General features: G+C 53.8%; 49 protein-coding genes (1 of these 49 running past the window's edge). 7 read left to right on the forward strand and 42 right to left on the reverse strand.

Annotation, left to right across the window (positions count from 1 at the left end):
- Positions 1 to 270: 270 nt before the first annotated feature.
- Complete coding sequence (locus tag PGS25_RS06240; RefSeq protein WP_270418016.1) at positions 271 to 1,284, reverse strand: sugar ABC transporter substrate-binding protein; 1,014 nt, start codon at positions 1,282 to 1,284, stop codon at positions 271 to 273.
- A 413-nt stretch (positions 1,285 to 1,697) separates the two neighbouring features.
- On the opposite strand from PGS25_RS06240, the gene PGS25_RS06245 reads away from it, so the two are divergent.
- On the forward strand, positions 1,698 to 2,627 hold the full coding sequence (locus tag PGS25_RS06245; RefSeq protein ID WP_270418017.1) for a sugar phosphate isomerase/epimerase family protein: 930 nt from the start codon (positions 1,698 to 1,700) through the stop codon (positions 2,625 to 2,627).
- Positions 2,628 to 2,697: 70 nt separating this feature from the next.
- Here PGS25_RS06245 and PGS25_RS06250 read toward each other — a convergent pair whose 3' ends face one another.
- The 3 genes from PGS25_RS06250 to PGS25_RS06260 all read right to left on the reverse strand — a co-directional run bounded on the left by PGS25_RS06250 (position 2,698) and on the right by PGS25_RS06260 (position 5,996).
- Positions 2,698 to 4,065: a citrate/2-methylcitrate synthase gene (locus PGS25_RS06250; RefSeq protein ID WP_270418018.1), complete on the reverse strand. Its 1,368-nt coding sequence runs from the start codon at positions 4,063 to 4,065 to the stop codon at positions 2,698 to 2,700.
- A gap of 237 nt (positions 4,066 to 4,302) precedes the next feature.
- Positions 4,303 to 4,929: a flavodoxin family protein gene (locus tag PGS25_RS06255; RefSeq protein WP_270418019.1), complete on the reverse strand. Its 627-nt coding sequence runs from the start codon at positions 4,927 to 4,929 to the stop codon at positions 4,303 to 4,305.
- A 218-nt stretch (positions 4,930 to 5,147) separates the two neighbouring features.
- Positions 5,148 to 5,996 carry a YihY/virulence factor BrkB family protein gene (locus tag PGS25_RS06260; protein WP_270418020.1) on the reverse strand — a complete coding sequence of 283 codons (849 nt, stop codon included), beginning with the start codon at positions 5,994 to 5,996 and terminating at the stop codon, positions 5,148 to 5,150.
- Between the two features lie 136 nt (positions 5,997 to 6,132).
- On the opposite strand from PGS25_RS06260, the gene PGS25_RS06265 reads away from it, so the two are divergent.
- Positions 6,133 to 6,648, forward strand: a complete 516-nt coding sequence (locus PGS25_RS06265) for an SLOG family protein (protein WP_118761379.1) — start codon at positions 6,133 to 6,135, stop codon at positions 6,646 to 6,648.
- Between the two features lie 182 nt (positions 6,649 to 6,830).
- On the opposite strand, the gene PGS25_RS06270 is transcribed toward PGS25_RS06265, so the two are convergent.
- The 3 genes from PGS25_RS06270 to pta all read right to left on the reverse strand — a co-directional run bounded on the left by PGS25_RS06270 (position 6,831) and on the right by pta (position 8,751).
- A complete protein-coding gene (locus tag PGS25_RS06270; RefSeq protein WP_270418021.1) occupies positions 6,831 to 7,229 on the reverse strand; it encodes a hypothetical protein in 399 nt (132 codons plus the stop codon).
- Between the two features lie 15 nt (positions 7,230 to 7,244).
- Entirely contained in the window at positions 7,245 to 7,643 is a 399-nt protein-coding gene (locus tag PGS25_RS06275) for a hypothetical protein (protein ID WP_270418022.1), read from the reverse strand.
- A 97-nt stretch (positions 7,644 to 7,740) separates the two neighbouring features.
- The gene (gene pta / locus PGS25_RS06280; RefSeq protein WP_117489604.1) at positions 7,741 to 8,751 is read right to left on the reverse strand and encodes a phosphate acetyltransferase; all 1,011 of its coding nucleotides are present in this window, start codon (positions 8,749 to 8,751) and stop codon (positions 7,741 to 7,743) included.
- A 271-nt stretch (positions 8,752 to 9,022) separates the two neighbouring features.
- Between pta and sigG the strand changes: the two genes are divergently transcribed.
- Positions 9,023 to 9,778 (forward strand): RNA polymerase sporulation sigma factor SigG, encoded by a 756-nt coding sequence (sigG, locus tag PGS25_RS06285; RefSeq protein ID WP_270418023.1) that lies wholly within the window; start codon positions 9,023 to 9,025, stop codon positions 9,776 to 9,778.
- 56 nt (positions 9,779 to 9,834) lie between these two features.
- Here the strand turns inward: sigG and PGS25_RS06290 are convergent, their stop codons facing one another.
- The 21 genes from PGS25_RS06290 to PGS25_RS06390 form a co-directional block, all read right to left on the reverse strand.
- Entirely contained in the window at positions 9,835 to 10,962 is a 1,128-nt protein-coding gene (locus tag PGS25_RS06290) for an anaerobic sulfatase maturase (RefSeq protein WP_270418024.1), read from the reverse strand.
- 19 nt (positions 10,963 to 10,981) lie between these two features.
- The gene (locus PGS25_RS06295; protein ID WP_270418025.1) at positions 10,982 to 11,770 is read right to left on the reverse strand and encodes a sulfite exporter TauE/SafE family protein; all 789 of its coding nucleotides are present in this window, start codon (positions 11,768 to 11,770) and stop codon (positions 10,982 to 10,984) included.
- Between the two features lie 12 nt (positions 11,771 to 11,782).
- A complete protein-coding gene (locus tag PGS25_RS06300) occupies positions 11,783 to 13,324 on the reverse strand; it encodes a sulfatase family protein (protein WP_270418026.1) in 1,542 nt (513 codons plus the stop codon).
- Positions 13,325 to 13,433: 109 nt separating this feature from the next.
- Positions 13,434 to 14,180 carry an ABC transporter ATP-binding protein gene (locus PGS25_RS06305; RefSeq protein ID WP_118479092.1) on the reverse strand — a complete coding sequence of 249 codons (747 nt, stop codon included), beginning with the start codon at positions 14,178 to 14,180 and terminating at the stop codon, positions 13,434 to 13,436.
- A gap of 15 nt (positions 14,181 to 14,195) precedes the next feature.
- Positions 14,196 to 14,987 (reverse strand): ABC transporter ATP-binding protein, encoded by a 792-nt coding sequence (locus PGS25_RS06310; protein ID WP_382728777.1) that lies wholly within the window; start codon positions 14,985 to 14,987, stop codon positions 14,196 to 14,198.
- Positions 14,960 to 15,733, reverse strand: coding sequence for an ABC transporter permease (locus PGS25_RS06315; protein ID WP_117489592.1), 774 nt, complete (start codon positions 15,731 to 15,733; stop codon positions 14,960 to 14,962). The genes PGS25_RS06310 and PGS25_RS06315 overlap by 28 nt, the downstream gene beginning before the upstream one ends.
- Entirely contained in the window at positions 15,730 to 16,524 is a 795-nt protein-coding gene (locus tag PGS25_RS06320; protein WP_117489590.1) for an ABC transporter permease, read from the reverse strand. The genes PGS25_RS06315 and PGS25_RS06320 overlap by 4 nt, the downstream gene beginning before the upstream one ends.
- 111 nt (positions 16,525 to 16,635) lie before the next feature.
- Entirely contained in the window at positions 16,636 to 17,766 is a 1,131-nt protein-coding gene (locus PGS25_RS06325) for an ABC transporter substrate-binding protein (RefSeq protein WP_118360275.1), read from the reverse strand.
- A gap of 91 nt (positions 17,767 to 17,857) precedes the next feature.
- Entirely contained in the window at positions 17,858 to 19,312 is a 1,455-nt protein-coding gene (locus PGS25_RS06330) for a response regulator transcription factor (RefSeq protein ID WP_270418027.1), read from the reverse strand.
- Complete coding sequence (locus PGS25_RS06335; RefSeq protein ID WP_270418028.1) at positions 19,293 to 21,113, reverse strand: sensor histidine kinase; 1,821 nt, start codon at positions 21,111 to 21,113, stop codon at positions 19,293 to 19,295. The genes PGS25_RS06330 and PGS25_RS06335 overlap by 20 nt, the downstream gene beginning before the upstream one ends.
- Positions 21,114 to 21,247: 134 nt before the next feature.
- Complete coding sequence (locus PGS25_RS06340) at positions 21,248 to 22,780, reverse strand: sulfatase (protein ID WP_270418029.1); 1,533 nt, start codon at positions 22,778 to 22,780, stop codon at positions 21,248 to 21,250.
- A gap of 20 nt (positions 22,781 to 22,800) precedes the next feature.
- A complete protein-coding gene (locus PGS25_RS06345; protein ID WP_118479082.1) occupies positions 22,801 to 24,267 on the reverse strand; it encodes a sulfatase in 1,467 nt (488 codons plus the stop codon).
- A 442-nt stretch (positions 24,268 to 24,709) separates the two neighbouring features.
- Entirely contained in the window at positions 24,710 to 26,059 is a 1,350-nt protein-coding gene (locus PGS25_RS06350; RefSeq protein ID WP_270418030.1) for an MATE family efflux transporter, read from the reverse strand.
- A gap of 154 nt (positions 26,060 to 26,213) precedes the next feature.
- The gene (gene nagB / locus PGS25_RS06355; RefSeq protein ID WP_118360269.1) at positions 26,214 to 26,951 is read right to left on the reverse strand and encodes a glucosamine-6-phosphate deaminase; all 738 of its coding nucleotides are present in this window, start codon (positions 26,949 to 26,951) and stop codon (positions 26,214 to 26,216) included.
- A 21-nt stretch (positions 26,952 to 26,972) separates the two neighbouring features.
- Positions 26,973 to 27,884: a carbohydrate kinase family protein gene (locus tag PGS25_RS06360; protein ID WP_118564423.1), complete on the reverse strand. Its 912-nt coding sequence runs from the start codon at positions 27,882 to 27,884 to the stop codon at positions 26,973 to 26,975.
- Positions 27,885 to 27,887: 3 nt separating this feature from the next.
- A complete protein-coding gene (locus PGS25_RS06365) occupies positions 27,888 to 29,255 on the reverse strand; it encodes a family 4 glycosyl hydrolase (RefSeq protein WP_110436266.1) in 1,368 nt (455 codons plus the stop codon).
- A gap of 16 nt (positions 29,256 to 29,271) precedes the next feature.
- Positions 29,272 to 29,916: a DUF624 domain-containing protein gene (locus PGS25_RS06370; RefSeq protein WP_270418031.1), complete on the reverse strand. Its 645-nt coding sequence runs from the start codon at positions 29,914 to 29,916 to the stop codon at positions 29,272 to 29,274.
- A 14-nt stretch (positions 29,917 to 29,930) separates the two neighbouring features.
- A complete protein-coding gene (locus PGS25_RS06375; protein WP_118360265.1) occupies positions 29,931 to 31,031 on the reverse strand; it encodes an ABC transporter ATP-binding protein in 1,101 nt (366 codons plus the stop codon).
- A gap of 15 nt (positions 31,032 to 31,046) precedes the next feature.
- A complete protein-coding gene (locus PGS25_RS06380; protein ID WP_117751200.1) occupies positions 31,047 to 31,898 on the reverse strand; it encodes a carbohydrate ABC transporter permease in 852 nt (283 codons plus the stop codon).
- 15 nt (positions 31,899 to 31,913) lie between these two features.
- The gene (locus PGS25_RS06385; RefSeq protein ID WP_270418032.1) at positions 31,914 to 32,786 is read right to left on the reverse strand and encodes a carbohydrate ABC transporter permease; all 873 of its coding nucleotides are present in this window, start codon (positions 32,784 to 32,786) and stop codon (positions 31,914 to 31,916) included.
- Between the two features lie 71 nt (positions 32,787 to 32,857).
- Entirely contained in the window at positions 32,858 to 34,177 is a 1,320-nt protein-coding gene (locus PGS25_RS06390; RefSeq protein ID WP_270418033.1) for an ABC transporter substrate-binding protein, read from the reverse strand.
- A 339-nt stretch (positions 34,178 to 34,516) separates the two neighbouring features.
- On the opposite strand from PGS25_RS06390, the gene PGS25_RS06395 reads away from it, so the two are divergent.
- The 3 genes from PGS25_RS06395 (at position 34,517) to PGS25_RS06405 (ending at position 39,403) form a co-directional block, all read left to right on the forward strand.
- The gene (locus PGS25_RS06395; RefSeq protein WP_270418034.1) at positions 34,517 to 36,217 is read left to right on the forward strand and encodes a sensor histidine kinase; all 1,701 of its coding nucleotides are present in this window, start codon (positions 34,517 to 34,519) and stop codon (positions 36,215 to 36,217) included.
- Entirely contained in the window at positions 36,211 to 37,803 is a 1,593-nt protein-coding gene (locus PGS25_RS06400; RefSeq protein WP_270418035.1) for a response regulator, read from the forward strand. The genes PGS25_RS06395 and PGS25_RS06400 overlap by 7 nt, the downstream gene beginning before the upstream one ends.
- Before the next feature lie 241 nt (positions 37,804 to 38,044).
- Positions 38,045 to 39,403, forward strand: coding sequence for an ECF transporter S component (locus PGS25_RS06405; protein WP_270418036.1), 1,359 nt, complete (start codon positions 38,045 to 38,047; stop codon positions 39,401 to 39,403).
- A gap of 267 nt (positions 39,404 to 39,670) precedes the next feature.
- On the opposite strand, the gene PGS25_RS06410 is transcribed toward PGS25_RS06405, so the two are convergent.
- From PGS25_RS06410 to PGS25_RS06425, 4 genes are all read right to left on the reverse strand, one after another.
- Positions 39,671 to 41,323, reverse strand: coding sequence for a solute:sodium symporter family transporter (locus PGS25_RS06410; RefSeq protein ID WP_270418037.1), 1,653 nt, complete (start codon positions 41,321 to 41,323; stop codon positions 39,671 to 39,673).
- A 155-nt stretch (positions 41,324 to 41,478) separates the two neighbouring features.
- Positions 41,479 to 42,489: a sugar ABC transporter substrate-binding protein gene (locus tag PGS25_RS06415; RefSeq protein WP_270418038.1), complete on the reverse strand. Its 1,011-nt coding sequence runs from the start codon at positions 42,487 to 42,489 to the stop codon at positions 41,479 to 41,481.
- A gap of 391 nt (positions 42,490 to 42,880) precedes the next feature.
- Positions 42,881 to 43,819, reverse strand: a complete 939-nt coding sequence (locus PGS25_RS06420) for a sugar phosphate isomerase/epimerase family protein (RefSeq protein WP_270418039.1) — start codon at positions 43,817 to 43,819, stop codon at positions 42,881 to 42,883.
- 199 nt (positions 43,820 to 44,018) lie between these two features.
- Positions 44,019 to 45,197 (reverse strand): Gfo/Idh/MocA family protein, encoded by a 1,179-nt coding sequence (locus tag PGS25_RS06425; RefSeq protein ID WP_117751205.1) that lies wholly within the window; start codon positions 45,195 to 45,197, stop codon positions 44,019 to 44,021.
- Positions 45,198 to 45,490: 293 nt separating this feature from the next.
- Here PGS25_RS06425 and PGS25_RS06430 point away from each other — a divergent pair, with 293 nt between their 5' ends.
- The gene (locus PGS25_RS06430) at positions 45,491 to 46,393 is read left to right on the forward strand and encodes an AraC family transcriptional regulator (RefSeq protein ID WP_117489571.1); all 903 of its coding nucleotides are present in this window, start codon (positions 45,491 to 45,493) and stop codon (positions 46,391 to 46,393) included.
- A 599-nt stretch (positions 46,394 to 46,992) separates the two neighbouring features.
- Here the strand turns inward: PGS25_RS06430 and PGS25_RS06435 are convergent.
- From PGS25_RS06435 to PGS25_RS06480, 10 genes are all read right to left on the reverse strand, one after another.
- Complete coding sequence (locus PGS25_RS06435; protein WP_117489569.1) at positions 46,993 to 47,685, reverse strand: MgtC/SapB family protein; 693 nt, start codon at positions 47,683 to 47,685, stop codon at positions 46,993 to 46,995.
- Positions 47,686 to 47,700: 15 nt separating this feature from the next.
- Complete coding sequence (locus PGS25_RS06440; RefSeq protein ID WP_117554962.1) at positions 47,701 to 48,426, reverse strand: MgtC/SapB family protein; 726 nt, start codon at positions 48,424 to 48,426, stop codon at positions 47,701 to 47,703.
- A gap of 388 nt (positions 48,427 to 48,814) precedes the next feature.
- Complete coding sequence (locus PGS25_RS06445) at positions 48,815 to 50,464, reverse strand: putative manganese-dependent inorganic diphosphatase (protein ID WP_270418040.1); 1,650 nt, start codon at positions 50,462 to 50,464, stop codon at positions 48,815 to 48,817.
- 357 nt (positions 50,465 to 50,821) lie between these two features.
- Positions 50,822 to 51,523 carry an MgtC/SapB family protein gene (locus tag PGS25_RS06450; RefSeq protein WP_118761361.1) on the reverse strand — a complete coding sequence of 234 codons (702 nt, stop codon included), beginning with the start codon at positions 51,521 to 51,523 and terminating at the stop codon, positions 50,822 to 50,824.
- Between the two features lie 98 nt (positions 51,524 to 51,621).
- Positions 51,622 to 52,392 carry an HAD family hydrolase gene (locus PGS25_RS06455; RefSeq protein ID WP_270418041.1) on the reverse strand — a complete coding sequence of 257 codons (771 nt, stop codon included), beginning with the start codon at positions 52,390 to 52,392 and terminating at the stop codon, positions 51,622 to 51,624.
- 2 nt (positions 52,393 to 52,394) lie between these two features.
- Entirely contained in the window at positions 52,395 to 53,441 is a 1,047-nt protein-coding gene (locus tag PGS25_RS06460; protein ID WP_158574633.1) for an endonuclease/exonuclease/phosphatase family protein, read from the reverse strand.
- Between the two features lie 11 nt (positions 53,442 to 53,452).
- Entirely contained in the window at positions 53,453 to 53,890 is a 438-nt protein-coding gene (locus PGS25_RS06465) for a hypothetical protein (protein ID WP_118360253.1), read from the reverse strand.
- Between the two features lie 83 nt (positions 53,891 to 53,973).
- Positions 53,974 to 55,209: an ABC transporter substrate-binding protein gene (locus PGS25_RS06470; RefSeq protein WP_117751211.1), complete on the reverse strand. Its 1,236-nt coding sequence runs from the start codon at positions 55,207 to 55,209 to the stop codon at positions 53,974 to 53,976.
- A 65-nt stretch (positions 55,210 to 55,274) separates the two neighbouring features.
- Positions 55,275 to 56,402 carry an ABC transporter ATP-binding protein gene (locus PGS25_RS06475; RefSeq protein WP_270418042.1) on the reverse strand — a complete coding sequence of 376 codons (1,128 nt, stop codon included), beginning with the start codon at positions 56,400 to 56,402 and terminating at the stop codon, positions 55,275 to 55,277.
- 36 nt (positions 56,403 to 56,438) lie between these two features.
- Positions 56,439 to 57,671, reverse strand: the 3' portion of a protein-coding gene (locus PGS25_RS06480; protein WP_118729043.1) for an ABC transporter permease. The gene runs 600 nt beyond the window's last position; the window shows 1,233 of its 1,833 coding nt (coding positions 601–1,833); its start codon lies off the right edge, out of view; it ends in the stop codon at positions 56,439 to 56,441.

Here is a 57,671-nt window from a genome sequence, read left to right on the forward strand (position 1 = left end):
CGCTTGGTCGCGTTTTTCAGTTCTACTACGTATTCACTCATTTGCATATCACCTTTTCTTCTCCGAGATGAAGTGCGGGACAAAGTAAACTGTTCTCGGTTCAGTTCCCTAAGGAAAAGCCTGCCCAGTGCAAGCTCTTTACCATTTCTTGTCCGCGGGAGCATGTTTGAAAAGAGAACCCCTGCAGAGATGAAAATCGAGCAGGGGTTTCTTCTCGTTCACTTAAATGCTGGAACTAATGGAAAACCACAAGCGTGTGGGATGGATTGCTTAGCCGATGTAGCCCTTCAGCTTATCCAGGCGCTCCTGAGCGTTATCCTTGGTGACAACGGAGCAACCGGAGTCGATGAACTTCTCCAGTTTTTCACCGTTAACAGCCTTTACAGCAGCATCAACTGCCTTGTAGCCCATGTCGTATGCTTCCTGAGCAACGGACATGGTCTCCTCGCCAGACAGGATAGCGTTGCAAGCGGACTGGATGCCGTCGAAGCCAACAAAGATGGTCTTCTCATAAGCAGCATTGCCCTTTGCAGCACGAGCAGCAGCCATAGCCATATCGTCGTTGTTGCAGACGATGATAGCGACGCCATCCGGATGGTTCTGCATGATTGCTTCCATCGAGGTAGCAGCCTTATCAGCAACAGCGTCAGCGTACTGGATCTCGTCCTTCAGGAACTCGCCGCCAGCCTCGGTAACGCCCTTCTCATAACCGGTCAGACGTGCAGTAGCAGTGCCATCGCCCTGTACGCCGGAAATTGCGATTGCCTGAACCTTATCCCAGCCAGCAGCCTTAGCAGCTTCAACAGCAGCCTTGCCGCCTTCTGCAGCAGCATCCTCGTTGCCGGTGCCTACGAAGGACAGAACCTCAGGTGCGTCGATGTTGGTATCAACAGCAACGATCGGTGCGGTCTGGCCAGCGATCAGGGTCTTAACGAGGTCAGCCTGCAGCGGAGCGATAACGAATGCATCGTATGCACCGGAGTTCAGGTCGGTCTCGATCATATTCTGCTGCTCGTCGTAAGCGGTCTCGGAGGTAGCGCCCTTAACCTCAACCTTTACGTCCGGGTTGTCCTTGGAGTAAGCCTCAGCGCCAGCCTTAACGTAGCTCCAGTACTCGGAAGCAGTCGTCTTCAGGATAACGTCAACAGAGCAGCCGGAACCGCTCTGCGCCTTATCGCCGCCGGTCTTGTCGTCCGTAGACGGGGTGGAAGAACCGCCGCCGCAAGCTGCAAGGCTTGCAACCATAGCGCCGGTCATCAGCATAGCAAGTAATCTCTTCTTCATGATAAAACCTCTCTCCTTTTTTATGCGGAGCAAACAGTCTCTCAGGTTGTCTGCTCTGCGGTCGGTTCCCACTGCTGTGGGACTTAGGAACGCTCCAACGTTCTGGTAATATTTTAATGCAATCTTACTGGTTTGACAAGCCTTTCTTGTCATTTTTGTTGGAAGTGGTTAGTTCGACACTATCTTCCTTGTGCAGATTGACAGCTTTCCGCTTTGCCGTTCGAAAAACCCGTTATGTGCATTGTGCATTTTTGCAGTTTTTACGGCAATTTTCCCATAAATTCACGGTAAAATGCAGGCGGATTTGGGCATATTTTGGATAGATGTCTTGCACGAAAAGGTTACAATGTGGTAAAATTACAGTACACCGAATAAAAAGTCACCGCACCATACAAGAGAGAAGGAATGTGAAAATGAAGCTGGCTATCAAAACCTGCACGCTGGATATGCCCTATGAGCAGATGCTCGATTTCTGCGTAGAGCAGAAAATTGCCGCTATTGAAATCGGCACCGGCAACTGGTCGGGTGCGCCGCACTGTGACCTCGACCTTCTGGTAAGCGACAAGACCGCCCGTGAAAAATGGTATGACGCCATGCGTAAAAAGGGGCTGGAGCTGTGCGCGCTCAACTGCTCGGGCAACCCGCTCGCGTATGAAAAGGACATGGATGTAACCAAGAAAACCTTCGAGCTGGCGCATCAGCTCGGAGTAAAGAAGATCGTTATGATGAGCGGTCTGCCGGTCGGCTGCGAGGGCGATAAAACGCCGGTGTGGATCACGACCTCGTGGCCGCCCGAGACGCAGGACATTCTGGATTACCAGTGGAATCAGGTTGCGATTCCCGCATGGAAAAATCTTGTTAAGCTGGCGGAGGATTGCGGAATCGAGCGGATTGCGCTCGAAAACCACGGTATGCAGCTGGTTTACAACCCGGAAACGCTGCTCCGTCTGCGTGAGGCTGTCGGCCCGATGATCGGCATGAACCTCGATCCGTCCCACCTGTTCTGGATGGGTGGCGATCCGATCGAAGCGGCCCGCGTGCTCGGTGAGCACGGCGCGATTTACCATATTCACGGCAAGGATTCGCGGCCGGAGCGCCGCTACTGGCAGCCGAACGGCATGCTGGATACCAAGCCGATCGACGCCTTTGCCCGCCGCTCGTGGAACTATGTTGCCGTCGGCGCGGGACACGATGCCAAGTGGTGGAAGGAGTTTTTCTCGGTTGTCCGCATGTCGGGCTACGACGAGGAGATTTCCCTTGAAATGGAAGATTTGACACTCTCCATGCTCGACGGCCATCTCGCCAGTCTGCAGGTGCTGCGTGAAGCACTCAATATTAATTAAATCTTATATCTATAATAACAGGTGCTGTAATTTTAACTTACAGCACCTGTTTTCTTTATTATATTAAGTCTCAGCGTTCCTTAAGAGAAATATAAGGCTCCGCAGGCTGCACGCAGCGGTACGCCGGACGGATGATCTTATCCGTGTTGATCAGCTCTTCCAAGCGGTGGGCGCTCCAGCCGACGATACGCGCCATCGCGAACACCGGCGTGTACAATTCCGGCGGCAAACCCAGCATGGAATACACAAAACCTGAGTAAAAATCAACATTTGCGGACACACCCTTATAGATGTGGCGTTCCTGCGCGATAACCCGAGGCGCCACCTCCTCGACCATGGTGTACAGCGCGAAATCCGCGTCTCTGCCCTTCTCGTGCGCCAGCTGACCGACGAAGGATTTGAATACCTGCGCACGCGGATCCGAGATCGAGTACACGGCGTGACCCATGCCGTAAATGAGTCCCTTCTGATCAAATGCCTCACGACGCAGCAGCTTGACAAGGTAATCCGCAACCGCCTGCTCATCCGTGGTATCCGACACGTTTTTCTTCATATCCTCGAACATCTGCACGACCTTGTAGTTCGCTCCGCCGTGCTTCGGGCCTTTCAGCGAACCGAGCGCCGCTGCAATAGCCGAATAGGTATCCGTGCCGGAGGACGTGACGACGTGTGTTGTGAACGACGAGTTGTTGCCGCCGCCGTGCTCCATGTGCAGCACGAGCGCCAGATCGAGCACGCTTGCCTCGAGCGGCGTGTACTGCATATCCGGGCGCAGCATGCGCAGAAAGTTGGACGCAGTAGACAGACTGTCCGACGGATAGTGAATGTACATGCTGCCGCCGCACTCGTAGTGATTGTAGGCGTGATAGGAATACACCGCCAGCATCGGAAAGACCGAAATCAGCATCAGGCACTGCCGCAGCACGTTCGGCAGGCTGATATCATCCGCGTTACTGTCGTAGGATGCCAGCGTGAGCACACTGCGCGACAGGCTGTTCATCATATCATGCGTCGGCGCTTTCATAATAACATCGCGCGTGAAATTGGTCGGCAGCGTGCGTCCCTGTGCCAGCAGAGCCTTGAAATCGCCCAGACTCTTGGCATCCGGCAGCTCACCGAACAGCAGCAGGTAGGCAACCTCCTCATACCCCTTGCGGCCGTCGCGGATAAAGCCCTGCACCAGATCCTGAATGCGAATGCCGCGGTAGTACAGCTCACCCTCACAGGGCACGATTTCGCCGCCTGTCTCCTTGCGGGAGATAATGTCCGAAATGTTGGTCAGACCGGCCAGTACGCCCTGTCCATTGATGTCGCGCAGACCGCGCTTGACATCGTACTTGCGGTACAGCGCCGGATCAATGCGGCTGTTCGAGCGGCAGAGCGCCGCCAGCGCTTCCACACGCGGCGTGACCTGTAAAATATCGTGTTCCGGTGTCATGATGATTCCTCCCTTTTACTGCATTGTGTGATATATTTATTGTATCAGAATCCACTCGCGTTTACATGACATTTTTTGCACAGTTCCGTTAATAATTCGTAAATTTTTTCGCATATCTCAGCAGTTACACAGGATATGCCCACAAATTTGATAAATTTATGCACAAAAAGGCACAATGAGTTTCTCATTGTGCCTTTTCGGACTCTGCAATTTTTGTTTAGCGGATAACCATACGGATCAGCGGATAAAGTTCATCATCGTGCGCGGACGGCTTTCCGGCGGCTCGATGCCGGCCTTGTCGATCACCTTGAGCATCCATGCCATGTTGCGGCCCAGCTTTTCGATGACTTCAACGCCCTCGATATCCTGCATCGCCTCGCCCTTGTCTGCGCCGTGTACGGCGTTCCAGTAGTCCGAGGTGACGAGCACCATCTCCATGGTGTTGATCGTACCGAGCAGCTGCTGGTAGGTCTCCATGCCGCCCGAACGGCGCAGCGTACACAGCGCCGCACCGACCTTGTGCTTCAGCTGATTATCGCCGCAGCCTGCCGCCAGAATCAGACGGTCGAGCACGCACTTCATACCGCCCGCAATGCCGCCGTGGTACACCGGGGACGCGAGCACGATGCCGTCCGCCTCAATGCACTTGGCGATGATTTCATTTACACCGTCGTCGTCCTGCACGCAGCGCAGCGTGCCGTTGTCCAGGCAGTGATAGCACGCCATGCACGGATGCACCTTCGCCCCCGGCTGACATACCTCAAACTCGATGCCCTCCTGCTCGAGCACCTTGCCGAGCACCTCGAGCATCTGCGTACAGTTGCCGCCCTTGCGCGGCGAGCCGTTGATTGCTACAACTTTCATATCCTTTTCCTCCGTGTTTTCTCTATTTTCAGTGCGCGTCCGCACCGTTTTAAGGCAATACCACATAATTGAACAAGAGCGATTTACGAGTAAATTTTGTGTTCTGAATAGGCGTGGTTTTGCGGTAATGCTTTGTGCATTACCGTGAAGTCACAACGACGTCAGAGCGCAAAATTTCCGTAAAGCGCCGCAGCTTTAATTGTGTGGTGTTGCCTCATTTACAAATGCTTCTGATTTTCCAATCGATACAGGCGCATGACCACCAGCGTATGATTCAGCTGCGGACCCATCAGCAGGATCATGCTGACGATATACAGCCACAGCATCAGTACGATAATCGCCGCCAGAGAGCCGTACAGCACAGAATACCGCGCCATATTGTCCACATAGAACGAAAATCCAAGCGAAACCAGAATCCACGCTACCAGCGAGAACAGCGCACCCGGCCACACCTCGCGGAACCTAAGGTGCAGATTGGGCACGACCTTGTTGAACAGCATGAGAAACACGAAAATAAACGCGATCATCACCCAGAAGCTGGCATCGTGCAGTCCGTCCATCACAGCCAGCGGCACCGGCAGATATTTCGGTACAACGCGGATGATGGTTCGTCCGGCGACGACAAGCACAAAGCTGCACACAACCGAAACAAGAAAGCCCGCCGTAATGCCGAACGAAATGAGCACGTCCTTGACCATGCCGCGCGAGATTTCAACGTGGTAAATATCGTTGACCGTGCGCATCATTGAGCGCACCGCACGGGACAGGAAATACAGCGTCAGACCCAGACCGACGATCATCGGACTGAACGACGGCGTGCTGGTCAGCTGCTGAATATAGCCGCCTATGAGCTGCTGCAGACTTTTCGGCAGCATTTCCAGCACCGGCTGCATCCCCTCGATTGACAGGTCAAGCTGTGCGAGCATGGAGTTGACGAACATCAGCAGCGGGAACATGGAAAACAGCAGAAAATACGAAAGCTCTGCCGCAGACTGCGGAATGCCGTCATCAAAAAAGCGGTAAACCATGCGCTTGATCAGATATAGCCATCGGTTTTGACCGTTCATTGCGTCCCTCCCCTGTGTCGGTAGATTTTGCTGTACTTATCATATCAGCTTTTTATCAAATTTACAACTTGCGTTTTGGCTTCATCTATTGTATACTGATAAAAACAGAACATTTGTTCTGATTGGAGGGTGTGTCATGGCGGATCTGCGTCCGGTGACCTGCTGTTTTTCCGGCTACCGAATTGAAAAAATGCCGTTCCGGAACGAGGACTGTCCCGCTGCGCTCGAGCTGTTTACCGCACTCGATGCTGCGGTCGCGGAGGCCGCCGCTGACGGCTGTACACGTTTTCTCTCCGGCATGTCCACCGGCTTTGACCTGTGGGCCGCTGAAGCCGTCCTGCGCGCGCGTGCGGCGCTCCCGGTGCAGCTGCTGTGCGCCGTACCGTTCGACGGACAGGCCGATCGGTTTCCGCTCGAGTGGAAACGCCGGTTCAACCGCTGCCTGCTCGCCGCAGATAAGGTGTACGCGCTCTCGCGGAGTTATCATGCCGGGTGCTTTGCCGCGCGCAACCGGTTTATGGTGGATGCGTCGTCAAGGCTCATCTGTTACTATGATGGACGGTCGGGCGGTACGGCACAGACCGTGCATATGGCTGAGCAGAGCGGGCTGAAAATTGTAAATCTCGCGGATGGACAGATGTCGCTGCTGTGAAAAGGACTGACCGGTGGGTCAGTCCTTTTTGTTTTCTGTCAGCGATTGCATAATTAAAAATAGAGAATTGAGGACGGAAAATAGGCGTGACGGTATGCCGTAATGCCATGCACGTTAAACCATCTGCAGACGCACAAAACGTTATACCGTTACGTTAATTCTCAATTCTCCATTTTCAATTCTCAATTATTACAGATTTCATCCAGCTGAGTGAGAATCTCACTGCCGTTTTTCAAATCATGCACCCAGCCGTTGCCATTGTACACAAAATTGAGTTCACCGATATTAAGGAAGGTCGGCGTATCATTATACACCGCGATGATTTCGTAGCTGACCTTATCCATCGAGAAGCTATGCTGCGAACGCGGAACACGTTTGGCCTGCACCTGTGTCAGCGCTTCGCGCAGAGCCGTTTGATTGACCTGCTCGGTCAGTTCGGTCATATCCGCACCATTGACGCGCCAGATACGCACGTTCCAAAAGCCGTTCATGTCCGGCATAGGTGCATACGGAATAAGCCAAATCACCGCTCCGACGCAAACCAGCACGCCCGCCAATACAAATGCGATTCGTTTTTTCATGCCGATCCCTCCCTTTTATTGTTTATCAAGCAGCGTGAGGAGTTTCTCGCCGCCGGACAGCTTATGTACCCACGGTGACATACTTTCTGTGACCTCATACGCATAGCTCGGTTCACCGAGGCTAAAACATACTGTTTTACTGCCGTATACCACCTGAATCTGATAGCAGTCTGCGCTGATGGCGCGATGATAACTCGGCAGGCGGCGTGCTCTGATTTGCGGCAACAGTTCGCGTATTGCGTCCGTATCAGCCTGTTTTGTGATGTCCTCAGACGTATCTCCCGCATGAACACGGAGTACCAGCACGTCTGCAATTCCTGCTGTATCCGTCACCGGCACATATGATGTAAAGCACATGGCCGCTCCAACGCAAACCACAACGGCTATCAGAACAAACAGGATTCGTCGTTTCACTCGTTTTCCCTCCCCACCAAAAAAACAAAATCCGCCGACATGATTGAATTTTCACGTCGGCGGATTCCTTACTTATGCAATTATGTGTGTGCTGAAATTACTTCAGGCCAGCGGTGATGATCGCCATCTGGTAAACCTCGTCAGCGTTGCAGCCGCGGGACAGATCGTTGATCGGCGCATTCAGGCCCTGCAGAATCGGGCCGTAAGCAGCGTAGCCGCCCAGACGCTGAGCGATCTTGTAGCCGATATTGCCAGCCTCGATAGACGGGAAAATGAAGGTGTTAGCCTGGCCTGCAACCGGAGAGCCCTTGCACTTGGTAGCAGCAACAACCGGGGATACGGCAGCGTCAAACTGCAGCTCGCCGTCGATTGCCAGCTCCGGGTTCATCTCCTTAGCGAACTCGGTAGCCTCGCGGGACAGCGCAACCGTACCGCCCTTGCCGGAGCCCTTGGTGGAGAAGGACAGAACAGCAACCTTCGGGTCGATGCCGAAAGCCTTTGCGGTGTTTGCGGTCTCGATTGCAACCTCAGCCAGCTTCTGGCTGCCCTTCAGGGTTACGTTGCCTTCCTTGTCAACAGAATCCGGATAGTCGATGTTGATCGCGCAGTCGCCCATAGCCAGCTTCTCCTCTACGCCGTCCTTCTCGCGGACCAGAATAAAGCAGGAGCTTACGAGGTGTGCGCCCGGCTTGGTCTTGATCAGCTGCAGAGCCGGACGAACGGTGTCAGCGGTGGAGTAGGTAGCGCCGCCGAGCAGAGCGTCAGCCTTGCCCATCTTAACGAGCATGGTGCCGAAGTAGTTGCCCTTGGACAGTGCAGCGCGGCAGTCCTCCTCGCTCATCTTGCCCTTGCGAAGCTCTACCATCTTAGCTACCATAGCGTCCATCTCCGGGTAGGTAGCCGGATCGATGATCTCCATGCCCTCGATATCGAAGCCGCCCTTTGCAGCAGCAGCCTTTACTTCGTCAACATTGCCGACCAGGATGGAATCCATCAGGCCGTCCTTCTTCAGGCGTGCAGCCGCTTCGAGGATACGAGCGTCCGGGCCTTCGGTGAATACGATCTTGCGCTTGTCAGCCTTGAGTGCTGCAATCAGATTTTCAAACATATTGCATTCTCCTTCGTTTTCAATCGTCTGTGTGCAGTATGACACCGCAAACAGGCATTCTCTTGAATTTATTATACACCCTTTCCCCCTATTCCCACAAGAGGGAATTTCTGATGGACGCAAAACGCTTTCTCGGTTCCATATCACAAGGCGAACGTGAAATTTATCGAATCTCCGGCCCATGCAAAATATTTCGTCGGTATATTTGACCGGGACCGCGGGGAAAATCCAGATAGTATCCTCATAGTGACGACCAACAGGAGGGAATTTTATGCAGACAAAAGTTGAGATCTGCGGTGTGAATACATCGGGACTGCCGGTGCTCTCCGCAAAAAAGACGGACGAGCTTTTGAAAAAATCCGCTGCCGGAGACAAGCAGGCACGCGATGAGCTGATCCGCGGCAATCTGCGGCTGGTGCTCAGCGTTGTTCAGCGGTTTCAGGGCCGCGGCGAATCGCCGGACGACCTGTTTCAGGTCGGATGCATCGGCCTGATGAAAGCCATCGACAATTTTAATACCGAACTCGGCGTGCGCTTCTCCACCTACGCCGTACCGATGATCATCGGCGAAATCCGCCGCTACCTGCGCGACAACAGTGCCCTGCGGGTCTCGCGCAGCCTGCGCGACACAGCGTACCGCGCTCTGCAGGCCAAGGAGGCGTTCATCCGCGAGCACCAGCGCGAGCCGGACATCGTGGAACTGGCCAAGCTGATGGACGTGCCGAAAGAGGAGGTCGTGTTCGCGCTCGACGCGATACTCGACCCGGTGTCGCTGTTCGAACCGGTGTTCCACGACGGCACGGACACGGTCTGCGTGATGGATCAGGTCGGTGACACCAAAAACACGGACGACAACTGGCTTGCCGGTATTGCTCTGCGGGACGCTATGCGCAGCCTGAACGACCGCGAGCGCCGTATCATCCGGCTTCGCTTCTTCGAGGGACGCACCCAGATGGAGGTGGCACGCGAAATACACCTTTCGCCAAACAAAAGGAAGGAAGATTCCGGTCCTTTTCTTACTATATAATAAGAGCGGCAGAAAACGCGAGGATAGCATATCAAAATGGTATGAGGATTTTCCTTTTACCTATACTGCATACGCTGAATGCACTCAATCGATTGTGTCAGCTGACGGAATCGCTCTGAGAAGAATTTTTTGTATGCCATACAGTAAATATTCTGCCCGATTACGCCGTTCGGCAGGATATCTCGGTCGCGGCGGCAGCCGTTGCGGCACAAGCCGAACCACTGACAGGTCTTGCACTCCTCCGGTACGGCAAGCGACTGCCGAACGAATCTTTTTGCAGTCTCGCTGTTCTGCATATCAACCAGACCAGTTTCTCTGATGTTTCCCAGCCGCCATTCATCCAACACATAAAAATCACAAGGATACACACCGCCGTCGCCCTCCACAACGAACTGCACCGAGCAGCAGCCTGCCATATTACAGGCTTCCGGCCGCTCCCCCAGAAGGATGGACAGCCAGTTGTCCAGATGGCGGATGCTGATGTACTCGCCGTGCCGAAGATCGTCGAACCACAGGTCGAACAGCCGCACAAGGAAATCACCGTAACCGTCTGCGGTCAGCGTATAGCATGGCTCACCATCTGCCCGATCAAACGGATCGATGCACGGAATAAACTGCAGCCATCTGAAATTCTGTTTACGGTAAAATCGATATAACTTTTCGACCGAACGTGCATTCTGTCCGGTTACGACACATAGAATATTAAACGCAACATTGTGTTTTTCCAGCAGCCGCACGGATTTCATAACTCGATTGAACGTATCCTTCCCCTGCACATCTGTTCGGTTGCGGTTATGCAACTCTGGCGGTCCGTCCAACGACACCCCCACCAGAAAATGATTTTCCGCAAAAAACGCGGCCCATTCCTCATCAATCGTGTATCCGTTGGTCTGTATGGCATTACGAATTTCCACACCCGGTTTGGCATACTGCTTTTGCAGTACCACCACCTGACGGTAAAAGTCCAGGCCTGCAAGCGTTGGCTCACCGCCTTGGAATGCAAAGGAGCAGATATGCTCGGCATATTCCATGCCCGCCTGTATCACCTTTTCGATTGATTCGATTGAAAGCATTCCCTCGAACTCCTGCTCCCGGTGTGCCGCAACGTCCTTGTAAAAGCAATACTGGCACGCCATGTTGCATGCAGACGATGCAGGCTTGATCAGAATATTGATCGGCGGCATAATCACCCCTCCTCAGCTTTTATTTTAACAGAAAACGATAAATATTGCACACGCTGAGCACCATCACCAGCAGCATGGAGCCTTCAAACAGCAGGGTTGCCTGCCGGTCGCTCAGACGTTTGTTGATGCGTCCTCCGGCTTCACTGCCCAGTACGCCGCACAGCACCATACCGCACAGCAGAATAATAGATAATGTCGGTATACTGCCTGTCACCGCCGTGGTAATGATGCCAACGCTCTGGCTGATCAGAATGATGTACAGGCTGTTCTGTGCCGCCACCTTGGTCGGCATAGAGAAAAAGAAGAACAACACCGCCATATTAAACGGTCCGCCGCCAATACCGAGAAAGGTGCCCAGCATGCCCAATCCCAGTCCAATCAACACGCAGACCGCCGGATTACGCACTTGAAGCATGGTTAATCGGTCCTTGCGGATGGTATAGAGCAGCGTGGCAAACGTCGCGGTACACAGCAGCGCCGCCTGTATACCGCCTGCGGTATCCGCATTTGCAAACAGACCGGCCACAGCAGAAAACAGCTGTTTCCCTGCCATACCGCCAACAGCCGCACCGATTGCCAACGGTGTTGAAATCGACAGATCAATCTGCGACTCGTGCTGCACCATCGATTTACCAACCGACCAGCACGTCATGCCAAGAACCGTACACCCAGACAGAAAATTGATTTCTGTCACCTGCATAATACCGAGCGCATCCAGTGCAGGCTTGATGATCACGCCTCCGCCCATACCGCATATTTTACCGATGATACAAGCGCCGAACGCTACCAGAAAACAAATACTCTGCACCTGATCACACCCTTAGTACTTCGCGGTCTGACGATTTGCCGCACAGGCAGTTGTCCACGTTTTCTGCGCCGGCGGATAATGATCCACCATGTACGACAGCCTACGGCGCGCCTGTTCGATCTGCTCTCGATAAGTTTCATCTGCAATGCGGTTTTCACGCTCCTGCGGATCGCGTTTCAGGTCGTAGAATTCCTCGTACGGCATCTCATCCAGCTTATAGCCGAGATATTTGATGTACTTGCTGTTCTCGGTGATGATGGTCTGCCACGCATTGCTTCGACAGCCGTCTGCACCGCGCCAATATGGTGTTGAAGTGATGGAAACGCCGTCGATACGCTCCTCGGTAAAGTCGCTTTCGCTAAAGCAAAAATCACGGACGCGCTCTTGTTCCCCACGCAGCACCGGCAGCAGTGAACGGCTCGGAATAATATCGTTATACGCCGGCCAGCTTCTGCTGAGCACCCGCTGTGTATCCAATCCTGCATAATCGAGTGCAGTTGCTGCAATGTCGGAAATTTCAACCGGTGCGGTGTTTTCACCAACAGGCGCTGCACCCGGCAGACGCACCGCCAGCGGAATACCAACCGACTGCTTCCACGGCACACCTTTCTGAATCATGAAGTGATCGCCCAGCATATCACCATGATCCGAGGTAAATACGATCAGCGTATCGTCCAGCATGCCTCGCTCTCGCAGCACATCCAGTGTTTCACCTATCTGATCGTCGATCAACCGAATCATCGCCTTTGCAGAACGGCGCTGACGATACAGGCTCTCCTTGTCCTCATCCGAAATAATCTGTCCTTCCGGCAGGATAAAATCATCCTCCCGCTCCAGTGGAAACATATCCAGATACCGCTGCGGTGCGTCATACGGCTTGTGTGGTCCGCAGAAGGACACCATCATGTAGAACGGCATCTCCGCCGGATGCGCGCGAAGCTGCTCGCGTGCCACACAGCCGGTAACCACATCAATGTAATCCTCCTCATCGAACGGCCACGGCAGCGCCTTATCATAGTTGTGGTTCGCTACATCGCCGTTTTTGCCGCCGCTCTGCGAGAAAAAGTCTCGTACCTGCTCGAGCATGCCCTTCTTCGCCAGATAATCACCGTAGAAACAGTAGTTGGAAACCACCTGCTGCTTGCCGGCGGTCTCCCAGATGAAATCATAACCGTAGGACTTCTCGTCCTGTTCTCCTGCCACCGGATCCATGCCGCAGCCTCTCGGCGTAGACCACGGATAGGTCTGATTATAATGGAACTTGCCGATGCCGTAGGTCTTGTAGCCTGCATCCTGCAGGGCCTGCATAAATGTCGGTATCTGCGGGAACAGATCACCTGCCATGGTCAGCGTGCCAATCTGGCGCGGATATCGTCCCGTGATAAGCGAGGTACGCGCCGGAGAACAGATAGGATTGGTTGTATTGCAGCAAGTAAAATGGGCATGCTGTGCAATCCAGTCGATATTCGGCGTGGAAACGCAGCTGTCTGCGGCATAGCCCACATAATCTGTGCGCTGCTGATCAGTCATAAACAACAGAATATTACGCGGCATATTTTACACTCCTTTTCAGAAATATCCCCTCATACTGTTTTCCCCTTGATACCAAGACGATATCAAGGGGAAAGAAGAGAGATTGAGTGAATCGGTCAAAGCAGTTACGTTACCACCATTTGATCAGATCGGTGACCTTGTTGCGAAGCTCGACAAACTCCGGTGATACCACATCACGCGGAAGCGGCAGCGGATTGTCCAGCACGGTTTTCACCGAGGTTGGCTTGTTGGTCAGCACCATAATCTTCTGGCTGAGGTATACGGCTTCCTCAATGTTGTGAGTGATAAACAGTACGGTCGTACCCGTCTTTTTCCACAGCTTGATCAGCTCGTCCTCCAGCTTGAAGCGCAGGTCGATATCCAACTGACCATACGGCTCATCCATCAGAAGCAGCTCCGGTTTGGTTGCAAATGCACGCGCGATAGCAACGCGCTGCAGCATACTGATGGAAAGCTGACTGGGATAGTAATTGCGGAATTTGGTCAAACCGACAATATCCAGCATTTCCTCTACATTGGCATCCGCCTCCGCCTTGGGCGTTTTCTTGATTTCCAGACCGAAGCGGATATTCTGCTCCACAGTCAGCCACGGGAAGGAGGAATACTCCTGAAAAATATAGGATATATTTTGCTTTTTCGGATTGACCGGAATGCCGTTTACCAGAATGTCGCCTGCCGTCGGCTCATACAGGCGGGTCAGACTATTCAGAAAAGTAGTTTTGCCGCAGCCGGTCGGACCAACGATGCACAGGAACTCGCCTTCCTCTACTTCAAAGTTCAAATTATCCAGCACCAGAAGGTCACCGAACCTTTTGGTCAGGTTCTGCACTTTTACCTTAGGCTCTTTGTTTGCCATTGTCCGGCACCTCCTTTACAGCGTATGATCTACTACCGAATCGATCTCGCGGCGCAGCCGCAGAAATTCCGGATCGGTGTAATTACGGGGACGCGGCAGGTTGATCTCATACTCTGCCTTAACACCGGTTGGGCAGTTGCGCAGCACCAGAATGCGGTCTGCGAGGTACACTGCCTCCTCGATGTTGTTGGTTACAAAAATAACGGTGCGCTTTTCCGCCTGCCAGATGCGGGTCAGCTCATCCTGCATCAGATAACGTGTCTGTGCATCCAGATGTCCGAACGGCTCATCGAGCAGCATCACGAGCGGCTCATTGCAGTACGCACGGGCAATGCCGACACGCTGCTGCATGCCGCCTGACAGCTTGACCGGGAATGAATTTTCAAATCCCTGCAGGCCGACCAGATCAATGTAATGCTGTGCCCTCTGGCGGCGTTCTTCCTTCTTGATACCGCGTACCTTGGGACCGTATTCCACGTTTCCCATAACGGTAAGCCACGGAAACAATGCCGTATTCTGAAAGACCATGCCGCGATCCGGACCGGGCCCGGTGATATCCTTGCCCATGCAGAGAACGTGCCCCGACGAGGGCATCTCAAAGCCTGCAATCAGGTTCAGGATGGTACTCTTACCGCACTGTCCGGGGCCGAACAGCACAAGGAACTCATTTTCGCGCACCTTAATATTCAAATCTCCAACGACCTGATAGCGGCCTTCCTCCGGTTTGTCGAAAAACTTATCCACACCACGGAACTCGATCAACGGCTCGCCAGCAGCCGTTACTTTCCTCTCACTGTCCATGCGCATAGCTTGGATTCAACTCCTCTCATGATGGTAGTGATGAGCAGACCGGTCAGGGCAATCGCCAGAATGCCTACCATGATCTGCGTCATATTGCCTACGTCCTGACCGCTTACGATCAGCCAGCCGACGCCTTCGGACGAGCGAATCATCTCTGCCGCTACAATGGTGGCCCATGCAGAGCCGAGTGCTACCTGCAGACCGGAGAAAATGTACGGAACCGTCGTTGGCAGTACAATGGAAGTGAACAGCTGGTTATCTTTCGCACCCAGCATACGCGCTGCACGAACCAGTGTTTCATCGACCGAATGCACGCCGTTGTAGGTAGTCAGCGCAATGGTAAAGAAGCACGCCAGAAAAATTAAGAAATACTTGGAACCTTCACCGAAGCCGAACCATACGATAGAAAGCGGAATCCATGCAATCGGCGGAATCGGGCGGAACATCTGAATGTACGGCATCAGAATAGAATCAGCAATCTTGTACCAACCCATCACGACACCGACCAGCACACCGAGCACGCCGCCGAACGCATACGGAATCAGCATGCGGCGCAGACTAATGAGGATGTGCATAATCATAGAATGCGTACCGATCGGTACAACAAATGCCTTGCAAAAGCCTGCAATAACCGTCACCGGATCGGGCATAACCTTGCCGAGTGAGGTAAACTTAGTCGCTGCGTACCAGATACACAGAAAAATGAAAATACCGAGCACGCCATAGGCGATACGCTTGTTGCGTTCTTTCATCCACGTCTACCTCCCTTGATGAGCTTTCTGCCGATAAACTGAATAATCGAGGACAGCACCGCACCGGTAATCGCAATGACGATCATACCGACGATGATGATATCCAGACGAAAAATACCGCGTGCCTGCTGAATCATAAAACCGAGACCCTTAGTGGAAGCCAGCAGTTCTGCCGCAACCAGCGTGGTCCATGCGGAACCGAGAGCAACGTCCAGACCGGTGAAGATCATCGGCAGTGCAGATGGAATCGCTACTTTTGTCAGCAGCTCCCAGTTGCTTGCACCGAAGGTCTGGCCGACCCACAGATGCACGGTTTTCGTCTGCTTAATACCGGAATAACTGTTGATAACCATAGCGACCATCGCGGAAATAAAGATAACCAGCGCTTTGGACAGAAAACCGATGCCGACCAGCGTTACCATAACCGAAGTCCATGCAATGCCGGGAATGGTACGAACCAGATCGAATACCGGACGAACCAGCATATCCACCTTGTCGTTCCACGCCATGAAGATACCGAGCGGGATACCGATGATCGCACCAATTAAATAGCCGCCGAGTGCAACCTGAAGGCTGGCACCAAGATGCTGCAGCAGCGTTGCGCCATCCGGCTTGGTCTCAAACCATTTTTTCACAAACGTAGAGGCAACCTTTACCGGAGAAGGCAGTGCATTCGATCGGAAAATACCCAGTCCGTCCGTTACCAGCCACCATACAAAAATGCCTGCGCAGATCGACGCAATACTGATGAACAGGTACTTATTGATCTGCAGTTTTTTCTTTTCTTGCATATGCTCCTCTCCTTTAACCGCCTTATTTTTACCTTATTCTGTAATTTTCGCCCATTTCAGGGTACAGAAAAGGAAGCCCATGGAGCATGGGCTCCCTTATCTGCCAGTATGTTATTTCAGGGTTGCTGCCTTTACAGTGATGCCGAGTGCATCCTGCAGCGGATTGACATTGATTGCTTCCTCAATATTGGCAACCTGATCCTCCTCAATCGTGCCGATGGAGGCGAAGAAATTGCCTACCTGCAGCAGACCGGAACCGAGATAATAATCCGAAGCCTCATAATCGGACGGAACAACGAACGGACGAATTTCGGTCTCGGTCTTAACGTCGTTTTCGTCAGCCGGCTTGCCGTTCTCCGAATAGAACTTGAGTGCAAACTCGTTGCGCAGATCCGGATCAGCCTGCAGTTCTTCAGCTGCCTTGCACATACCCTGCAGGAACAGCACCACATCATCGTAACGGTCTGCCAAAATGTCCTTGCGAGCCAGGAAGCCGTTCTTGAACTCGGTGTCCGTTGCTTCCATGCAGTCTGCAACCTCTACCATGTTGTTCGATTCCATCATGTTGCAGTAGTCAACATCGGTGGCAACAAATACGTCGCCTTCACCGGTCAGAATCGCCTGTGCGGCTGCTGCGCGATCCATGTTCAGATATTCGTAATCCGCACCTGCAGTCAGGCCAAACTGTGCAAAGTACGAGTTTGCAATCCACTGCTCCATCGTGGAGGTAGGACCGAGAACGGTCAGGCCCTTCAGTGTATCTGCACTGCCGTACATATCCGGCTTGCCGGAAATCTCGCCCTTGTGATCGAGCACCGGACTGTCCTTGCGGACATAAACCTTTGCGGTGATCGAGCCGCTGTCCGACTCTGCGATCCAGTCGCACAGGCCGGAAGCCGTCGAGTAAACCGATGCCAGACCATTGGAAGCCACATCAAGCTGTTCTGCTGCCAGGCCCTCATTCTCCGGAGAGCCGTTCGGGAACATAATCAGGTTAACATCCAAACCCAGATCATCGAAATAACCCTTCTCCTCTGCGTATACCGTAGGAATAGAAATGATGTTGGACTGTACACCGACATTCAAGGTTTTGCCGGAAGCGGTAAACGTGCCGTCACCCGAGCCGCCGGGAGCGGAACCCGAGCCGCCGCCGGAGGAGGAACCGCCGCCGCACGCGGTCAGACCGGTCATTACAGTTGCTGCCAGAAGCATTGCGATCGCTCTTTTGTATCCGTGTTTCATTTTTTCAACCTCCCTTGATTTGAGTATAGTTTACCGTAAACCCTGCACAAAGTCTTTTTAATATTTGACTCGGTTTTTCACATTTATGACATTATCCGCTCTGCTTGTTCTTGCGCACATCATTCGGCTTGCAGCCGAATACCTTGTGGAAAACCGTCGAGAAGTAGCTCATGTTCGTGATACCGACACGAAGAGCCACCTCTGAAATGCGCAGACTGCTGTTTTCCAGCAAGCAGCGCGCCTGCTTCATGCGCACGCTCATCAAATACTCCGAAAAGTTAACGCCGACCTCCTTCTTGAACTGCCGAGACAGGTAATCCCGGTTGAGGAATACCACATCCGCAACCGTATTAAGTGAAAGATCCTCCGCATAATGCGCATTGATGTGATCGAGTGCCTTTCGTATTGCAGCAGAATATCCTATGCCGTGCTTGCGCTGCAGTACAGCAATGCCTTCACAAACCGCTTCACACAACGCCGCAAATGTGCAGCAGGAAGCAACTGCATCCGCTGTATGCTGCAGCTCCGGCTCCAGCTTGACAGCCAGACCGGAAAACAGCTGCTGCACGGTTTCGCGTAAAAAGCTGCTGCGTACTTTATATTTCTCTGCGCACTGCAGCAGACGCTCCAAATCGGCACAGCCGCCCTGAATATCTCCATCGGTCAGCTTAATCGTTGCACGCATGATACAGGTTTCCACTTCACTGACATGAATCTCATGCGGCAATTTCTGTGCTGACACCTGATAAAACCGTGAATCAAAGTCCCGCACGGCCTCTGCAAATGACTTTGGCAGATTGGTAAAATGATGATGTACGCCGCTGCACCCGATTCCGCCGTTCAGCCTCTCTGCACATTGATAGAAATATGCCGCCGCATCCTGCTCCTCCGCAAAGGCATTCCGCCTAATGTTGACAAGCAGGTACACCTCCTGCTCACTGTACGCATAAAACAGCGGATTTTCAAAATGCTCCTGCATGTTTTTCTGCATAATCTCCGCATTTTGACCTTGATTGAGAAAAAACACCGTCAGAAATGCGCGCTCGTTCAAATAAATGCTGTTTTCCTGCAGATCAACGGCACTGACCGGCGTCATGTCCTCGCTCTGCTCCACCATACTGCGCAGAAAGCGGCTGCGCCCGATCTGCTGTACCGCACTCTCAGAGATACGCTGCTGCCGGCTGCTCTGCAGCTTATCCAGAACCGCACGAATCTTATCCGCACTGACCTCGGTTTTTAGAATATAATCCTTAGCACCGTTCTGCATGGCCGCACGAGCATATTCAAAATCATCGTGGCAGGTCAGCATGACGACCGCCGTGCTCGGATACTGCCGCCGAAGCTCCTGCAGCAGTTCAATACCATCCATTTTGGGCATGGTGATATCTGCAAATACCACATCGGCAGGGTTTGCCTTCATCTCCTGCAGCACCTTTGCACCTGAAGTCACCGCTGCGGTGATTTCATTTTCGCCGCCTGCATCGCGCACACACTGCACGATATACTGCTTGACCAGCGGTTCGTCGTCAACTACTATGATCTTCATTTACCTCGCCTCCCTGTTCCCGCTTCGGGATAGAACGGTAGTGATCCATCGTAATCGTTACTGTGGTGTATTTGCCGAACTCACTACGAACCGTCACATCCGACCGACCGCCGTAGATAATCTGCAGACGCTTGCGCACATTGCGCAGACCGATGCCATGATGTAACCGCCCAGAGCGGTAATTTCCTGACTGTACCTGTTCTAACCGCTTCGGAGCAATACCTTCACCGTTGTCCGTTACCTCAATATACAGTGCATTACCGCGCAGACCTGCCCTCAAGCGAATTTCACAACCTTCCTCCATCTCAGCAAAGCCGTGAAAAAAGGCATTACCGATGATCGGCTGCACGATCATGCGCGGCACATAAATGCCGTACATCTTCTCCGGCACCTCGCAGATGAGAACCGTGTCCTTTTCCGTGCGGCAGTTCATGATGGACATATAGCTGCGCATCAAATGCAGCTCCTCCTCCAGCGGCACGAACTGTATCTCCGGCGTTGCCGGAATATGCAGCAGCTCGACCAGTTCATTCATCATTCGGCAGGCGCGTTCCTGCTGGTGCATGGCGATCAGGCTCTTGACCGACAGCAGCGTGTTGTTAAGGAAATGCGGATTGATCTGCGCCTGTAGAAAATCGTACTCCGTGCGCTGTTTTTCCTGCTCTCGGATACGGATATCATCAATCAATTCTTCAATTCGATGTATCATGCCGTTGAAGGTGGTACTGAGCACATAGGTTTCTTCGTATTCGTCCTTGACCGGCAGTTCACTCAGCTTTTCAACCGACATATCTCCGATCTCATCCGTAAAGTCGGACAGCACCTGCGTAATGCGTCTGCCGCGCCAGTACGCAATGCTTGCTGCAACAATACAGCCGAGCAATACAATCGTCAGACAATTTCGCACGGTTTTCAGTCCGTCCCTCAGCAGCTCGTCCATATTCTGTTCTTCGACAAACGTCCAACCGCTGGACGCATCATGGTAATTGACAATCAGTATCTTCTGTTTGGAGCGCTGGATAATCTTATAGGTATTTCTGCCGTATTCCTCCTGAAATGTCTTCATATCGAATGCCCAGTTGCCAACACGGTTGGGATTGGTGTGTGAAATAATGATGCCGTTCCGGTCGAGAATGTACACCTTCACACCGTCGCTGACCAGCTTTTGAAACGTGCGGAACAGTGCTTCATACCGCGAGGTAAGTACAATCATTCCGACAACCTTGCCATCCTGAGCATATACGGTCTTGCCGTACGCCAGACCATAAGTAGAAATATCATCCACATCCCAGAAGCGCAGATTCCAGCTGGTATCGGTCTCACCGCTGTAATGCTTGATGTACCAGTAGGTGTTTTTCAGGCTTTTCAGATTGTTTTCATCCGGGTCAGTCGAAAACATGCGGCGGTCGTTCATCAGAATATCGATCGTCATATCCATGCCGATCCGTTTGAACTGACGGTCGGTCTGCTCCAGCAGCATTTGGATGGCACTGCTGCTCTTTTCACTTTTCGGTGCCGTCAGATCATCGTAAAAATCCTCATACAGTGCATCCATCGCCTTCACCATGTTGGTGCGGTTGACCGAGTTGCTGTCGCTGATCTGCTGCAGTACATCTACGCGGGCCTTGCCCTTTTCGCCTACTACAAGCTGAAAGGTAAAATATCCAATCGCGCAGACCGCAATCGCAACCGAAATCAGCACGCACAGCAGACTGGTCGCTATCATGCTCTGCGACATTTTGCGGCGTTTGCTTCCGCAAAGCAGCATACGCCATACCCCATTTCTCTTTTCTCTCTGCAATGTGCTCGCTCCTCTGCCATATTCCTGCGCTGTCAAATTCCGTCGATTGCACCGCTTCTTTTATGATACAGGAAATATGGCAAAAATGCACACCCTTATCCTTCCAGCAAGAATGTGCATTTCAACCGGTTTTATCAGATACCCAAACGTTCGTACTGCTCCGGCAGTGCGTCGTGTGCCGCCATACAGCGTTTCATCTGCTCGATGCAGTGCCGCTCCAGTGCTTCATCGTGCAGCGGATGCTCCTGTGCATAATCCGATTCGATATCGAACAGCAGTGTTTCCTCGTTATACGGCGAACGGCCGACAAACTGCTGCGAATCATTGCCCCAGTGAATAATATCCGCCGGGAAACGGTATACCGGATAGTCCGTCCAAGGCAGAAAGCGACCCATCTCAATCCGCTTGTAATCCTCGGTGTTTACAGCGTCGTTGCCGCCGTAGAACTGACGCAGAACGGTCGGCATAGCTGTGTAAACATACAGCGGCTGGTTTTTCTCGTCCTTTGCGGCACGGAAATAGGTGTATTTGCCGTCCGTCCACGCCATCTGCTTGCCGAAATAGCCGAAGATCGCACCGTCACGAACCTTGTCGGTCTCACCGCGCAGCAGCGGCAGCAGGCTCTTGCCGTGGATTGGATACTGCAGCACCTCCTGCGAAATCTCGTAATACTCTATCACAGTCGGCAGAACATCAATGTTCTGCGTTACTGCACTGCATCGTCCCGGCTGTACACCGGGTGCCGAAATCATCAGCGGGATGTGGAAAACCTCGTTGTACGGCGCCATATAGTTTTTCGCCATATAGCCGTGCTCGCCGAGATGATAGCCGTGATCCGTGGTAAACACCAGCATGGTGTCCTCCCACATATTGTACTTATCCATCACATCGAGAATTTCACCGAGGTGACGGTCAGTCATGGTCATGACAGCCTTGCAGCGTCTACGCAGATGCTCGGTCTCCGCCTCATTAAACTCGTTTGGCGCATAGGACGGATGCGTGAAGTCCGGTCCGTCATAGTCGCCTTCCTTCTCGTACAAATCGAGATAATACTTCGGGCAGTCATACGGCTCATGCGGGTCAAACGCCTCTACCCACAGAAAATAGTTATCCGCGTCATGATTGTCCTCCAGCCATTCCGCTGCATGCCACATGGTCTTTACGCTCGGATAATCATACTCTGTGTGAAAGTGCGAACGGTTTTCATGTTCAGCTTCGGTCCACGAGCCTTTAAACCACTTCGGCGGCGTATCCGGACGAATACCGTCCTTACACGGACGCGTCCACACCGGATCACATTCCTGACCTCGGTTGACCTCCCATGCGGTAAACCCCTTGACATAATTTTCACCGCCGCAGATGATATAGTGCGCATGATCGGCAAACATCTGCGTATGCACATTCTTTTCATCAGAAAGAATGCTCTGCAGGCTCTGATCAAACGGCTCCATTGCTCCCCACGGTTTTTCAAGAAAGTTCAGCCGTCCGGTCATGATGTCGCGGCGTGCGGGCATGCACGGCGCAGAGCCGCACCAGTGGCTGTCAAACACGACAGATCGCCGCGCCAGCCGGTCAATATTCGGTGTGATGGCCGCGTCCTTGCCCGCCCCATACGCGGACAGCATGCGTCGATTGAGTGTATCGCACAGAATGAAGATGGTTTTCATGTTGTTCCTCCCTGTTATTCTTACGGCTGTTGCAAGCCGATTCTCGCATATTGCTCTGCCGGTGCATCGTTTTCCTGCATCAAACGACGCATTAAATCGATCATGTGCTGCTCCTGTATCAGATCCTTTATCGGGTGTTCTTGCTTAGGATCGGTCTGCAGATCGAACAGTGCATCTCGGTTTTCCTCCGGCGCAGTGGACATGCATGGATAAAAATCCTTTGGCATAGCAATTTTCAGCGTTCTGCACCCTTTGGTAAAGGAAAACGGCTCGTGCAGCGTTAGTTTCTGCAGTTCTTCCGGTGCATACATAGCTCGCTGATGCAGCGGCAGCAGCGTATAATCATAGAGCGCTGTGCCTGGTCGATCGGCCCGCATATATACCCATCGACCATCTGTCACGCAGACATGCGCGCCGAACATGCCAAACAGCGCAGCATCACGAACTGATATATCCTGCTGCAGAACGGTTTGCAGGTCGTGACCCTGCATATCCGGTGGAATAGGTACGCCAAAGTACGACAGCAGCGTTGGCGCAAGGTCGATAGTCTGCACCAGAGCTTTCCGGCGTTCTCCTGCTGCTCCGGTTCGCGGATCCCAAATGAACAGCGGTGTGTGCGACAGCTCCTCGTAAAACAACGGACGATTTTTCGCCCACCATCCATGCTCTCCCAGCAAAAAGCCGTGGTCGGTCGCTACGATGAGCATGGTGTCCTGCCACATCTGATGTACATCCATGTAATCGAGCAGTTTGCCCAAATATGCATCACACATCGTCAGCAGTGCACCGTACTGACTGCGGCAGTGCACCTGTGCAGCCAGAGGTTCCGTCATATGGTCATAAGGCGGCCAATCAAACCGCGTCCCATTATAGTCATCCGAATAGCGATTCTGATACTCTTCCGGCACAAAAAACGGCTCATGCGGGTCAAAGGGTTCGATATGCAGCAGCCAGTTATCCGCATCACGGTTTTCATTCAGGAATTCATGCGCCAGACCGAACACCTTTTCCAGCGGCTGCTTTCCCAGTCCGCGGATATAGGCACGATTGACTTCATCCTGTTTATTTGCCTGCCCCAAATGCGGCGGCAGTTCCACTGCACCGACATGAGCCTTCCACGGATCACCTTCCTGTCCTCGCACGCACTCCCATGAGTTGTAGCGCGTGTGATAGGTAGCACCGCCATCCTCCCAGTAGTGCTGATGATCCGAGATCAGATGCGTGTATACGCCGCTTTTCTTGAGCAGCTCCGGCATTGAGTCATCAAACGGCTCGATTGGTCCCCAGCTTCGGTGCAGAAAATTATACCGTCCGGTGTGCAGTTCCCGCCGAGCAGGCATGCACGGCAGTGAGCCGGCATAACAGCGGTCAAACATGACCGAATGCTTTGCCAGACGGCTGAAATTCGGCGTTTGCGTCCAGCCGCAGCCATACGGCTCCAGACAGTGCCGGTTCAGTGAATCAAAAAGCAGTAAAATTGCTCTCACCGATGCACTCTCCTTTCGTCCGAATACGATTTTCCCAGTGTATTGTTCTGTACGACTTGATTATAGCGTCTGGAGACAAAATCCGTCTTTTGATTATTTGAGGGATTTTTTCACTTTTTTGTGTTTCGATGAGTAAACAGATAAACGACTCTGTAAACACAAAAAGACAGCTTTCGCTGTCTTTTTGTGCAGTCTGTCGATAAAGTCAATCTATCGTTTTTACTTTTCGTGCGGCAGCACGCATAAAATAGAATTTGCACAGCAAATTCATAATTCCCGGGGGCGTGTACCTCGGGAATTATACAAGGGACGAAAATTGTGCCCATAGGGCGCGGCTTTTCATCAAGATTCGATTGAAAGCGTGGTTTCAATCGAGAGGCTGCTCGAAAAACGGAGTTTTTCGAGCAGCCTCAACAAAAAGACAGCTTTCGCTGTCTTTTTGTTATTTCAGCATATCCCGCTTGATTTTCCCAATCCGCATATAATACCATACCAGATTGAGCGCCGCCGCGCACACCCATGCTGCGCCTTCCGCAAAAAATACGCCGCTCTGCCCGATGAAGGTCGGCAGCACGAGCGCCGCCCCCATGCGCATGAGCATTTCCGCAAAGCCGGAGAGTGTCGGCACAGTCATCTCGCCCAACCCCTGCAGTGAGGAGCGGTATGCCTGCAGCACGAACAGTGCAAACAAAAATGCCATCAGTGCCATGAGATACTGATAGGCCACCGCCAGCGCATCTGCCGCGCCCGCCTCCTCGGTCGAAAGGAACAGTCCCAGCAGCGGTTTGCCCGCAAGAAGCATAGCCGTCACGATGGCGGCTGTAAATCCGGCGGATAGGGCCAGCACCGCCCGAATGCCTGCATCAATGCGTGCCGCGTTTCGTGCACCGCGGTTCTGCCCCATGTAGGCTGTCATGGCATAGCCAAACGCCACCGATGCACTTTCGAGTATGCCGTACAGCTTGTTTGCCGCCGTGTAGCCCGCCACAAACACCACGCCGAAGCCGTTCAGCACGGACTGCAGCACCATGCCGCCCAGTGTGATCATGCTCATCTGCAGGCCGGTCGGAATGCCAAGGCGGCACAGGTGCAGCAGAATGGCAGGGTCGGTTTTCCAGTCAGCCTTTGTCAGCTGCACGAACGGCAGCCGCCGCAATGACCGCAGACACAGCAGAAACGCAATCAGCTGCGCCAGTACGGTTGCGAACGAGGCTCCGAAAATGCCCCAGCCAAAGCCCATCACGAACAGCAGGTCGAGCGCAATATTAGCAAAGCTCGCCGCGAGAATCGCGAGCAGCGGCGTTTTACTGTCGCCCAGACAGCGCAGCACGGCCGCCGCCATGTTGTACGCAATGATGATGAGCGAGCCGCCGAACTGCACATATAAGTACGTCTGCGCTCCACCGAACACCGCAGGATCGGTGTGCAGCAGTGTGAGCAGCGGCCTTACCAGCAACAGGCTGATGATCGTCACCGCAATGCCGAACCAGCACGACAGCTTAACGATCATAGCCAGTACACGACGCAGCCGGTCGTATGCGCCCGCACCGAACTCCTGTGCTGCGAGGATTGCAAAGCCCTGCGTAAAGCCCTGCAGTCCCCATAAAACCAGCCAGTTGATCCAGTCCGCCGCACCAATGGACGCCAGCGCCTGCATGCCGACACCGCGTCCGATGATAATCGTATCCACAATGGTATATAGCTGCTGAAACACGCTGCCCAACATCAGCGGCAGCGAAAACAGCAGAATCAGCCGTATCGGACGGCCGTGTGTCATATCGGTAACGCGCACCCTATCACACCTCCCTTGCGAAAAAATCATAAAACCCAAAGCGCAGAAGGAGACAGAACTGCACTTTGGGTTTCAAAACGACGGTACCGCAGAATGCTGTTGATTTACCGCACGGTGAGATAAAACGCAGTACCGCCGCTGCTATGGTCATCAATCAGAGGAAATCGCCGCACAGGCTGAGGGCCGCCTCATCCGCGATAACGATCGCGTCGTTGTGCAGCTGCAGGATCGATCCGGGCACCTTGGGCGTTACCGGACCGAAGCAGGATTCACGGATAGCCCACGCCTTGTCCTCGCCGCTGGCAACGACCAGCACCTTTTTTGCGGTCATGATGGTGTGAATGCCCATCGAGTAGGCACGGCGCGGCACCTCGTCCTCGCTGGCGAAAAAGCGCTTGTTTGCCTCGATGGTGGACTCGGTCAGCTCCACGCAGTGCGTGCCCTTGGCGAAGCAGTCGTCCGGCTCGTTGAAGCCGATATGGCCGTTGCGGCCGATACCGAGCAGCTGAATATCCACATCGCCCACACTGCGGAGCACCGCGTCATAGCGGGCGCACTCCTTTTTCTCGTCCGGCTCCATGCCGTTCGGCAGATTGATACGCGACGGGTCAATGTTCACATGGTCAAAAAAGTGGTCGTGCATGAAATAATGATAGCTCTGATCGTTTTCCGGCTTCATGCCATAGTATTCATCCAGATTGACTGTAGTCACATCCGCAAAATCCAGATCGTCCTTTTCGTACCACTTGACCAGCTGCTCATATGTGCCGATCGGCGACGAGCCGGTGGCAAGGCCGAGCACGGAATCCGGCTTGAGGATGACCTGCGCGGAAATGATATTTGCCGCCTTGCGGCTCATATCCTTGTAATCCTTTGCACGAATGATTCTCATAACGAAAAAGCCTCCAAACGCTTATAAATCCTTATACTTTTCACGCAGCGCGAGCAGCTCGCTCTCCTGCACATACTCAGTCAGGCAGCCTACGCCGGTAACACTCTTGCCGCCTGTGATGTTGCCGAACCGCACACAATCCGCAAACGGATAGCCATGGTACAGACCGTACATCAGCCCTGCAAGGAACGCATCGCCCGCACCAGTGGAATCCTTACAGGTGAATTCCGGAATATTGCGCAGCAGACGCGGCCTGCCGTCCTCGAGGATGAGACAGCCGTCCTTATCCAGCTTGACCAGCGGATGCTCAAAATACTCCGCCAACACGCGGAGCGCCTCCTCCGGCGTGTCCCTGCCGGTGATCTTGAGTGCTTCCTTGGTATTCGGCGTGTAGTAATCCGCCAGGCGCAGATAATCGCCGTATTTCTCAAAGCTCAGTTCATCATCCCATCCCATGTCGAAAATCAGAATGGTGCCTTCCTCGTGCAGCTTGCGATATACCGGCAAAAAGCCCTCCTGCATCTGCACGAGCTTCGCGCCCTTAGACATGGTATATACCCGCTCGAGCAGCTCGTCCGTGATGGCGGTCGGCTTGCAGTAGGTCGCAAATGTACGGTCGCCGGGCGTGAGCATGGCACTGGTGACATTCACCGGAATACCGGTCTCACCCTCCGCCGCCAGATTGTACGGAGAAACGCCGTTCTGCTCAAACTGCGCGCGGGCAAAGCCGGAAAACAGATCGCTGCCGAGATAGGTCGCCAGACGGGTCGGAATGCCCAGCCGGGCGGCGTTTACTGCCGTACCCGGTGCACCGCCGCCGAGCAGCACGCGGAAATCCTGCGAAAAGATCTCCTCGCCCTCCTGCGGCACGCGCGGCATGCCGACATACATCAAATCCACATTGGTCACACCGACCGAAGCGAGAAACGACATGCGTCAGTCCCTCCAGTCCCCGATATACGGCGCGTTGAGCTTGATATACTCGTCGGTCAGCTTGCTTGCCAGCGAGTAAGAGCCGACCAGCGGGTGCATGGTCAGGCACTCGGTAATATCCTTTCTGGAGCGGTTGACGATACCGCGTGCCGCCAGACGTTCGTAATATTTTACGCGGCGGATCATTTCGAGGTTGCTCTCCGGAATGTTCTCGATATGGTGCGGCTTGCAGCCCTCGCGGGAGATATCGCAGGTAACCTCAATAATATCGGTCGGCTCGAGGCCTTCGATGGCATTGCCGTTCGGTGCGCACAGGATCATCGTACCCATGCCGCCGGAGGCTGCGATCTCGATGAACTTGAGCGCAACGCCTGCGTAGCCGCCCGCGTCCTTGGAATACACATCAAACGTCCACGGCTTGTCGCGGTGAATACCAGTCTCATTGGCCATGTAGTTGTTCTCGCGGATGCCGTACCACTTTTCAAAGCACTTGAGACCTGCCTCGAAGTCGTTCTCAATGTCGATCTTAGACAGCTCCTCAGTCATGTGGCGGTTGATGTCGCAGATCATCTCGCCGCGCGTCTGCTTGGCATTCAGAATGTTTGCCACTGCCTTTTCGCGGTAGTAGAAGTAGTAGAGGTACTCATTGAGCACGCAGCCGCGGTCCTCGAGCAGACGCTTCTCGAAAAAGCGCATATCGGTCTTGGCGTAAGCCTCGTCATTGGCGATCAGCTCGGGCATAATCTCCTTTCCGTCCACCTTGATGCTCTGGAAGTAGGACAGATGATTCAAACCGTAGCACTCGCCGTAAATGCGGGACGCATCCACGCCGTACAGGTCGGCAAACTGGTGCAGCATGCCGCTCGGTGCGTCGCAGATACCGTAGGTGAAGTCGTAGCCCATATCGCGCAGTGCCTGCGAAACCACGCCTGCCGGATTGGTGAAGTTGAATACCTTGACGCCCGGCTTTGCCAGCTTTTTGATCAGCTCGCAGTACTCAGCCAGCGCCGGAATCGAGCGCATGGCAAACGAAACGCCGGCAGCGCCGGTCGTTTCCTGACCGAGAATACCCAGATCAAGCGCCAGTCGTTCATCGCGCACGCGAGTCGCGTCGCCGCCGACACGGATGGTCGTGATGACGTAATCCGCATCGGTCACCGCCTCCTCCGCACTGGAGGTCAGCGTGAACTTCATGGTCGGACACAGCATGCGCGCAACATGCGCCGCCAGACCGCCGTAGATGCGGAGCTTTTCCGGATCGTTATCCATAAATACCAGCTCATCGATGTGCAGCTCCTCCGCACGCTGTGCAATGCTCTTTGCGAGGAACATGGAGCGTACACCGCCGCCGCCGATTACCGTTAATTTCATAAAAAGATACCTCCTGTTATCGAATCAGATACCGTTTGCAGCTGGACCAGCCGATCATGCCCGAAGCAAATCCGGACAGACCGCACGGGAACAGCAGCACATACGGCAGAGAAAGCGGGAAAAACAGCACTGCCGGAATCAGCAGCAGCGCATTTACGCCCAACCCCAGCACAGTCATGCCGGGACGGAGCAGACACAGCAACCACGCATTTTTCGCCGCCGCTGCAAATGGGATGTCCACCGCTGCCTGCACCGCCCAGAAATTCTGAAAAAACGCAGCTGTGACGCAGAGCAGCAGCATACCCAGTAAGGCCGGGAAAAATCCGTCCGCCGTTACCAGCATCACGCCCATCCACAGCAGCGCAAGCTCGGCCAGTCCGCACAGAAGATTACGCACCGTATCCTGCCGCAGTGCCGCAAGAAAGTCGGTCCACACATCATTTGGCACATCACGCGCCATATTGACCGTGCAGCGCGCCATAGCGGCTCGAGCCACGCCAAAGGTCACAACCGGCAGACAGCACAGCAGAAACAGCACATTCAGCTTGACGAGCTGCCAGAACTCCCGTACAAGGGTCTCCCCGACCCATTCGGCGCCGGTCTTTTCCGGTGCATCCTTGGCAATGCCCGGACCTTCCTTCAAATAGGATGGACGAAACACAGATTTTCCTCCTGTCAGAACGCGATCGCGCGTTCGGTCTGCTTATCGAACAAATGGATGCGGCTCATATCCACAGCCGCGGTGATGGTGTCGCCCGCATGAATCGGCTCGCCGGACGGCGTACGCACGGTCACGGACGTACCATCACAGGTGCAGTGCGCGTAAATCTCCGCGCCCATCAGCTCAGCGATGTCCACATGCATGGTGAGCGTATGCGCCGCATTCTGCGTAAACTTTTCACCCGAGGTGTGCAGATTCTCCGGACGGATGCCGAACACGACCGTCTTTCCGACGTACTCACTCAGCGCATCGCTGCCCGCAAAGTGCAGGCTCTGGTCCGCGAAGGTCAGCTTGTAGCCGTCCGCATCGCGTCCCAGTTCGGCGTCCATGAAGTTCATCTGCGGCGAACCGATAAAGCCCGCTACGAACAGATTGCACGGATGGTCATACAGCGTCTGCGGTGTGTCCGCCTGCTGAATCTCGCCGCCCTTCATAACAACAATACGGTCGCCCATGGTCATGGCCTCGGTCTGGTCATGCGTGACGTAAACAAAGGTCGTATCCAGCTTCTGATGCAGCTTGATGATCTCGGTGCGCATCTGGGTGCGCAGCTTGGCATCCAGATTGGACAGCGGCTCATCGAGCAGGAATACCGCCGGGTCGCGCACCATCGCACGTCCGAGCGCGACACGCTGCCGCTGGCCGCCGGAAAGCTGCTTGGGCTTGCGGTTGAGCAGATGCTCGATGTCCAGCACCTTAGCCGCCTCGTGCACCTTGCGGTCGATTTCGTCCTTGGGCGTTTTGCGCAGCTTGAGTGCGAACGCCATGTTCTTGTAAACCGTCATATGCGGATAGAGCGCGTAGTTCTGGAAAACCATCGCGATATCACGGTCCTTCGGCGCTACATCGTTCACCTTGCGGTCGCCGATGTACATTTCGCCGTCCGAAATCTCCTCCAGACCCGCAATCATGCGCAGTGTGGTGGATTTGCCGCAGCCGGACGGTCCGACCAGTACGACGAACTCCTTATCCTTGATCTGCAGGTTCAGGTCGGAGATAACCTCGATATCACCGGGGTACACCTTCTTGATGTGATTCAAACTAATGCTTGCCATGTAATTTCACCTCGTTTATTCTTTGACCGAACCCGCGGTCAGGCTGGAAACGACCTGCTCCTGGAAGATCGCAAACACGATGATCGAAGGAATGACCGCAATGGTAACTGCGGCAAACAGCGCCGTGTAGTTAAAGCTGAACTGGCTGGTAAAGTAGCTGAGCGACAGCGGCAGCGTGCGGGCACTCTCGCTGCTGGTCAGGATCAGGGAGAACGTAAATTCGTTCCATGTATTGAGGAAACACAGCACAGCTGCGCTCGTAAGACCGCCCTTGGCGCACGGCATCATAATCTGGAAGAACGTACGCAGGAATCCCGCACCGTCGATGTAGGCGGCCTCCTCAATGGCCTTGGGGATAGACTGGAAAGCGCCGCGCAGGATGAGCAGGCTCATCGGCATATTCAGTGCGGTGTTGACCAGAATCAGACCCGCCTTGGTATCATACAGACCCAGATTGTTGACCACGCTGTACACCGGCTGCAGCAGTGCCGTCATCGGGATGACGAGCGACAGGCTGAGCAGCATGTACAGCAGCTTATCGCACGGAAAGCGGAACCGCGCAAACGCGTAGCCTGCCATAGCGAAGACGAGCACATTGAGTACAGTCGCGCAGCAGGTGACGATCACGCTGTTGCCAAAGAACTTGAAGATCGGCGCCATATCCAGTGCGGACTGATAGCCGTCAAACCCGAAGTGCGTCGGCAGCGAAATGCCGTTCGACAGGATCTCCGCATTCGTCTTGAACGAGGACAGGATGACCCAGATGATCGGGAACAGCGCAACGACCACACACAGCGCCATAAACAGATATTTGAGCACAAAGCACAGGCGTTCTCTGCCGGTCATTGCACCGAAGCTGGTTTTCATTTGTCGAACGCCTCCTTAGTAGTCTTCTTCGTTGACGCGCATCGCTTTGTTGATGAGCGTCATGCAAACGACACCCGCAATGACGATGCAAACGCCTATTGCATTCGAGTAGCCGTAGTTGTTTTCGTTCTTGTACACGCTGTACAGCATGAGCGGCAGGTTCATGGTAGCCGAGCCGGGGCCGCCCTTGGTGGTGATGTAGATCAGGTCGAACATCTGCAGCATATAGGTTGCCGCCATGACCATGGTCGTGCCGATGATCTTGCGCAGCAGCGGCAGCACAACGAACATATCGGTCTGGAACGAGGTCGCACCGTCCACACGGGCCGCTTCGAGCACCGAATCGTCAATGGTCAGCGCCTCGGCGAGCACGAGCGTCGTGGTGTAGCCCGCAAACAGCAGCCACGTCATGGTGACGGACGGGAACGCCGTTGTGGTATCCATCAGCCAGTTATTCGTCAGGTTTTCCAGACCAACAGCCTTGAGGATGGAATTGACCACGCCGTACTGCGGGTTGAAAATATTGAGGAAGATCATGCCCATTGCGGCGTTGGAGATGATATTCGGGATCATATATGCCGTACGGACAAATTTCCAGCCGCGCGGCTTTTTGTACAGCACGAGCGCCAGGATAACGCCGATGGAGACATGAATAATACAGTGGATCAGAATCCAGACGATTGTGTGGCCGCACGCCTGCCGGAAGGTCGCATCGCTGAACAGCTGTGTATAGTTCTGCAGACCGATGAATGTCATCGAGTCGCCCGTCAGCCGGTAATCAAACAGCGAGGAAACAAACACGATCACCAACGGAACAGCATAGATCAGCAGGAACAATGCGACAGCCGGAAGCAGGAACACCGGCAGCCAGCCCTTTTTACGTTTCATAAAGCGGTTTCCTTTCTTGTTGAGGAGAAAAACAGGGACCCGTTTTTTGACGGGTCCCTGCGGTAAACAGTTTACTGGTTCTTCGCTGCAGCATCCGTCAGCGTCTGGCAGAAGCCCTTTGCGTCCAGCTCACCCGAAGCGAGCAGCGGGAGCTGCTGGCTCATAACGTCGAGCAGGTTGGAGTACATCGTAGCCTGCAGAGTATCCGAGCGCTTTTCACCCTCAGTGGTTGCAAGGTCAAGGAACTCAGCAAGCAGCGGGTACTTGTCCTTTGCGGTGTCGGTCAGCTCTACCGTGTTGGAGGCCGGAACCATGCCCTGTATCTCCATTGCGGTCTGCTGTGCCTCAGCCGAGGTAAAGAACTTGACCATCTCAATGGCAGCCTCTTCTACCTTCGGGTCGTCCTGCTTGGTAACGATGTAGCCCTGAATCGGTGCATCGTATACGAAGTTGCCCGGGAACAGCGCTACGCCGACCTTATCAGCGAAGCCTTCCTCTGCCATGGAGGTATCGGAGAAATCACCGATCATCCACGGGCCGTTCGCCAGCATTGCGGTCTGGCCGGACAGGAAGTTGTTTGCAGCATTCTCATACTTGCCGCCGATTGCATCCTGCGTGGTGTAGTTCTGGTACATCTTCTGGATTTTCTCGGCTGCTGCGATCATTTCCGGCGTGTTGTAGTCGGTCGGGTTCATGGTATTCATGAACTCCAGGCCTGCGTCCGACTCGGTGCCAACCATAGCGCCCATCCACAGCTGGGTTACCCACGCAGAATCTGCGGTATCCATGGACAGCGGGGTGATGCCGGCTGCCTTCAGCTTGTCACACTGCTGGAAGAACTCGTCCCAGGTCTTAGCCGGCTCGGTGATGCCTGCCTGCTTGAACAGATCCTTGTTGTAGAAGTAACCGATAACCTGACCTTCCATCGAGGAAGCGTAGATCTTGCCGTCGCGGCTGTTGGTAGCCAGCGCGGTATCGGAATACAGTGCCTTCCAGTCTGCATCGGAATTTACCGCATCGGTCAGGTCAACTGCCAGATCCTTGGCAACGACCATATCAAGCAGATTGTAGCCGCCGCCGTAAATAACCGGCGGGAGATCGCCCGTGCCAAGCTGTACCTTGATCTTGTCGATGTAGTTCTGATCGCCCGGAACGTCTTCCTTCTTGATCTCGTACTTGCCTGCGTACTTCTCATTGAATTCCTTGATCAGTTCATCGCATACCGGAGCGGACGTATTCGTGCCGCACTGGAACGTCGGATAGTTGATGGTGATCACACCGGAGCTGTCACCGCTCTGTGCAGAATCATCCTTCTTGCCGCCGCAGCCGGTCAGTGCACCGGTCAGCAGCGCACCTGCCATCAGCAGGGAGAGGATACGCTTTGTTTTCATGTGGGGTTCCTCCTCTTTCTCTCCTTACGGCATTTGTCTCATTCAAATACCGCTCTGTGTTTTGTTGTATTTATTATACCCGAGGAATAGTCTGCCCTCAATGCAGTAAACCGTTCAAAACATATGACGATTTTGCTTTTCGTTCACACGCTCTGCACTCCTCTTTGAAAACATAGGATTATTTTGCGCCAAAACAGGATATTTTTTTCTAATGTCGCTTCTCCCCCTCCGGATGGTACACAAAGCGGTCGAATTGTGGTATATTTAGGGTAACTCCGCAGCTCCATTGTATGGTGTTGCCCTTGTATGATCCGCAGAATCTCCCGTGAGGTGTATTGTATGGCAAAACGCAAGATCTCTCTTATCGGGCTGGTCGTTGTGATGATATGTGTTCTGGTATTCGCACCTGTTGTCACCGCCGGCATCTATTTTATCCATACCGTATCCGGTCAGCTGCAGCATACCGCCAGTGAGACGGTTTCCATGTATCTGAACGAATTCACCGACCGCACCGACCGCATGATGGAGACCCTGCGGGATGGTGTGTACTACCTGACCTCGGACAGCGCCGCCCAGCAGATGATGAGCAGCAGCGAGCCGCTCACCCAGATCCAGATTCTCCGGCTGGAGCAGAATTTCAGCCGCGCATTCTCGCTCGGCGATTCGCTCAACCCCGATGTGGTCAGCGCCATCTACCTGATCAAAAACGACCAATATGTACCGGTCTACGGCGGCAACTACTATTTGAATACCTCGTGGCGCGTCCGGCAGATGTACCAGACGCACGAGGACTGCAACTCCGCACGCACGCTGTACACGCACTACACCATCGTTGGATACGCATATATGATCGTCGATTTTGTTGACCTCAACACCATGCAGCCGCTTGGCAAAATCATCGTCGAACTGAACATCGACAAGCTGCTCTCCACGCTGTCGCTGAACCAGCTTTACCCTTCCACTGTCGTCATTTTCAGCGGTGATCAGGGCAAACGCATCAGCTCTCTGCAGACCGACCTGTTCCGCGAGAACGAGGATATGAACAAGTGGTATCATGCGTCCAGCTCACTCCGAAAAAGCCGTGAGCGCGTGGATATCTATATTCCAAACGCCGAAATTCTCGCCGGTGTGCGCCAGAGTACGCGTGTGTATTTTCTCGTCTGTGCTGCCATCCTGATCCTGGCCCTGCTGCTGGCCGCCACCTGTCTCATCCTGCTGCTGCGTCCTCTGCGGCAGATGCTGCACACCATCGGCAGTATCGGCAGCGGTGATTTTTCCGTGCGCATGGATGAAACGCCCTACACCGAAACGACCGCTATCTCGCATGCCTTCAACGACATGGCCGACCGGCTGGACACCCTGTTTCAGGAGGTCTATCAGCGCGGTCTGCTGCTGCGTGACGCAGAGATTCATCAGCTGGAGAGCCAGATTCAGCCTCACTTCATCTTTAATATTCTTGAACTGATCAATGTCCGCTGCATGGTAGCCGGTCAGCCAGCCATCTGCACCACGGTGCAGAATCTGGCACAGCTGCTGCGGGCAAGCGTTGTTAACCACGGCAAGCAGATTATCACCCTGCAGGAGGAACTGGATTCTGTAAAATACTATCTCGCCCTGCAAAAGGAACGTTTTGAGGAAAAGCTGCAGTACACCGTCGATGTGGAGGACGACAAGCTGCTCGGCTGCTACCTGCCTAAGCTGACCATTCAGCCTCTGGTAGAAAACAGTATCGTACACGGACTCGAGCCTAAGCGTCACGGCGGCTGGGTGCGCGTCAGCATCTGGGAGGAGGAGGACGCCGTGTACATCCGCGTGCACGATGACGGCGTAGGCTTTGACCCGTCCGCCATCCCCCAGCCCGGCAGCGATGACAAGCACCACACACATGTTGCACTGCACAACATCGAGCGCCGTTTTCAGCTGCTGTACGGCGAGCCCTACGGCATGTCGATCAAATCCGAACCCGGACACGGCACGAGCATCGTGCTGACGCTCCCCATCATCACTGCACCGCCCGAAAAGGAGAAAGACCTATGCTGAAAGTTATGATCGTTGACAATGAATCCGCCATCCGCAAGGGTCTGGTACACTGCATCCACTGGGGGGAGCTCGGCTGTGAGATTGCCGCACAGGCAGATGACGGCATGATGGCGCTCGAGCAGATTCCGGTCATTCAGCCGAATATCGTTATCAGCGATATCCGCATGCCCGGAATGGACGGTCTTGAACTTGCCGAGATCATCGCCCGTGACCATCCCGGCATCAAAGTCATCATTTTGACCGGCTATCCGGATTTTGCCTACGCGCAGCGTGCCATCCAGTATCATGTGGTTGATTTTGTACTCAAGCCGATGACGGTAGAGAACCTGACCAATGCCATCGAAAAAGCCAAGGCCGCCATAGCGGAAGACCGCAGCAGTCAGGACCTGCAGGAGAAGCTCTCCACGACCTCGGCGCGCAACATGGAGCTGCAGCAGAGCATGCTGCTGCATGACCTCATCCACCGTGTTGCATGCTCGCAGCTGTATGTGCTCAACCGCCTGGCTCAGCTGAAAATGGACCTGCACAGCTATTTTGTACTCAAGCTGTATATTACCTCGCTGTCCGAGGAAACGCTGACCGATGAAGAATACAACGAGTATCTCAACCAGTCGCAGGAGATTCTGTCCGACTGTCTATCCTCCTACCAGCATTACTACATTGCCCGCGGCACGCAGGACTGCTTTGTGGTCATCTGTGCCGCCGGTGAAGCGCCCATTACCGCATTATGCAGGGAAGCGGTGAATATTGTCGGCAGTTTGGCGCATTTTCTGCTGTTTATCGGCATTTCTAACTGCAATGACAATCCCATCAATCTTGCCGATGCCGCCGATGAAGCCGCGCAGGCGGTGCGCTTCACCGTCTTCACGCCCGACCATCCGGTGACGCACTTCGCTGAGCTCAGCTCGTTCCCGCAGCAGCTGACCGACGAAATCTTTGAAATGCTCTCTGCCCTTAAATCTGCGATGGAGCTGCGTAATCCCGCCGACACAGAGCAGCTGCTCGACTGCATTTTTGCCTATGCGGACAGCAGCAAGCTGCCGCCGGATACCGTGCGCAATATCTGCGTATATATTCACCAGTTCGGCATGGAGCTGCAGTTTCCCGGAATAGCCGGACATTCGCTCGAGGGCGGCAGCATTTCCTCGCTCAAGCGCATTATGGAGACCAACTCCATCGCTGAGATGGAATCCTGCACCCGCGCACTCGTGCAGCAAACGCAGGACATGGCGCAGAGCAGCGCCGCCAGCGCAGACCATATCGTTTCCTCGGTACAGGCCTATATCAGCGCACACTACGGCGAGCAGCTTTCGCTCGACCAGCTCGCCCAGCAGTTCTATCTCAGCTCAAGCTATCTCTCGCGCCTGTTTAAGCGCGAGACCGGCACAACGCTGACGACTTATCTGCAGAACGTGCGCATCGAAGCCGCAAAAAATCTGCTGCGCACTACGGCACTCAAAAGCTATGAAGTTGCCGAGCGGGTCGGCATTAACGATCCTGTGTATTTCTCACGCATATTTAAGAAGATCACCGGTCTCAAACCGAAGGATTACCGCCACAGCGTCCAGAACGAATCATCTGTATAAACGAAAAGAAGCGAAAAACGCTCCGGCACGCATCCCATCGGAACCTTTCCGCAATTCTCAAAATTGTCTGCACAAGCAAATCGGTTGCATTTTCCGCACCTTTACTATATAATATAGTTAAATATTTTTAATTATCAGCAAAATTCATGGCAATACCGCATAATCGAACAAGAGCGGTCTGCGAGCAAATTCTGCATCCGTATCCGTCGCGGTACTGCCCTATATAAAGGTAATCAGGAAAATGAATACAACCTGGGAAACACACAAATTTGAGCACTACATATTCAGCCTTTTGCTGGCAGTGGAAGTCATTATGTCCTTTACATTTTTAGGATATATGCACATTCCGCCGATTTCTATTACCACAGCGTATATCCCTATCGTCATTATCGCCTGCCTGTTTGGTCCGGCTGAGGCTTCCCTCGCGGGACTGCTGTTCGGTCTTGGCAGTCTGTATAAGGCTTCCGCGACCTATGTCATGCCTGCAGACGCGGTCTTTTCTCCGTTCCGGAGTGATTTTCCCATTGGAAGCATACTGCTGAGTGTCGGCACGCGCGTGCTGTTCGGTTTTCTGCTCGGCTGTCTGTTTCAGCTGGCACGCAAAAGCAAACGAAAGAATCTGTGCAAGCTGCTCATCACAATCGCGGCGCCTAAGCTGCACGCGCTTCTTGTCTATACTGCGATGGGGTTGCTTTTTCCCTCTCTCGGTTTTAACATTTTATCAATATTTATACTTAAAAAAAGCGACCTCATCATCCTGTCGTTCTGTGCTGCGGTCGTTCTGGCGATTGACAAGCTGTATCACAGTCCCTTTATCCAGACCTATAAAAACGCGGTCAATGAATACGAAAACACCCCGTACTGGTCTCCGAAGATTGGTTTCGTGCTGGGGGGCGTAAGTACGTTTATCTTCTGTATGGCGGTCCTCTCGACTGTCTACTTCTCCAACCGTATGTACTACATGCTCGGGCAGCACGGCGTAGATGTCACACAGCACATTCATCGGGATATTCTCCACCTGCAGGTACAGTTTTTGACTGCCATGCTGGCGCTCAACTTCATTCTGCTCATCCTCATCCTGATGGTCTACCGCTACATGAAATTTCGTGAGTACACCGGCGAGCTGGACTTCCTGACCGGCATTATGGGCCGCAAGCTGTTCCTGCACACCTGTCTCCGCAGCCAGAAGTCCCACGCTGGAGCAGCCGGCTGGTTTCTGGTCTGTGATCTGGATTATTTCAAGCACATCAACGACAAATACGGCCATTCTGTCGGTGATGAGGTCCTCAAGCAGTTTGCCGAGCATTTACAGCACACCTTTCGTTTCTGCGGCTCTGTCGGCCGTATCGGCGGTGACGAGTTTGCCGTAATGCTCGATATAGATCTGTCGCAGGACCAACTGGAGCATCTGCTGACGCAGTTCCTGCGCGATATTTCCGGTATTCTCGAACAGGTCACGGTCAGTTGCAGCATCGGCGCGTACCGCTTTGTTTTCCCGCAGGAGATCAAGCACCTGCTCACCGAAACCGACCGCGTGCTCTATCAGGCCAAGGAGAACGGCCGAGCGTGCTTCGTGATTGAGGATTCGACTGAAAAGTAAATTGCAAAAGCCCGCACAGCGTAAAGCAACTGTGCGGGCTTTTGTGTCTGTCGAAACACTAACGTTTTCCGAGCAGCCTTTCGATCGAATTTCGAAGAAAAGCCGCGCCTTGCAGGCACATTTTTCTTCCCTTGTGTATCTCGGAATTTATGAATTTGCTCCGCAAATTCTATTTTATGCGTGCTGCCGCACGAAGTACAAGAGTCGAAATGCTGCTTTTTAACAGACTAAAACGGAGTGCAAACGCACTCCGTTTTACTTTCCATTTTAGAACGGCTGGCTGTAACTCCAGGTACCGATGCCGAGCGGCGAGAACGCAAGGTAAACCGCTGCAACACAAATGAGAATCAGTGCGGTAGCGACCCATCGATATTTCCACGGAGTAAGATCGACAGCGCCGATGTCCTTCTGTACCCATGCCTCCGGATGCTTTGTCTTGTTTCGCTGATTGAAAATGAACATAATCAGCAGCTCAACCGGCAGCAGAACGAATACAGCATACAGATAATGGAACTTGCTGTTGAGGAACAGCAGGAACGAGCCGTAGCAGACCACATGCAGCGCCAGAATGACCTTTGCGCTGTATTTCGGCAGGTGCTTGAAGAAGAAGCCGCCGAATACGGCCGTCAGAACCGGCAGTGCAATCAGCATTACGAGGGAATCCAGGAAGGTCTTGAGACCTGCCGGGAAGAAGTAGATCAGCGGACCAACGATGGTGGTCAGCACCGCGAAGATGATGCCGACATTCTTGCCGATCTTGACCAGTTTTTCCTCGGAAGCGTCCTTGTCGATGAATTCCTTGTAGATATCCATGGTAAACATGGTATCTACTGAGTTCAGCACCGAATTGAACGAGGACAGGATCGCGCCGAGCATGACGGCTGCGAAGAAGCCCATCAGCGGAGCCGGAACAACCTGCGAAACCAGCTGCGGGTACGCTTCGTCCATCATGGATACCTGATCGCCCTGCAGCTCAAACAGCGCATACGCGATAACGCCCGGCAGCGCAAGGTACATAAAACCAATAATTTTCAGAAACGCGCAGTAGAGTGCGCCCTTCTGTGCTTCCTTGAGGTTCTTTGCAGCAAGTACACGCTGAATAAACGACTGGTGCGTACACCAGGACTGCAGACCGAGGAAGAACAGACCGGTAAATACGGTCGGCCACGGAACCGCAGGCGGCAGAGAATCCGCCGGAGCAATAGAGTTGAGCATGTCCGAATGGTTTTCGATCAGGAAACGCATACCGTCGATAACCGACAGACCGTCACCGCCTGCCGTTTTGCCGAGCACGCTCAGTGCGAAGAACGGGATCATGAAGCCGCCGATCAGCAGGCCGATGCCGTTTACCGTATCCGATACAGCAACAGCTTTCAGTCCGCCGAAGATAGCGTAAATCGAGCCGATGACACTGATGATGATACACAGAATGATGACTGCCTGAAACTTGGTTACGCCCAGAATGCCGGATACGTTGAAGATATTCTCAAATACCAGCGAACCGGAGTACAGGATAACCGGAATCTGTACCACAATGTACAGCAGAATATACGCGATGGAGAACCACAGCTTCGTGCTGCGGTCATAGCGCAGACCGATCAGCTCCGGAATGGTGGTAATGCCGCTTTTCAGATAACGCGGCGCCGCAAACAGCGCCAGCACGATACAGCATGGAGCCGCTACGATCTCGAACGCCATCGGGCTCATACCCACACTCCATGTCTGACCGTTTGTGCCGACCAGCTGCTCTGCCGACAGGTTGGTCAGCAGCAGCGAACCTGCGATAACAAAGCCCGGCAGTCCGCGTCCGGCCAGAAAATAGCCGTCTGCGGTGCTCTGGTCATCGCCCTTTGTTTTTACATACGAAATAACTGCAACAAGTATCGTGAAACCGATAAACGTCGCCATAGTCCAAACCATTGGAATCCCCTCTTTCACGCGGTCCCTCAACCGCTTCAATTTCCCATATTTGTAATTTAATTCTCAAAAATGCGTATAGTTAGGGCGGACGCATGTGTCGAACTCTGCGTCCGCCCTGTCTATAAACTGTTTATGCTGTCAAATGTGTGTTTGAATTACTCCCACAGACCCTTGGACTTCATGTCGGAGACGTACTCGTCGATATTGGAGGAGTCGATAACCTTGGAGCCAGAGTCGATGAAGGATTCAACAGAGCCACCCTCAAGTACGGTAACTGCTGCTTCAACAGCCTTGTAGCCCATGTCGTAGCCCATCTGAGCGATGTCGATGGTCAGAGAGCCGTCCATAACAGCCTCGATGGCAGACTGGTTGCCGTCAAAACCGCACAGAACGGTATCTGCGTAATTGGTGTTGCCGGAATCCTTGATAACCTTTGCATCTGCAAGCGCCATGTCATCCGCGATGGACAGAACTGCGTCTACGCCGTTCGGGTACTTCTGGATAACCGCCTCCATAGCGGCTGCTGCCTTGTCCGGCATGGTGTCGGTGTACTGCACTTCGAGCACCTGACCGCCTGCGGCTTCGATCGCATCGCGGTAGCCGCGCAGTCGTGCTTCATGGGTCTCGTCGCCCTGTACGCCTGCAATGATAACCGCCGTCGGCTTGTCCTTGCCGAGTGCCTTGCAGGCCTCAGCAACCGCCTTGCCGCCGTTCAGCGCTGCGTCCTCGTTGCCGGTGCCAACGAAGCATGCCTTCTTATCCGAGGTGAAGTCGGTATCGAGTGCTACGACCGGCTTGGTCGCGGTATCTACCAGCGTTGCGGTAGAGGTGGACTGCTGCGGAGCGATAACAACGGCGTCAATGCCCGGGTTGCCGAGTGCAGTCTCGATCATGTTGACCTGCTCATCATACGAGGTAGCCGAGGTCGGAGACTGGATTTCGACGTTTACATTGTCGTGCTCGCTGCCGTAAGCGCGCGCACCGGCAATAACCTTGTTGAAGTGACCGTCCGTATGCTTTACGATAACGGTTACGTTGTAGGCATCATCGGAAGCGGTGGAGCCGCTGTCACCCGTGCTGCCAGTCGATGCGGACGAACCGCAGCCTGCCAGCATGCCGGCACACAGAGCACTCGCTAACGTCATTGCTAAAAGCTTCTTTTTCATGGTTCAAACACTGCCCTTTCTCTTCTTCTCATATTGATTTTCTTTCTTCTCTATGGGGGTGGTGCTGGAATTGCGAAAATGCTGTGGACTTAAGGCAGCACCGCACAATTAAAGCGGCGGCTCCTTGTGCAGGCTCCGGTCGCACTGCCGCGGTGCTTTGCGGAAATTTTGTGTCCTAACTTTGGCTTCGGTTCCTTGCGCGAGTTCCGTCCGCGCTGCCGAAGTTTCACGGTAATACATCGAGTATTACCGCAAAACTGTGCCTCGTCAGTACGCAAAATTTACTCGCAAATCACTCTTGTTCAATTATGCGGTATTGCCTTAATGAAAAATCTTTTACGGTATCACCGGACAATTCGGCAAGAGCAATTGTTCGGTGATGCCGCACCAATTACTGGCTGATGGTCTGGCGCAGTGCGTCGATAGAGGTGTTGACACCGGCATCAACGGTCATGGTCAGGTCCTCCATCTCGAGCGAAACGTCGCCGTCGTAGCCCATCATGTGGCATACAGAGAAGAATTCCTTCCACCACTGCAGGTCCTTGCCGCAGCCGACTGCGACATAGTTCCAAACGCGGTCAGAGGACTCGGTAACAGGGCGAGGCTCGAGCAGACCGTCGGTGTCTGCCAGACCACGCTCGATACGGGCATCCTTACCGTGAACGTGGAAGATGCAGCCCTTGAGTGCGCGAGCCGCCGCGATCGGGTCAGCACCAAGAACCATCATGTGGGACGGGTCGAGATTGATGCCGAGCATCGGGTCGGTAGCCTCGCGCAGCTTGAGCAGGGTCGTAGCAGACCAAACCATGGTGCCCGGGAACTCCTCAATAGCGATGTGCTCGATGCCGCACTTCTTGCAGTGTGCGATGAACTCGTTCCAGAACTCGATCGTTACCTTCCACTGGTACTCATACGCCGGAGCCATGAAATCCGGCCACGAAACGGTAGAGGTGATCCAGTTCGGGGTGGTGTCGGTTTCGTTGCCGGCCGGCAGTCCTGCCATGGCAACGATCTTCTTAACGCCCAGCAGACCTGCCAGCGTAGCGCAGTCGTACATGGACTTCTTGTATTCCTCACCGGTCTTGCTCGGCCAAAGCGGGTTGCAGGACGTGTTCAGAGCAGAAATACGCATGCCGCGCTTCTCGAGCTCGCCCATGAATTCCTTGCGCTTGCCTTCGTCCGCAAGCAGCTCCGCGGTGTTGCAGTGCTTGCGCGCACCCCAGCCGCCTGCGGTCATCTCAACCGCGTCGATACCGAGGGACTTTACCTTATCGAGCATATCCGTGTAGGACAGATCAGCAAAAACATCAGTGCAAATTGCGAGTTTCATATAAAAAACCTCACTTTTCTTCTTTTTTGTTGTAGTAGAAATCGTTGGAGCGATTTTTAGAGAGAGAATTTCAAGAGTATGTTATATAGGAGGGAATTTTTAAGCACCTTAAAAGGTTGCCGCTGCCCGCCTTACGGAAGGCAGCGGTACAGAGAAAAGAAATGAGAGAGTGTCTTAGTTTAGATGGAAATCGGGAGAATTACTTGAAATCTACCCATACGCCGCCCTTGTCAGCGGACTCTACGCACTTGGTTACCCAGCGGATGCCGTCGATGCCGTGCTCCAGATCCGGGTAAACCAGATTCTTGAGGGTCTCCTCGTCGCCGCGGTTCTTTGCATCCATTGCGATAGCGAAACGGGTATACAGGTTGCTCCAGGACTCGATCAGGCCGGTGTAGTGCAGAGCACCCAGGCGCTCGTACTCGAGAGCTTCCGGATTCAGGTAATCCATTGCACGAACCAGAGTCTGACGCGGCTGACCCTGTACTTCGTAGTACAGCTCATCCGGATGCATATCGTTCCACTCGAGGGAAGCCTTGGTGCCGACAATGCGGATGTGCTGGCTGCTCATGTCACCTGCGTTAACTGCGGATGCCCACATACGGCCAACTGCGCCGTTCTCGTAACGCATCAGGACGTAAGCATTGTCCTCCAGCGGTGCGCGGGACTTGATGAAGCTCTGGCGGTCGCACAGCAGCTGCTTCAGCTTCAGCTGCGGGCAGATCAGCTCGGACATGTAGAAGGTGTGGGTGGACAGGTCGCCAAGTACGAAAGACGGGCCGGACTTTGCCGGATCAACACGCCACTTCTGACCCTCAGCCTGCTTATCGCCGGTCGGGTCGCAAGCGAAGCCATGTGCGTAGCGGAGGTCTACCATAGTAACCTCACCGATGTCACCGTTCAGGACCATGGAACGCATCTGGCTCAGCAGGTCGAAACCGGAGAAGCCGTAGGTTACGCAAACGATCTTGCCCTTTTCCTCAGCCAGCTTCTTGATCTCCTCGCCTTCCTCAACCTTGAAGAACAGCGGCTTCTCGCAGATTACATGCAGGCCGGCTTCCAGAGCTGCCTTGCAGACCTCAAAGTGCTGGAAGTTCGGGGTTGCGATGTCAACAGCCTCGATGCCGTCCTCGCGCTTTGCTTCCTCAGCGAACATGGTCTTGTAATCCGGATAGAGGCGTTCCTCATCCATGTTCAGGTTCTTGCCAAAGTCTACGCAGCGGGCGAAGTCCAGGTCGAACGCTGCAGCCTTGAGTACGAACGAGGTGTTGTCTCGCATAGCGCCCAGACGATGCTTGTAACCAACGCCGGAAGTACGGCCGCCGCCTACGATACCCCAGCGGAACGGACGAGCAATTTTCTTTTCACCGATAAACATAATGTTTTCCTTCTTTCTTTGATTTGCAAAAAAGTGTTTGATTCTGTTTTTGTACTGCTAATTTTGATGTTTTGTGAAATACATACAACAAATTCGATTTATCTTTGTTTATTGTATCCATTCCCTAACTTCTGGCCTAAGTATAAAATATTTTATGGATATATTCAATAAGCGTTTCTGCTGCAAAGTTCATCAATCCTGCTTTCTGTGAAAAAACACAGAAAACCAGTTCATCAATCCTGCTATTTCGTTCATGGATTCTATGAATGCAAAATAAGGAAGGAGAAGAGTCTATGCAAAGTGTTGATCCCGGCATCCGAAGTGAGTCGGTTTGTTTTCCGTTTACGCCGTCGCAGACCGCGAGAGAGCTGCTGTTCTACCCGACATGGTGCGGTCACTACTACTGCACCGCCAACTATTTTATGAAGCGCGACAGTTATCCGCCGCTGCTCATCGCCTACATCCGCAAGGGACGCTTCCGCGTGGAGTACCGCGGTGAGTTCAATGTCGCCGAGGCCGGTGACATACTGCTGCTCGACTGCATTGAGCCGCACTACTACCACGCCGAGGACGGACTGGAGTTCGTGTACATGCACTTTGAAGGCTCGAACGCGCGTGAGCTGTGCCGCCGCATCACCGACCGGCACGGCTGGCTCATCCGCCGCGATAACAACACGCTGATCGGCAATCTGCTGTACGACATGGTGCGCTTTTACGATGAGAACGGTGTAGAGACCGACATGCAGCGCTCGGCACGCATCTACCGCATGTTTGACCTGCTGCTCTCACCGAGTGCCGCCGAGCAGTCAGCGGATACGCCGGTCGAGCAGGCCATCCAGTACATCCGCTCGCATATCGGTCAGCCGATTTCCGTGGAGGATCTGGCGTCCACCGTGTGCCTGAGTGCGTCCTATTTCGCGCATATGTTCAAGCGCCGCACCGGCTTCTCCCCTGCCGATTATGTCATCAACTCGCGCATTGAGCGTGCGAAGGTTCTGCTCGTGCGCACGCAGAAGCCGATTGCGGAAATCGCTGAGGAGGTCGGCTACTCGACCAGCGGCAGTCTGATCAACCTGTTCGTTAAGAAGGTCGGTACGTCACCGCGGCAGTACCGTATCCAGCATATGTCCAAAGCGATTGATGCGGTATGCAAAACCGATGTGCCGTTCATAGATACAGATGTGCCGGAGCTGTAACCGTGCAAATATGCAAAAAGACGCACATCGCAAGATGTGCGTCTGAGGCTGTCGAAAAACTATCGTTTTTCGAGCAGCCTCTCGATCGAAACCACGCTTTCGATCGAATGCTGAAGAAAAACCGCGTCCTCCGGACACATTTTTTTTCCCTTGTATAAAAACCGAGGTACATGCCCCCGGTTTTTATGAATTTGCTGCGCAAATTCTATTTTATGCGTGCTGTCGCACGAAGCACAAAATAGAAATCTAACTTTTTCGACAAGCTGAGACGCACATCGCAAGATGTGCGTCTCAGTCTGTCAAAATGTCATATTCCTGCAATTTATACAATTCGCGCGCCAGTGCACGTTAAAAGGTTTACGGTCTGTTAAGACAACACCGCATAATGAGAACCACAGCTTCTTGCGCAGACTCCGGTCGCGCTGCTGCGACGCTTTGCTGAAATTCTGCGCCCTGACTTTGCTGCGCTTCCATGGTAATACCTCAAGTATTACCGCAGAACCAAGCCTCGTCAGCACGCAAAACCTGCTCGCAAGTCGCCTTTTGTCTCATTATGCGGTGTTGCCTGAAAGGATGAAATGCAATAGATTTGTTCTGTTTTACAGTTCCTCGACCGACACGATGCCTTTACGCTCGCCGACCAGTGTCATCAGACGGTTTACCGTGCAGCTGCGCGGCAGGCGCAGCGTGAAGATCGCACAGGCATTGTGCTCACCGTTTTCCGCCGCACGGGTGATCTGGATATTCAGCACCTTGACATCACATCTGCGGTACAGCTGCAGCACATCGTCCAGACACGTTTTATCCTCATATTCCATATACACATTGATCTCGGGAACGTGCTCCAGCACACGATACTCCAGCCGCGAGAACACCTGCTCTGCCAGCATGATAAAGCCGGTGGCCAGAATACCGCCCTCATAAAAGCCGCCGCCAAACGCCAGACCGATGATAGCCGAGGTCCACAGTCCGGCCGCCGTTGTCAGTCCCTTCACATTCTGCCGCTTGGTGACGATGATCGTACCGGCACCGATGAAGCCGATTCCGGCAACAACCTGCGCGCCCAGACGCGCCATATCAGTGAAATAATGCATATTCAGATACAGATACTGACTGGTCAGCGTGGTGATCGCTGCACCGATGCAGATGAGAATATGGGTGCGGAAGCCTGCCGGACGACGCTTGTACGAGCGCTCGATGCCGATGATGCCGCCGCAGATAAATGCACAGGCGAGACGCACAAATACGGAGAGCGTGGTAACGCTGCGCAGACCGTCAAAAACAGATAACATATTGCTTCCCTCCCGTTACAGCTCTTCGATCACACACAGACAATCCAGCCCGGCCAGTTCGGACAGCAGCTGCGTATGCGGTATTTTTTCATTCAGACGAATCGAAAAGATCGAGCTTGGATGCAGCTGCTCACCGCTCCGGTTGCGCTCGATGTCGATGTCGTAGATCTGCACATTCTGCGCTTTCAGCTGATTGATGATCGTGCTGACATCGTCCATTGAGTTAAACTCCAGATACAGATTGATATCGCGCGCGTTTTCCTGAATGTATGCATCCACGATCGGGAACAGGCGGATGCTCAGAAAGATCATAGCAAACGCGATCAGTACGCACTCATAAAATCCCGCGCCGACCGCAAGGCCGGTACACGCCGAAGCCCACAATCCGGCGGCGGTAGTCAGTCCCTTGACCTGCTGACGGCCGGTGACCAGAATCGTGCCTGCGCCGAGAAAGCCGATGCCATTGATGACCTGTGCGCCGAAACGGGAAACGTCGGTTTTTATGCCGATCTCTGCGCAAATATCCGACCACGGCCCTGTCACCATGGTAAATTCGTACAGGCTGAGCAGCACGGTCAGCGTTGCACCCAGACACACCAGCATATATGTACGGAAGCCCGCCGGACGGCGTTTTCGTTCCCGCTCCAGACCGATGCAGCCGCCGAGCAGCATAGCCAGAGCGAGCCGCAGCACGACCGATGCAAAGTGAAATTCGCGAAGATATGCAATCGTTTCTGTCATGTTCTGCTCCTCCTCATTTCCTGCGGAAACCGTTTACGCACACGTTTGCGCTGATGGTCGTTTTACACCCTGCGCTCCTTGGTATATATACAGTATAACACCGAATCAGGCAAATTTTCATCCCTCACATTGTAAGAAGTATTTTGTTTATTTTTGTGTAATTTGTACATTCGCAAACGTTTGTGTATTTAATTATCACAATATTATTATATATTAAGTTCTAAATATCCGCATTTGTGAAAATTTTTATCTCGATGCACCCTCTCCGAACTGTTCTTTCCCTTCCGCAGAGCGTAAATACCCCCATTCTGCACAGATTGTGCAGGACGGGGGTATTCGTTCCGTATCGCACGAACTGCGCCTGCGCGCAGCACAAGGCACTTCCGCCTTACATGGTCCCTTCCTCCTCCATTGCACTGAGCAGCGGCGTTACCATCTGCTTCTTGCGGCTGACTACACCCGGCAGCACGACCGAATGCTCCCCGCATTCCTTGCGGAACGCGGTATGCACCAGATTCTTTGCACCCCGGCCGACATAAAGCAGTTCGGTCTTTTCCTCGATGATATTGGTCAGCATGACAAACTGCATGGACAGTCCGCTCGTCTTGAGATAGTCCTCCATATAGCCCAGCATTTTATCCCGGATGCCGTTCAGCTCATTCTCGCTGACACTCGTGAGCTGCGAAATGGCGATTTTTTTATTCTGTACCTGAAAGTACTTGAAATCCATGTGGAACAGCTCATCCATTGAACGGTCGCGCAGGCGCGAGCTGGAGCGGAACATCTCCGTTGCATACTCTCTGATGTCCAGACCTGCGATCTGCGCCAGCTCCTCTGCAGCGGCGCGGTCGAGCGGCGTACAGGTCGGAGAACGGAACATCAGTGTATCCGACAGAATCGCAGAGCACAGCAGACCCGCGATTTTCGGTTCGATCGGCACATTATGCTCATGATACATTCCTGTGATAATGGTCGCGGTACAGCCGAGCGGCTGATTGCGGAAATAGATCGGCCCGCTCGTTTCAACCGAATCAATGCGGTGATGATCGATGATCTCAATGATATTGGTCGAACGAATACCATCTGCCGCCTGATCCCGCTCGTTGTGATCGACCAGAATGACCGACGGACGCTCCAGATCCAGCAGATTGCGCTGAGAAAACATTCCGATATACCGTCCCTGCTCATCCAGCAGCGGATAGTAGCGCATACGCTTTTTGGATACTGCGCGCTTTACATCCTCTACCACATCATCGGGTTCAAAGGTGATCAGTCCCCTGCGGCGCATGACATGGCGCACCGGCACAGCCTGACTGACCACCTTGGCGCAGCTGTATGTCGTCAGCGGCGTTGCGATGATGGATACCTGATTTTCACTTGCCAGCTTGCGGATAGTACGCGAGACTTTCGCGCCGAGTCCGATAATAATGCAGCCCGCGTTCATCTCAATGGCGCAGAGCTGACTCTCATAGCGATTGCCGAGAATGACCATGTCACGCGGCCCGATATAATCCTCCAGAACATCCGGATTGGCTGCCGCAACCACCACGCTGCCCTGCTCGAACCGCTTTTCGATATCACCGACAATCAGCGTACCATCCAGTACATCCACCAGGTTGCGATAGCTTGTTCCGGCCTCCGCCAGTGCGTTCGCGTCCTTATCCTCCATATAGAAGCGCGCGATATCACTCAGCGTCAGCAGTCCCTTAAGATGACGCTCCTCATCGACAACGGCCAGCGTCTGAATATCATTTTCGTTCATGTAATTCCATGCGCGGTGCAGCGACATCTCCTCATCAATACCGGGGATCCTGCGGTACTGCACATCGCTCAGACACGGCTCAAACGACTTGATATAACGCGGCGCTTTTACGCCGAAGCGCTCCAGGACAAATTTGGTCTCTGTATTGACATGGCCTGCCCGGCAGGGGATATATGGTTCTCCGGTCAGCCTGTGCTTAAGCTCTGCATAACAGATCGCAGAGCAGATCGAATCTGTATCCGGATTACGATGTCCGATAACAAAAACCGGGTTCATACTGTACCGACTCCTTTGTCTGAGAAATGACCGCGGGAACTGCTGTGGTTTTCCCAACGGTGTATGATTGCGGGTAAAAGGAAACAGCAGCACCGACCATGCCACTGATTCGGGTGCTGCTGTTCCCCTCGGGAAGAAATAGGACAATACCGCATAATACTGCAAGCAAATTTTTCTGCACGGACGAGGCGTGATCTTACAGCAATACCTGATGTATTAACATAAAAGCACAGCAAGGTCAGGGCACAAAATTTCCGCCAAGCGCCGCGGCAGCGCGACCGGAGCCTGCACAAGAAGCCGCGGCAGCGCGACCGGAGCCTGCGCAAGAAGCCGCTGCTCTAATTATGCGGTGTTGCCTTAGATATGGTCATTATGATTTTCCATGCGAATCATGCCGGAAACACCTGCCAGCTCCTGACGGAATGCGTTCTGCGCGGACTCATATCCGTTCGGTGGAAAGCTTGCACGGAAGCTGATGATATAGGTGTTATGCGGAGTTCTGCTGAAGGACAGATCAAGCAGCTTCGCGAAATGCCGTTCTGCCAGATGCGACAGTTCCACCATGATGTCGCCCATATGGTCACATTCGATCTGCAGATCCAGTTCCGAGCGGCTTCTGGTGCGGATTTTATCCTGAATCCCGTCAAACGCCACCAGTGTTACAAAGGCAATCACCGTACCGACCGCCGTGAGCACATAGTATCCCATGCCGACCGACAGACCGAGACAGGCAACGACCCAGACACTGGCCGCCGTTGTCAGTCCGCGAACGGTAAATCCCTCACGCAGGATCGCACCGGCACCCAGAAAACCGATGCCGTTGATGACCTGTGCACCCAGTCGCGCCGGGTCAGAGGGCGTTGTCCCAAATACTGCGATCGTCTGCTCATACAGGATGCAGCTTGTCACCATGACCACACACGAGCCGAGTGCTACCAGAATATGTGTGCGGATTCCCGCCGGATGCGAGGTCCGTGCGCGCTGCGCGCCGACGGCAAACCCGACGATCACTGCACCCAGCAGCCGCAGCACGATATCCACCACTGTAATTTTCCCCATTTTCGTTTCCCTCCTGTCTAAAATATTTGACCGCACCCTGCAATGGCAGGGTACGGTCAGAAAAAGAGAGAGAGATTGTTACGGTTACGTTCTTTTTCTTATTGCATCGTCAAGCGCTCTGCTCGATTTCGCTCCTCCAGATAATCCACCAGCTCCGGCAATTCCCGAATGATATGATCCGGCTGGTAAGCAGCATCTACACCGGCATCCTTCTGCGCCGACAGGAACGACTGGATCTGGATCGCGGCACCAAAATGCATTCGCTTTGCACCGATGATATCACGCGAGATCGTATCTCCCACATAGGCACATTCCTCCGGCTTCGCCTGCATCTGGCGCAGCGAGATCTGGAAAATAGACGGATGCGGTTTCCGGTATCCGGTCACGCTGGACAGGGTAACATCTTCAAAATAATCGCGGATTCCGTACTGCTCCAGCACATCGAACACCGAATAAAGCGATGCCGTGTTGGAGATGACGCCCAGATGATACCCGCGTTTTTTCAGCTCCTCCAGAGTCTCCTTGACCTTCGGACGAAGCTCGCGGTGATAATAGGTCACTTCCCACATGCCGGCCAGCCGTTCCGCTACCTCCTGCAGCCTTTCACGGTTCAGATTGAAGTCCGCCATATAATACTCCGGCCAGATTTCCTCCGGTTTTTTCTCCAGTTCGTTGGATTCGCTCCATTGTTTGTAGGTACGGATACCGCTGTTCAGCTTGTTCCAGAAGGTAATGTCATTGCAGCCTGTACCCAAATCATGTTCATTGAGGAACGTCCGCAACTCCCCGGTAACCGAGTGAATCGTCTGATCATTATACCAGATATCCTCGAGCGTTCCTCCCATATCAAATAATATAGTGTTAATCACGTTTACTCCTCCTTCTGCGGCAGTGCAAGGGAGGCACGAACCACATTGTGATCGCTCAGCTCCGGCTGTGTATACCGGGCCAGCGCACTGTCCTGCGCAGCAAAGCCGCAGTCTGCCGTCAGTGTAGAAATCACACTGCTGCAGTGCACGGTAAAGCCGCGCGGCAGCAACCAATCCAGCTTCATATGCAGGCAGCCGCCCTCCGGCAGCGGTTTGCGCCGTGTGCAGTCCGCACCGCCCGAAGCCGCCCGCCATGCATAGCCTGCTGCGGTGCAGTCCTGCAGAAGCGGTTCATACAGGTCGATCATTTCGATCGCCGCAGCCAATTCCTCCGGCTCGTCACACAGATGACGAATCACCGCCTTATCGCGTCCGTCAAAGGTATTGGTATTGAGATCGCCGCCCAGCACAACGGGAATCCCCGGAAATACACGCTCAACCTCCTGCAGTACAGCTTTCATCTGCTGCAGGCGTCCCGCGCCGCTCGTCCGGTTTTCCAGATGGATGGATACCGCGCCGACCTCCTGTCCCTGCACATCAAGCTTTGCAAAAACCGCATTGCGGCCGCCGATGCGCTTCTGTCGGTCATAATACCAGTTATACTGCTCCGGCAGACGGAGCACCTCTGCCCACAGGATCGGCCAACGCGAAAAGATTGCATTGCCGTGAAACCCGTGTGCAGCGTCCTTCAGCTCGACAAACTCCAGCCCGAACACATACTGCATTCCCAGCGCACGGGCGATCTCTGCGGCAGTATCCCGCTCGCCCGACCGGGCACAGCCGCTATCCAGCTCATTGGCCAGGATCAGGTCATACGGCCGCAGCGCCGGGCATTCCCGGAGAAAATCTACTGTTTCGGCAAGACATATGCCCCGCTCCATGTTGAACACCAGCGGATTCAGTTCTTTCTTCTGCGGCACCGCACCCGCAAACCGGGTCACGATCTCCGCCTCAAAAAACTGAGGAATATCCCGCATCACCGCATCCTGCGATTCCTGCTCCAATCGTGCCGCAGATTGCAGCACGCACTCTTTTGTCAGTTTTTCCATACTGCTCCCCTTTACAGGCGGCGCGGCATCGGTTTTTTGTACAGCTTGAAATATAGCGTCCACGATACCGCGTTGCCGACAAGGATCGGCATCAAGGTATACAGGAAGGTCACATACAGCATCATATTCCGGGCAGCAGGCTCCAGCTGGAACGCTGCGACCACGCACATGATCGTGATAACCGGCAGGCTCGCAAAGCTGTAAGGCACGATCCGCTTATCCGGCAGCAGAAACAGGATGCAGCAGACCGCAGTACCCACCACAGAGATCAGACCGCAGTGGATCCAGTTCTCTGCCATGCCTCCGCCGAGAGGCAGATTGTCATGCAGTACGCCGGTCAGCAGTGCATACATACCGCCGAATACCAGGCAGAACAGCAGATCCACGAAAAAGCAGGTAACTGCCATCGGACTCTTGCGCTTGCCTTCCTTGGTTACGAATAAAGCCATTCTGTATGCTCCTTCCGCTTTTACTATCCGCGGCAGGCTTTTCAGTCTGCCGCGTCCGTATAGTTTTCTCTTTTGATTACGTCTTAGCCGAGCAGCGTCCAGAAGTCACGAACCGGATTGATGTTCTCATAGATATCGGTAACGTTGAAATCAGAAACGTGCAGCTCGCTGTACGGGGTGGAACCCTCAGCCGGTTCGATATCATCGCGTACCGGCCAGCCGCCCAGCGTATTGAAGTACTTGTAGCCGGATACATCACCGTCTGCGCCGCCCATCATGAAGCGGACCAGCAGCTTGGCAGCATTCGGATGCTCGCACTCGCCGACAACGTACAGGGTGTTGATCTGCGGGATACCAGTGGTCGGCTCGAGGTTTACCGGAGCGAGGCACCAGTTGTTATCCTCGTTCTTACGCAGCTTGGAGGAAGCGCAGAAGCCAATCGGCGGATTGGTCTGACCCTTGGTACCTACAGCTTCCGCGATCTCGTCAGAAGAAGAGGTGAAGATGGGTTCGTTGTCATGCAGACGCTTGAGGAACTCATAGCCTGCGTTCTCGCAGCCGTCGGACAGCGTCAGCTCTTTACCGTACAGCTCCTTGTAGGAAGCAGCCAGCTCATCCGGAACATCGCCTACGCAGAAACCGGTGATCCAGGAGCCCCATGCCAGATTATCCAGCGGGTTCTGCATCATGACACGGCCCTTCCAGTCCGGCTCGGTCAGCTGCCAGATATTCGTCACCGGAGAACCGTCCGGATAAGCTTCACTGTTGTAGAACAGCTGCGTCAGCTCGACATACATCGGGGTCTGCGTCTTGGTGTACTTTTCATCAATGTGCGACAGGATATCTGCCGGCTTGTAGTTATAGAACTTGCGCGGCAGAATATACTCGTTGTACAGCGTACCGTCCTGATCCTTGATATGCACCACATCGGCAACGTGCTGACCGGCATCATACTCACGGGTAACCTTTTCCAGCAGCTCGTTGGTGGAAATATCGAACGGCTCTACTTCAACGCCGGGATACTTCTCCATAAAGGCATTGGCGACCTTGGTGATACGGGAGGAAATCGAATAGATGGTTACCTTGCCCTCTTCCTTCGCCTTCTCGTACAGTTCCTCATCGGTCTCATCCGTGTTGAAGATACCGGAGGACTCTTCCCACTCGCTCAGCTGGAGCGTGCCCGCTGCCGCTGCCTCATTCGGATCCTGTGCAGCATCGCTGCCCGGATCCGTCGTCGCTCCGCCTCCGCCGCACGCGGTCAGCGAGAACATCATCGTTGCTGCCAGAATACCTGCTAAAGTGCGCTTGTGCTGTAACATTTGTTTTTCCTCCTTCAGTTTCCTCTCTTCGTTTCTTGTGAAAGTGTGCATTGATGGTATGGTGCTTATTCAACCGAATACTTGATGAGGTTTTCGGTTTTCTTATCAAATACGTTGATCTTGGTGGTGTCGATCGACAGATAGACCACCTGATCCGGGTTGTAATGCGTAATGCCGAGTGCCTTGATGACCATGCTCACGCCGCCGACCTTGACGGTGACCAGAGTCTCGGAGCCGGCAGGCATCGAGGTGTAGATATGCGCTTCGATGTCGGACGGGGACTGACGCGAGGTGTTGATGGTAACCTGCTCCGGACGAATGCCGAGCACTGCATCGAACGATGCTTCCCGCGGCATATTCTCGTCCTTGAGATGATCGGTCGGGAATGTCATCCGGCCCAGCACGCTGTTTACTGTCAGACCGGAAGCGGAAACCTCTGCCTTGCCGTCAACAAAGTTGATGCGCGGGTTGCCGATGAAGTCCGCAACGTACAGGTTTGCGGGGTTGTTGTACAGCTCCAGCGGAGGTGCCACCTGAATGATGATGCCTTCGCGGAAAATCGCGATCTTGGTGGACATGGTCAGCGCCTCGACCTGATCGTGGGTAACGTAGATCATCGTCGTGCCGGTTTCGGTGTGCAGACGCTTAAGCTCGCTGCGCATATCCACGCGGAGCTTTGCATCCAGGTTGGACAGCGGCTCATCCATCAGCAGCAGATGCGGCTCGGAAGCGATAGCGCGGGCGATTGCAACACGCTGCTGCTGGCCGCCGGACAGCTCGGACGGGTAACGGTCTACATACTGGCCGATCTGCATTCTCCCAAGGGCATCCTTGATGCGGCGATCTACCTCATCCTTGGGCAGCTTCTGGATATTCAGACCGAACGCGATGTTCTCGCGCACCGTCATATGCGGCCACAATGCGTAGGACTGGAATACCAGGTTAAGGTCACGTTCGCTCGGAGGCGCGAAATGAGCCTCCGCAGCGTTGACGATTTCCTTGCCGTCCATGTGAATGGTGCCGTTCTGCGGCTTCTCCAAGCCGGATACTACACGCAGTGTGGTGGTTTTGCCGCAGCCGGACGGGCCGAGCAGCGTCATAAAGTCACCGTCTTCAATCGTGAGGTTTACATCCTTCAGAATGTGGTTCTTACCGTAGAATTTATCAATATGCTTCAGTTCAATTTTGCTCATTTTCCAAACTCCTTTTTTCCGGTTATACCATGCGGATCAACCGCCCATGCTCTTCGCCAGATCTGCGTCGCCAAAGATATTCGCCAGTGCGTATACCAGGAATACGATGGAGAACATGACGATTGCCACGCAGTCAGAAGCCTGCGGAGAGTTACTGTTCTGATACTGGAATGCCAAATACGGCAGCGTGGAGGTTTTCGGGGTCATCAGCAGGATGATCAGATCGAGTTCCTTCATAATGGAAACGAAGATCAGCATGAAGCCCGAAATGAAGCCGCCCTTGGAAAGCGGGAATACAATGCGAATAAAGCGCTTGAAGAAGCCTGCGCCTGCAATCTCGGCTGCTTCCTCCAGCTCGCCGCCGATCTGCAGCATATTGGAGGTGCCGGCGCGGGAAGCGAACGGCAGATGCTTGACGACCGAGGTAATGGTCAGCAGGGCGAACGTGCCGTACAGGGACGGAACCAGCGTTACACCGAACAGCTGCTGCGGACGGGAGAACATCGACAGGAAGATACCGCCGAATGCGATGGACGGGATCAGATACGGAATAAATACCAGCTGCTCTACGACCTTGCCGTGCAGCTTGCCGCGGCCCTTGGCGCAGATATAACCGATGATCTGGCCGAAGATGGTGCCGAATACACCGTTTACAAACGTCAGCTTGAGGGAATTGATCAGCGAATTGATAAAGTTAGCATTCTTGAAGATACCCGGCTGACCTTCCATTACCGTTGCGATCGGATCGCCGATCCAGTAGTGCAGCGTCAGGTTGGACAGCGAGTAGTCGCCCTGCCGGAGCATAAAGGACTCGAGGATCAGCAGTGCGATCGGCATGATGATGCCGAAAACAAAGAACAGGAACAGTACAGCCGTGATCAGCAGCTTATGCTTGCCCAGACGGATCGGGGTGGAACGGCCGCCCTTGCCGCCGATGGTGGCGTAGGACTTGCGCGAGCCGATCAGCTTCTGGTTGACGAATACCGAGATCGAAGCGATGCAGATCATGATGAGTGCCATGGCAAACGCGGTCTGGGTATTCTGGGACTTGCTGTTCATGTACAGCTGGCTGGACAGGGTCACGAAATTAACCTTGGAGCCCAAGTAGTTGATAACGCCGAAGGTGCCGATCGCCTTGGAGAAGGTCAGGATAACGGCGGAAAGCATAGCCGGCAGTACCAGCGGGAAGGTGATCTTGCGGAGAATGGTCGCCTTGCCTGCGCCCTGGATCTCGCCCATCTCCTCCAGCTCGGAGTTGATGGAGTTCAG

This window comes from Butyricicoccus sp. AM78-15b2TA, assembly GCF_027665985.1.
Taxonomy (GTDB): domain Bacteria; phylum Bacillota; class Clostridia; order Oscillospirales; family Butyricicoccaceae; genus Agathobaculum; species Agathobaculum butyriciproducens.

Coding starts and splice junctions, on each gene's coding strand:
- PGS25_RS06385 (WP_270418032.1), bottom strand. CDS start 32,786: ATGAAACGTAAAAAGGGCTGGCTGCCGGTGTTCCTGCTTCCGGCTGTC.
- PGS25_RS06420 (WP_270418039.1), bottom strand. CDS start 43,819: ATGAAACTCGCAATTTGCACTGATGTTTTTGCTGATCTGTCCTACACG.
- PGS25_RS06245 (WP_270418017.1), top strand. CDS start 1,698: ATGAAGCTGGCTATCAAAACCTGCACGCTGGATATGCCCTATGAGCAG.
- PGS25_RS06325 (WP_118360275.1), bottom strand. CDS start 17,766: ATGAAACACGGATACAAAAGAGCGATCGCAATGCTTCTGGCAGCAACT.
- PGS25_RS06415 (WP_270418038.1), bottom strand. CDS start 42,489: ATGAAAAAGAAGCTTTTAGCAATGACGTTAGCGAGTGCTCTGTGTGCC.
- PGS25_RS06300 (WP_270418026.1), bottom strand. CDS start 13,324: ATGCCGCGTAATATTCTGTTGTTTATGACTGATCAGCAGCGCACAGAT.
- PGS25_RS06360 (WP_118564423.1), bottom strand. CDS start 27,884: ATGTCGTTTCTCGCTTCGGTCGGTGTGACCAATGTGGATTTGATGTAT.
- pta (WP_117489604.1), bottom strand. CDS start 8,751: ATGTTTGAAAATCTGATTGCAGCACTCAAGGCTGACAAGCGCAAGATC.
- PGS25_RS06395 (WP_270418034.1), top strand. CDS start 34,517: ATGGCAAAACGCAAGATCTCTCTTATCGGGCTGGTCGTTGTGATGATA.
- PGS25_RS06465 (WP_118360253.1), bottom strand. CDS start 53,890: ATGGCTTTATTCGTAACCAAGGAAGGCAAGCGCAAGAGTCCGATGGCA.
- PGS25_RS06380 (WP_117751200.1), bottom strand. CDS start 31,898: ATGAAAACCAGCTTCGGTGCAATGACCGGCAGAGAACGCCTGTGCTTT.
- PGS25_RS06450 (WP_118761361.1), bottom strand. CDS start 51,523: ATGGGGAAAATTACAGTGGTGGATATCGTGCTGCGGCTGCTGGGTGCA.
- PGS25_RS06320 (WP_117489590.1), bottom strand. CDS start 16,524: ATGCAAGAAAAGAAAAAACTGCAGATCAATAAGTACCTGTTCATCAGT.
- PGS25_RS06400 (WP_270418035.1), top strand. CDS start 36,211: ATGCTGAAAGTTATGATCGTTGACAATGAATCCGCCATCCGCAAGGGT.
- PGS25_RS06305 (WP_118479092.1), bottom strand. CDS start 14,180: ATGGCAAACAAAGAGCCTAAGGTAAAAGTGCAGAACCTGACCAAAAGG.
- PGS25_RS06390 (WP_270418033.1), bottom strand. CDS start 34,177: ATGAAAACAAAGCGTATCCTCTCCCTGCTGATGGCAGGTGCGCTGCTG.
- PGS25_RS06445 (WP_270418040.1), bottom strand. CDS start 50,464: ATGAACCCGGTTTTTGTTATCGGACATCGTAATCCGGATACAGATTCG.
- PGS25_RS06365 (WP_110436266.1), bottom strand. CDS start 29,255: ATGAAATTAACGGTAATCGGCGGCGGCGGTGTACGCTCCATGTTCCTC.
- PGS25_RS06270 (WP_270418021.1), bottom strand. CDS start 7,229: ATGAAAAAACGAATCGCATTTGTATTGGCGGGCGTGCTGGTTTGCGTC.
- PGS25_RS06290 (WP_270418024.1), bottom strand. CDS start 10,962: ATGCCGCCGATCAATATTCTGATCAAGCCTGCATCGTCTGCATGCAAC.
- PGS25_RS06470 (WP_117751211.1), bottom strand. CDS start 55,209: ATGTTACAGCACAAGCGCACTTTAGCAGGTATTCTGGCAGCAACGATG.
- PGS25_RS06410 (WP_270418037.1), bottom strand. CDS start 41,323: ATGGTTTGGACTATGGCGACGTTTATCGGTTTCACGATACTTGTTGCA.
- PGS25_RS06240 (WP_270418016.1), bottom strand. CDS start 1,284: ATGAAGAAGAGATTACTTGCTATGCTGATGACCGGCGCTATGGTTGCA.
- PGS25_RS06340 (WP_270418029.1), bottom strand. CDS start 22,780: ATGAAAACCATCTTCATTCTGTGCGATACACTCAATCGACGCATGCTG.
- PGS25_RS06315 (WP_117489592.1), bottom strand. CDS start 15,733: ATGAAAGAACGCAACAAGCGTATCGCCTATGGCGTGCTCGGTATTTTC.
- PGS25_RS06265 (WP_118761379.1), top strand. CDS start 6,133: ATGGCGGATCTGCGTCCGGTGACCTGCTGTTTTTCCGGCTACCGAATT.
- PGS25_RS06460 (WP_158574633.1), bottom strand. CDS start 53,441: ATGGAAAAACTGACAAAAGAGTGCGTGCTGCAATCTGCGGCACGATTG.
- PGS25_RS06475 (WP_270418042.1), bottom strand. CDS start 56,402: ATGAGCAAAATTGAACTGAAGCATATTGATAAATTCTACGGTAAGAAC.
- PGS25_RS06375 (WP_118360265.1), bottom strand. CDS start 31,031: ATGGCAAGCATTAGTTTGAATCACATCAAGAAGGTGTACCCCGGTGAT.
- PGS25_RS06430 (WP_117489571.1), top strand. CDS start 45,491: ATGCAAAGTGTTGATCCCGGCATCCGAAGTGAGTCGGTTTGTTTTCCG.
- PGS25_RS06250 (WP_270418018.1), bottom strand. CDS start 4,065: ATGACACCGGAACACGATATTTTACAGGTCACGCCGCGTGTGGAAGCG.
- PGS25_RS06425 (WP_117751205.1), bottom strand. CDS start 45,197: ATGTTTATCGGTGAAAAGAAAATTGCTCGTCCGTTCCGCTGGGGTATC.
- PGS25_RS06260 (WP_270418020.1), bottom strand. CDS start 5,996: ATGAACGGTCAAAACCGATGGCTATATCTGATCAAGCGCATGGTTTAC.
- PGS25_RS06405 (WP_270418036.1), top strand. CDS start 38,045: ATGAATACAACCTGGGAAACACACAAATTTGAGCACTACATATTCAGC.
- sigG (WP_270418023.1), top strand. CDS start 9,023: ATGCAGACAAAAGTTGAGATCTGCGGTGTGAATACATCGGGACTGCCG.
- PGS25_RS06310 (WP_382728777.1), bottom strand. CDS start 14,987: ATGCGCATGGACAGTGAGAGGAAAGTAACGGCTGCTGGCGAGCCGTTG.
- PGS25_RS06435 (WP_117489569.1), bottom strand. CDS start 47,685: ATGTTATCTGTTTTTGACGGTCTGCGCAGCGTTACCACGCTCTCCGTA.
- nagB (WP_118360269.1), bottom strand. CDS start 26,951: ATGAGAATCATTCGTGCAAAGGATTACAAGGATATGAGCCGCAAGGCG.
- PGS25_RS06440 (WP_117554962.1), bottom strand. CDS start 48,426: ATGACAGAAACGATTGCATATCTTCGCGAATTTCACTTTGCATCGGTC.
- PGS25_RS06330 (WP_270418027.1), bottom strand. CDS start 19,312: ATGAAGATCATAGTAGTTGACGACGAACCGCTGGTCAAGCAGTATATC.
- PGS25_RS06255 (WP_270418019.1), bottom strand. CDS start 4,929: ATGAAAGTTGTAGCAATCAACGGCTCGCCGCGCAAGGGCGGCAACTGT.